The organism is Agrobacterium tumefaciens, assembly GCF_031801495.1.
Taxonomy (GTDB): Bacteria; Pseudomonadota; Alphaproteobacteria; order Rhizobiales; family Rhizobiaceae; genus Agrobacterium; species Agrobacterium tumefaciens_K.
On record NZ_JAOEGC010000002.1, the window covers coordinates 2,443,061 to 2,500,731 of the forward strand.

Below are 57,671 nucleotides of genomic sequence, written 5' to 3' on the forward strand. Positions count from 1 at the left end.
GGTCGAAAGTCGCTGGCGATTTCGTCGAGGAAGGTTTCCTCGGCATCAATGCCAACCGCGCGAGCAACCCGGACGAATGGCGCCTTTCCTTCCCCTCGCTTGCCGCCTACCGCGACGAATGGCTGAAACAGGCAAACGATTTCCAGAAAGAGGCATTTGCCGAAGACCCGCGCACCGCAATCTTCACGACGACCACGCTGGAAGAAATCGAGGTCGAGGGCGACACCGCTCTCGTCCGCAAGAAATTCGACGGAGGACTGCGCAAGGCGGACGGCAGCTTCGACGTCATGAAATGGCAGACGCTGTATTACTGCCGGCTGCACGAAGGCCGCTGGAAGATTAGCGGCTTCACCGGCTACATGCCGAACCCGATGGCTTGATACGAAAGAGTGCGAACGCCGGGCCGAAAACCCGGCGTTTTTTTTGCGGCTCGAACGCCCGGAGAAACAACCAGTTGCGGCCCTGACGACAGAGGCGGATGCAGATGAAGACACGATGCTCATGATCCGCCCTCGTGCCATTACTGGAGCAGCTTGAGAACGGAAAGGTCGACGCGCCGCTCAAGCGCAATCCCGCTCTCGTCGAACAGATGGCAGTCCGCTGCCTTGATGCCGGTCACGATGGGTTCGTCCACGACGACGGGAGCGGTGCCGGAAAGCAGCGCGCAATAGTTCTCTCCGGTCGGAGCGACACCGTAGGCAACGGTGTTCACGCCAAGCCGTTCGATCACACTCGGCGCAACCGTTATGTTGAGATCCGCGGCCTCAAGCCCGGTGTGCTCCGGGCGAATTCCAAGCGTCAGCTGCGCGCCTTCAAGCCCGGTACGCGGCTCTACGGGGACAGTAATCTGCTGGCCCTGGTACTCCACGGTAACGCCATCGGCATCCACCTTGACACAGGTCACCTTGAGGAAATTCATCTTGGGGTTACCGATAAAACCGGCAACGAAAAGATTGGCGGGCTTGTGATAAAGCTCGAGCGGCGCCCCGACCTGCGCGATCTCACCTGCGTTCAGCACCACGATGCGGTCAGCCATGGTCATGGCTTCCACCTGATCGTGGGTAACATAGATCATCGTCGCCTTCAACGTCCGGTGAAGATTGGTGAGTTCGATGCGCATATCCGCACGCAATGCCGCATCGAGGTTGGACAGCGGCTCGTCGAACAGGAAGATCTTCGGTTCGCGGACGATGGCGCGGCCGATCGCAACGCGCTGGCGCTGACCGCCCGAAAGCATGCCCGGGCGCTGCTGCAGGCGCTGGTCGAGCTGGAGGATCCTGGCAACGCCTTCGACCTTCTCCTTGATTTTGCTTTCTTCCATCTTTTCGACGCGCAGCGGAAAGGCGATGTTTTCGAAAACCGTCATGTGCGGATAGAGTGCATAGGACTGGAAGACCATGGCAATGCCGCGCTTGACGGGCGGCAGTTCATTCACCTTGACCCCGTTGATAACGACATCACCGCCGGAAATGTCTTCAAGACCGGCGATCATCCGCAAAAGCGTGGACTTTCCACATCCGGAAGGGCCGACAAAAACGACGAACTCACCGTCCTTGATATCGAGCTGGACGCCCTTGATGACTTCGAAGTGTCCATAATTCTTGCGGACGTTGTTGAGATAAAGCTGACCCAAGACTTGCCTCTCCCGTCACCAGCCGAAATGCGGCTGCGTTCAGAGACGTTCCTGAACGAACAGGGCCGTTCGGACCGAAACCGTTTGAAATAAGACGGAAACCTTGCCCCTTCTGATGAAGTGATGATGTTTCCGCAGCGAAATTGAGGGGAACTGCGGGCTTTACGACAAGCCCGCAGTCATCAGCACATTTGGCTTACTTGTATTGCTCGAGAGCACCGGACGCCTTCTTCACGGCATCTTCCGGCGTTGCCTTGCCCGTCACCACGGACTGTACCATCTCGATCACCACGTCCTGAAAGCCCTTGTAGTCGGTGAAGAGCGGCTCAGGGCCACCATAGGCGATACCGTCGATAAGCGGCTTCCAGAAGGGATCCTTGGCGATGAACTCATCGACCTTCGCAGATGGGCGCAGCGGCGTCAGACCGGCACCGCCCTGCAACTCATATTCGCCCTGCGGACCGGGAGACGTGATGAATTTGGCGAATTCGGTCGCCTTTTCTTCAACGCCCGTGCCCTTGAAGATCGCTAGGCTGTCGGTGATGAGCAGCGTGCCTGGACCCTTGGCTTCCGGACCGACCGGAAGTGTCGCGATACCCCAGTTGATCTTGGTGGCCTGAAGGCGCGTAGCGGCACCGGAGCCGGCCTGAATCATGCCGACCTTGCCATCGAGGAAGATCGCGCGGATTTCGTTCTGCTCGTAGGCGGTCGGACCTTCGACGGAGTAAGGCGTGATGTCCTTGTAAGCCTTGAGAGCTGCGAGCACCTGCGGGCTGTCGACCGTGATCTTGTCGCCGTCGATCACCTTGCCGTTGTTGGTGTAAACCCAGTGCATGAACTGGTGCATCGTATTGTCGAACGTCTTGGCTGGCAGACCGTAACCGGCCACACCGGTCTTCTCCTTGATCTGCTTTGCGAACGCAATTTCTTCAGCCCAGGTTTTCGGCGGCACTTCGGGATCAAGACCGGCCTGTTTGAACAGATCCTTGTTCCAGTAGAGCGCCTTGGTCGAGAAGGCGACCGGAACGCCCCACTGCGTATCCTCGAACGTAACCGTATCGACGATGTTGGGGTAATAAGTCTTCTTTTCATCTTCGGTCATCGGCACCGGCACGATGAGATCGTTCTCAGCAAACTGCTTCAGCGTGCGCGAACCGACATAGGCCATGGCGACCGGCGTACCGGCAGCGGCGAGCGTCGTTGCCTTGTCCTGGCACTGCGCCCAGCCGACAACTTCCGGCACGACCTTCCAGCCTTCGTTCTTGCCTTCCCATTCCTTGATGTATTTCTCATGGATGGGGTCCATCTTGTCGCCGCAATAGATCCAGCTGATTTCCTTGTCGGCAGCGTGCGCCGTCACCGTGCCGAGCGCGGTTGAACCGGCAAATGCAAGAGCGCAGAGCGCCAATCCGTAATGTTTCAGTGCCATAAGTAGTCTCCCATTCTCTGGTGGTCGTTCCGGTTATTGTTTATTTCACCGCGCCGGCGGTCAGGCCGCTGACGAGATAGCGTTGCATGAAGAAGATCACGACCATGGCCGGCGCAATGCCGACGAAACTGGCCGCCATCAACTCATTCCAGATGACTTCCTGACGACCGAAATACGCAAACAGGCCGATGGGCAGCGGCATATATTCGGTCTTGGAATTGAAGGTGAGGGCGAAGATGAACTGCTGCGCGTACGCACCAATGAAGGTGGTGATCGACACCACCGCGATGCCGGGCATGGCAAGGGGCAGGATCACGCGGCGAAAGGTGTAGAAATAGCTCGCGCCATCCACATAGGCCGCTTCTTCCAGTTCACGCGGAATGCGCAGCATGTAGGTTCTGAGCAACCAGATGGCAGTCGGAATAAGAAAGGCAGCGCCCGGAATGATCATCGCCAGATAGGTGTTGAGGACACCCATGTTGCGCATCAGCCGGTAAAGCGGGATGAGCAGAACCGCGCCGGAGAACATGTTGATGGCCAGAAACGCGCCAAGCAACTGCCCGCGGCCGCGAAACTCGAACCGGGCAAATGCATAGGACGCAGGCACCACCAGAAGCAGCACGATGATCGTCGAAATGGTGGAAATGAAGAACGAGTTGAAGACGTAGCGGGCGAAGCCCGGAACGCTGACCCACATGCTCTTGTAGGCTTCGAACGACCCGTTTTCAGGCCAGAAGCGGTAAGGCGACGAAAACAGCAGGCTGAGCGGCTTCAACGAAACCAGGAAACCTTCCACGAACGGCGCCAGCACGAAGGTCAGGAACACCGCGATACCGCAATAGATCCCGACGATTTCATACCACTTGTAGCGGTTTATCATCGCATTCTTGTCGGTCATCGGGTGGCCTCCTGCGAGATACGGCTGGTGATGCGGAAATAGAAGAAGGTGAAGATCGACAGGAAGATGCAGATCAACACGGCGCGCGCGGCACCTTCTCCGTATTTGTAGGAGCCGATCGCCGTCTTGTAGGTGTCGATGATCATCGTCGTCGTCTGGCCGGTCGGACCGCCCTGCGTCAGGATCCAGATGATATCGAACGAATTGAAGGTCGAGATCAGCGAAATCATCGACATGGTAATCATGGCAGGCAGCATAAGCGGCAGCGTGATACGGCGGAACCTGTACATACGGCTGGCGCCATCGGTCCACGCAGCCTCGTAGAGATCCTGCGGAATCGCCTGTATCGCCGCCAGAAGGTAGAGCGTCACCATCGGCACCCCGATCCACACGTCGGTGATGACCGTCGCCCAGAATGCTGTGTTGCCATAGGCGAGGAACGCCACCGGACCGTCGACCAGACCGAGGTTCTGCAACACGCCGGAAATCATGCCGAACTGACCGTTATACATCCAGCCCCACATGAAGATGCCGATAGCCATCGGCACGATCCACGGCGGCATCGTCAGGATGCGAAACAGCGCCCGGCCGGGAACGGCCGAATTCAGCAGCACCGCCCCGAACGTGCCGATGATCATCTTGATCGAGACGGAAAAAAACGTCCAGATGAAGGTCCGCGTGATAACCCCGGCAAAAGTCTCGTTGAAAATCTTCTCGTAGTTCAGAAAGCCGACCCAGTTCGTCGTTTTCCTGAGCGACGCATCCGTGAAGGACAGAATGAACGTGTCCACCAGCGGATAGGCCACGATGACCGTTATGTAGAGAAGTGCCGGAAGAAGGAGGAGCCAGGCGAAGATGACCGCGCTACGTTTCGCTTCCATCACCCCGCCCCTTACGCGGATTTCGCCGCGGGCGCTTTTACCTGCCCGTGAAGCGCGAAATCGTATTCTTCCCACACTGGCTTCAGGTCCACGACCTTGCGGCCGTGGCGCGCCTCATCCATGGCAAGCGCCAGAATACCGGCCTCGATGGCATCCAGCGCAGAGACCGGCAGCGGCGTTCCGTTCACCACATGCGCCACGACATCAGCCGCCATCTGCTCATCGGCACCGTAGTGCTGCGACAGCGTGGTTGCCGCCGAATAGGTCTTGGAAAGGGTTTTCTCATTGGTGCGCGCATTGTGCACATTGAGGAAACCGCGCACGAAATCGCCTTCCGCCATGCCCTTGGCACCCATGACGCAGAAACGGCGGAAATCATCCGGCACGTTCAGATTGGTATGGAAGGCGAGCGATGCGCCGTTTTCATATTCGACGATTGCGGTCTGGTAATCGATGATGTCGCCATCGCTGTCGAACACCTTGTCGGATCCCATCCAGCCGCTCGGCTTGCGATGGTAGACCTCCATGTCGTTGATGCCGTCATTCTGCGGCGCGTTGGCAGGCGTAAAGCTCTTGCGCCCACCGAAACTCGAGACATAACGCGGCCGAGCACCGACGACGCCATTGTAGAGATCCAGATCGTGGCAGCATTTTTCCAGCATGAATGAACCGGAGTAATGTTCGTAACGCCGCCAGTCGCGCATAAAGAACGCGCCATGATAAGGGGGGATGTGCTCGGACGCCTCGATGGAAACGACGTCACCGAGCTTGCCTTCCGCCTGCGCCGCACGCAGATCGCGATAGAGCGGAGAATAGCGCAGAACGAGGCCGACCATCAGCCGATGATGACCGTGCTTGTTGAGCAGCCGGGCAAGCTCAAGACTCTCGGCAATGCTGACGACGATCGGTTTTTCGGTAAAGATAGTGCAACCGGCTTCCAGCCCTATACGGATATGGTCCAGATGCATGTGATTGGGAGAGCCGATCATCAGTACGTCGAACGCCTCGTTCGCGATCAACTCTTCAGGAGTGCCGTAGGACCGGCCGGCGGAAATGCCCTTTTCCTGCAGGCCGGGAAGACCGGCGGGAGCAGGATCGACATAACCGACGATTTCGAAATCCTTGTCGATCTCACTGAAAACGTAGCCCAGATATCCAAGACGGAATCCGAGTCCGATAATTCCCACTTTCATGAACCTGTTCCCTGCTTTGTCGTAATTAATTTTCGCGACTGCGGTCATTTCTGCGTTGACCATTCACCCAATCACGAAGATTTTCAACCATAATGAAATTAATTTTCACAACGGTCAAATCAAATTCTGGCTCACCCACCCGCGTCCGGCCTTTTTCGGCTTTACTCAGCCTCGACGATGGATCGATGCAAAAAACAATACCAAAAAAATGCCACTCGTCCAGACCGGAAACACAAAGAGGAAATATTTTTTGGTTAATGCGATAATTTAACGATACAACTCACAATAATATAGAAAAAATCGAAAAAAACACTGCAAGCACCACGGAAATCGTTAATGGTTTGATTTTGGTATTGTCGATGGCACCATGTGTGATATAGCGAAATCAGCCGCACACAGTCGACCAGAGGGTTACGAATGAACGAGGCAGCCTTGAATCTCGACGGCCTGCAATCAGTTGGCGGTGGCCCGCTCTACCTGAAACTGCGCCAGACGATTGAAGACGCGATCAATAGCGGCCGTCTCAAGCACGGCGATGCCCTGCCTCCCGAACGGGATATCGCGGAAAGCGCAAGCGTCAGCCGTGTAACCGTCAGGAAGGCCGTCGACGATCTGGTCCGCGATGGCCTTCTGGTCCGCAGACACGGCTCGGGTACCTTCGTCGTGAAACCCATAACGCGTATGCAGCAACCACTGACGAAACTCACCTCTTTTACCGAAGACATGCGCCGTCGGGGCATGACGGCCAGTACGCGATGGCTGGACCGGGGTCTGTTTTACCCGACCGGCGACGAAATGATGGCTCTAGGCCTTTCCCATTCAGCGATGGTTGCGCGGTTGACGCGTCTGCGCCTTGCGAACGACCAGCCGATTGCACTGGAAGTGACGACCCTGCCTGACGATATTCTGCCTGATCCACAACAGGTGGAAAACTCGCTCTATCTTGTGTTGGAGCGGAGCGGCATTCGCCCCGTGCGCGCCATTCAACGCATTTCCGCCCGCACTCTCACCGATGAAGAGACGCTGCTCCTGGGGGTTCCACCCGGTTCCGCGGCACTTTCCGTGCAGCGCATGGCCTATCTGGAGAGCGGCCGGTTGATGGAAATATCGCACGCGCTGTATCGAAGCGACGCGTACGATCTCGTGGCCGAACTGACGATAACCACCGACTGAAACAATTCGATCAAGGACCGAACCGATGACAACCCTGATGCGCCAGGAAATCGACGAGATTCCCGATGCAATTGCCCGACTGCTGGAAAACGCCGCCGCCGAATTTCAGGAGGCAGGCCAGAAGCTCAAAGCGCGGGATCCGGCTGTCGTCGTCACCATCGCCCGAGGGTCGTCCGATCACGCCGCGCATTTCCTGAAATATGCTATCGAATTGCAGACCGGCCTCCCGGTCGCATCGCTTGGTCCCTCGCTCGCCTCCATCTACCAGACAAGATTACGGCTTGACCGCGCTGCGTCGATTGCCGTTTCGCAATCCGGCAAGAGCCCTGATATCGTTGCCTTGGCCGAGAGCGCCCGCAAAGGTGGCGCCTTGACGTTTTCCCTCGTCAACACGCTTCCCTCGCCTCTCGGCGATATGGCTGACCATGCTATAGACATTCAGGCCGGGCCTGAAAAAGCGGTCGCCGCTACGAAATCCTTCGTCAACTCAATTGTCGCGGGCCTGGCGATCCTGGCCGCATGGACCGAAGACAATCTGCTCGCCAAGGCCGTCAGCGCCTTGCCACAGAACTTCGCGAAAGCCATCGCGCTCGACTGGACCGAGATCAGCGCAGCAGTCAGGAACGAGGAATCGCTCTATATGCTCGGTCGCGGCCCGACATTGGCAATCGCCGCCGAAGCTGCGCTGAAATGCAAGGAGACATGTGAACTGCACGCGGAAGCCTATTCTTCCGCCGAGGTCATGCATGGTCCCGTTTCGCTGGTATCGCCAAAGTTCCCCGTGATCGCATTTGCGGCACGGGATCGCGCCGAAGCCTCGATTACGGATATAGCCAGCGGACTTGGCAAAAAAGGCGCAAGCGTTTTCGTTACGTCGTCCAAGGGAACCCCGGCAAAATTTTTGCCTTTCGTTGAAACCAACCACCCCTTGACCGATGCGCTGTTGTTGATCGGGCCGTTCTACGCTTTCATCGAACAACTGTCGCGGGCACGCGGCTTCAACCCGGATGCTCCCGCCGCACTGAAGAAGGTCACGGAAACCCAATGAGCAGCATGAAAGCGCTTGTCGGTGCGCGCATCTTCGATGGCGTAAAATGGCATCAAAACAAGGCCCTCCTGATCGATAGCGGGCAGGTTTCTGAGCTCATCGACCGGGGGGCCATCCCCGAAGGGGCCGAAACGGTCGAGGCCGGAGGTCTGGTGATCGTCCCCGGCTTCATCGATCTGCAGGTCAATGGCGGCGGCGGCGTGATGTTCAACAACCAGTCGGATGTCGAGGCTATTGCACGCATCTGCGCGGCACACGCCAAATTCGGAACCACCGCCCTGATGGTGACGCTGATTACCGACCGGCCGGACGTAACCATGAAAGCGGCCGACGCAGGCATCGCGGCATGGAATGATGGTGTCCCTGGCTTTCTTGGACTGCACTTCGAAGGACCGCATCTATCCATCGCCCGCAAGGGTACCCATGATCCCGCCCTGATCCGGCCGATGGAAGAGGCCGATCTGACGACGCTCACAACCTGTAAGGCAAAGCTTCCTCATATTCTGACGACAATCGCGCCTGAAAGCGTAACGACCGAACAAGTTGTAGATCTGCGGCACGCAGGCATCGTTGTCAGCCTCGGGCACACGGAAGCTGGATTTGCGGTTGCGGAGTGCTATGTGGATGCGGGAGCATCCATGGTGACGCACCTCTTCAACGCCATGAGCCCGCTTGGCCATCGCGAACCCGGCCTTGTGGGGGCAGCGCTTGCAAACGGTAAACTGGATTGCGGGTTGATCGCCGACGGCTTCCACGTCGATGCCGCCGCCATGGGCATAGCTCTGCGCGCCAAGAACGGGCCGGGCAGGATTTTCCTTGTCACCGATGCCATGTCCACCATCGGCACAGACGACGACGGCTTCGAGCTGAACGGCCGGCGGGTCTATCGTAATGGCGGGCGTCTGACGCTCGCCGATGGCACACTGGCCGGGGCCGATATCGACATGCTTTCCTGCATTCGTTTCGTGCATGAAAACTTGCAGGTGCCGCTTGAGGAAGCACTGCGGATGGCTTCCACCTACCCTGCACAGGCCATCGGAGCGAATGACAAGGGCAGCCTCCAGCCCGGTTTCGATGCGGATTTCGTGCTGCTGACGCCAAGCCTCGACATCCACTCGACGTGGATCGGCGGAAACAAGATTTTCGATGCCAACAATTCCGGGAAATAAGTGATGATCGTTTGTTTCGACATCGGTGGGACAACCATCAAGGGCGCTTTTGCCTATGCGGCAGACGATATCCGGCCAGTACCCCGCATAGCGACGCCGAAGACCAGCTTCGAGGATTTCGCGGCAAGCCTGAAGGCCGTGATCGATGCTGGCGGTGAAGCACCGGACTGCGTGTCACTTTCCATTGCAGGCGTCATCGACGCAGAAACCGGCAAGGCGACGGTCGCCAATATTCCAAGCATCAACGGTACACGGTTGAAAGACGATCTGGAGAATGCCCTTGGCCTGCCGGTCATCGTTTCCAACGATGCAGACTGCTTCGTGATCGCCGAATCGGAAATCGGCTCGGGTAAGGGACATCGCGTTGTTTTCGGGGTCATTCTCGGAACCGGTGTTGGCGGCGGACTTGTAATCGACGGAAAACTCATCAACAGCGACGGCGGTTTCGCCGGTGAATGGGGGCATGGTCCCGTTGCCGCAACGCTTGCAGGAAACCCACCTGTGGAACTGCCGCGTTTCGAATGCGGCTGCGGCCTGACCGGCTGCGTTGATGCCATCGGCAGCGCTCGCGGCATGGAAAAGCTGCATCAGCATCTCTTTTCCCGAACCATGACCAGTGAAGAGATCATCGATGCATGGCAGGATGGCGATGTGCAAGCGGCGCGAACCATCGACATTCTCGTCGATATCCTCGCCTCGCCGCTCGCAATGATAATCAATGTTACGGGGGCAACCATCGTGCCGGTCGGAGGCGGGCTGTCCAACTCGAAAGAACTGCTTGCCGTTCTGGATGAGGCGGTCAGATCACGCATCCTCAGGCGCTTCGATCATCCTCTGGTCGTCCCGGCCATATGCCGCATAGAACCTGGCCTGATCGGCTCTGCCGTTCTCGGGCTGAAATTTGCCGAAACCCTGGAATCTGCATAGCGTAGGGTGTCGGATCAGCGCAGCAGTTTTTCCCTCCTGAAACCAAGACCGATCAGCCGTCCCGCAAGATGGGCAAGAAGGGGAAAACGGGCAATTACACGAACGAAACCGGGCGGCCCCTTGGTCTTGCGTTCATCGTCCTGATCTTTCTTGCGGCGGCTACGCATCATGAGCTGCAACCTTTGCGTTGCTTTCGTGGGGAATGAACGGCGCGCCTCGATGGCAGCCAGCTGGCTGTCGGCCACCCGACCTTCCACCGCAAGCGCCGGTATAAGAATGTTGGCCGCAGCAACCGCGTCCTGAATCGCCAGATTGACGCCGACGCCGCCAATCGGCGACATGGCATGCGCCGCGTCACCGATGCAGATCAGGCCGGGCCGCCACCATTGTTTCAGCCGGTCGATCCTGACACTCAGCGGATGAACATCGCTCCAGTCGGCAATCTCGTGAAGCCTGTCTGGCGGCAACGGGCAGACCTTCGCCACGGCATATCGGAAAGCATCCAGGCCGTTTGCCTTCATCTCCGCGAACGTACCTCGGCGTACAACATACCCGCACTGCCAGTAATCGCCACGATCGATGAGCACGAAACCCTGTTGCGGTCCGGCATGCCCCATCGTTTCCACTGGATCACCGGATTGCCTGGAAAGCCTCATCCATAAAACTTCCGTCGGCGGACCAAAACTCTGGATAGCCAACCCCGCCTTGTCTCGGACAATGGAGTTGCGCCCATCGGCACCAATCACCAGATCCGCATTGATGAGCAAAGTACCTTCCGGCGTTTCCACCTCAAGTCCTGCCACCCGGCCAGTGCGCTCGACAAGCCCGGATACCTTCGCATTCATCATCAGCCGGAAGCTGTCATATTGCCCGGCCTTGCCAGCAAGAAAGCTCAAAAACTCCCATTGAGGCATGAAGGCGATGAAGCGGTTCTTCACAGGCAGCCACGAGAAATCAGCGATGGTGATTTTCTCGCCGGCAATCTCCGCATGCAGCTTTGGTGCACGCGTGTGGGGTAGCCCGAGAAATTCGCGGATGAAACCAAGCTGCTCGACAATATCAAGCGTTGAAGGATGGATCGTATCGCCGCGAAAATCTCGCAGGAAATCGCCATGTTTTTCAACGACAGCGACATCGACTCCCGCCCTTGCTAGCAATAGGCCAAGCATCAGACCCGCTGGCCCGGCGCCTGCGATCGCAACCCGAACCGCAATTCGGGACGCATCATCCGCCTCCCCTCGCAAATGCAGATTTCCATGGTTCAAGTCATCCACCGCAGAGCCCCCTCTCGCGTCGATCAAACTGGCATAGATGCATTTTTCGGTTGCGGCCAGCCGCTGGCGTCGAAACGGAAAAGCTTTTCGGACCGGGCGAAGATAAAAGCGTAAGCCACCGCCGTCCACAGACCAAGCAGCAGACCCGCTGCAACGTCGCTTGGGTAATGCGCGCCGACAATCACACGCGAAATACCGATGACGAGCGCCAGAAGCAGGAACGCCCACCGAAACCTCGGCATCAGCATGGCAAAGATCCCGAAAAACGCGCCTGCCGCGGTGGAATGCCCGGACGGAAAGCTTTCATAGAGGTTGTCGCCGGTGAAGGGCGTGAGGCTATAGGCGCCCAGTTCAAGAAACAGCTCGGGCCGAGCACGCCCGATCAGAAACTTCAGCGCGTGAACGAGAATACTGGCCGTTACGATGGTCAGGAAGAAATAGGCGAGAAGCCGCAAGGCCGTCCTTAAACGCCCCGAATAGGTTCTCGCCTGCAGCATGCGCGCACCGATATAGGCCAGGATCGCCAGACCAGCGGATGAATACAGCATCCACCGGAACGTGCCGAAATCGGTGATGGCCTTGTTGAATGCAACCACGCCACCCGGAAGCGCCTGCGCCAACTCGGACATGCGCGGATCGAACGGCATCAACACACAGACCAGAATTATGCTCGTGGCAAAAATCCATCCGCTGGAAACAAGGAAACGTCGCATTCAGATCCTCTTATTCGTTTTCAAGCATATGGCTTCGCAATGCTCAAAAACAATAGCCGGGCTTTGAGCTTGTTATGACCGGGTTTCACTTGTAGAGCCTAGGAACTGAAAATTGAGAGTGTCGACGGGCTGAAGATGACGAATGCCAGGAATATGCCGCGCAAACTGACTGTTTTGGGATCGACGGGCTCTATCGGAACCAACACGCTGGACGTGGTGAAACAGCTTGGTGGTCGCGACGAATTCGAGGTCATGGCGCTGACGGGTGCGGGCAATATCGACCTGCTGGCCGAGCAGGCCCGCGCGTTCGGCGCCAGACTGGCGGTCACGGCGGACGAAGACAAATACGACGCTCTCAGGGCCGCTCTGGCAGGCACGGATATCGAGGTCGCGGCCGGTCAGTCCGGCCTTGAGGAAGCCGCATCGATGGATGCGAGCTGGGTCATGGCGGCGATTGCCGGCACACCTGGCCTTGCGCCGACATTGACGGCAGCACACCGCGGCGCCGATATCGCGCTTGCCAACAAGGAGTGTCTCGTTTCCGCTGGAGATGTTTTTCTACGCACTGTCCAGCAGGGGGGCGGCAAGCTCATTCCGGTGGATAGTGAACACAGCGCTATTTTCCAGTGCCTGACCGGCGACCATAAACAGGCGGTCGAGCGCATCGTATTGACCGCATCCGGCGGACCATTCCGCACATGGACTCGGGAGCAGATGGCAGGCGTTACGGCGGATATCGCCCGCGCCCACCCAAATTGGTCGATGGGGCTGAAGGTATCCATCGGTAGCGCCTCCATGTTCAACAAGGGGCTGGAGATGATCGAGGCGAAATATCTCTTCGATCTCAGACCCGATCAGGTGGAGGTGATCGTCCACCCCCAATCGATCGTTCATTCCATGGTCGGTTACACCGACGGCTCTTACATCGCTCAGCTCGGCGCGCCGGATATGCGCACGGCCATCGGCTACGCCCTGACCTATCCGGCACGCGGCCACCTCAACGTGGAACGGCTGGATTTCGCAAAGCTCGCACGACTCGATTTCGAAGCGCCCGACGAAGAGCGCTTCCCCGCACTTCGCCTTGCACGCACCGCGCTCGAACGTGGAGGATTACAGGGCGCTGTGCTGAACGCGGCAGAAGAAACCGCGTTTCACGCCTTCGTTGATGGTATTATCGGCTTCCTAGACATGGCCGACATCGTTGAGCGCGTCATGGATAGGATGAATGACGGCCGGTCCGCGACAACGATAGAAGACGTTTTTGCGGCAGATGCAGAAGCGCGCCGCCATGCGCAGGAAGTGATCGCGACAAAAGAAAAGGCCGCCTGAAGGCGGCCCTTTTCGTCTCTTTTCTTTCGATTACGCTCACGCCACGGCGCGCGCCAACGCACAGTGCGACCAGAGCTGATGCAACGCACCGACGAGCTGTTCTATATCGGCATCGCTGTGGAGGGGGGTCGGCGTGATACGCAGTCGCTCGGTCTTGCGCGGAACCGTCGGGTAATTGATCGGCTGCACATATACACCATGGTTGTCGAGCAGAATGTCCGAAATCCATTTGCACTTGGCGGCATCACCCACCATCACCGGGACGATGTGGCTGGGATTGTCCATATGCGGAATACCACGGGCGTCGAGCAGACCGCGCAGTTTTCGCACGCGTTCCTGATGACGGACACGCTCGAACGGGCTTGCTTTCAGATGCTGGATCGATGCAACGGCACCGGCCGCCAGCGACGGCGGCAGTGCGGTGGTGAAGATGAAACCGGAAGCAAACGAGCGGATGAAGTCACACACGGCAGCCGATCCGGCAATATAACCCCCCATCACGCCGAATGCCTTGCCGAGCGTTCCCTCGATGATCGTCAGGCGATCCATGATACCTTCGCGCTCGGCGATACCGCCACCACGCGGGCCGTACATGCCAACCGCATGAACTTCGTCCAGATAGGTCATCGCACCGTATCTGTCGGCCAGATCGCAAATTTCTTTTACGGGCGCGATATCGCCATCCATCGAATAGACGGATTCGAAGGCAATCAGCTTCGGCGCGGCCGGATCGGCTGACTTGAGCTTTGCCTCGAGGTCTTCCAGATCATTATGTTTCCAGATGACCCGCTCACAGCGACCGTAACGGATACCCTCGATCATCGATGCGTGGTTAAGCGCGTCGGAGAAGATGATGAGGCCGGGAATTTTCTGGCCAAGCGTTCCGAGCGTAGCCCAGTTCGAAACATAACCAGATGTGAAGATAAGAGCCGATTCCTTGCCGTGAAGATCGGCCAGTTCGCGCTCGAGCAGAACATGGTGGTGGTTGGTGCCAGAAATATTCCGGGTGCCTCCCGCACCCGCGCCACAGTGATCGATGGCGGCCTTCATGGCTTCGACAACTTTCGGGTGCTGGCCCATGCCCAGATAGTCGTTGGAGCACCAGACGGTTACATCCTGGCGTTCGCCATTGGCGTTGTAACGCGTCGCACGGGGGAAGTTACCCTGTTGCCGCTCTATATCAGCAAAAACGCGATAGCGTCCTTCAGAGTGCAGGCCTTGCAGTTCCGCCGTGAAAAATGCTTCGAAATCCATTCCATGCTCCAGAATTGATCGCAGTGTTTTCCGCCTCGTGGCTGAAACCGTCAAGCCCGTATGGCCTGTTTAGCCACGCCTGCGTCAATTCGCCGTTGTTTTGAACCATTCCAATAAAGCTCTTATACGCTCTGATGAAAAGTGCAAAATTGATCCACATCAAAAAACCGAGATTTTTGGAACCTTTTACGCCTTACGCCGTTCTTTGGGACACAATCAATCTACGTGGGGGGGTAATGCCTTGGAAGAGGAGGCTTCCCTAAAGTAAATTGAATTGATAGTTATTTGTGGCGGTCGGAGAATTGCAGTCGCCGCAGAGATAAATATGGGACGCCTATCGAGCCGAAGAGCTCATTGTAACGTTGGAGAGAGTTTCATGAAAAAGGCAATCATATTTGCGCTGGTCGGCCTGTCGCTTGCAAGCTGCACCCAGACCGAAAAGGGAGCTTCTATCGGCGCCGTTTCGGGTGCTGTTATTGGTGGCGCGATCACCGGCAACGTCCGCGGTGCGGCAGTCGGCGCAGCAATCGGTGGTGTCGGCGGCGCCCTCATCGGCAACGCGTCCGAGCCGGGTTACTGCTACTACCGCGACCAGTACGGCCAGCGTTACACGGCACGTTGCCGCTAATCACACGACGCATAATCGTTGCACAGAAGCCCCGGTTCCCCGGGGCTTTTTGCATTTGGGACAGTAAAATGGTGCCCGAGAGTCCTCAAAGCGGTTCATTTATGATTAAATTGCAACGTTAACGGAGAGGAAACAGGTTGGGGCGAAAATAAACGCTCAACCATAAAGCAGCTTATGCAAAGAACACGGACTGCCCCGAAGACAGGTATTGCGTATCGGAAGGCTGGCACTGCTCTGGCGGTAGCGGTGACGCTTGCCGTGTATCCTGCCCTCACCCGCGATGCCTACGCTTTCAAGCTCTTCGGCATTCGGCTATGGGGTTCGGACGAGCCTGAGGTCGAGGTAACCAATCCGGTCAAGTATTCGGTCACCCTGAATGCACCCGACGCGGACAAGGGTCTTCGCGGCAGCCTCGAAAACAGCTCTCTATTGCTCGCGGACAAGGACAAGCCTGCCTCGGGCGATCTCGGTCTTCTCATCAAGGCGCGCGACGATCGTGACCGGTTGATTGCAGCACTTTACGAAAACGCCCGCTATGGCGGTATCGTCACGGTCACGGTCGCTGGCAGGAATGTCGATGACCTGCCGCCAAACCCGGTCTTCGATCATTCGGCGCCCGTTCCGGTGATCATTACCGTGACGCCGGGGCCGGTGTTCACGCTTGGCATGGTGAAACTGGAAGGCGACGTAACAGGACGCAGTCTCGAAGACTATGGTCTGGTGACAGGCGGCGATGCGGGTTCTCTGGCAATCATACGCGCTGGCAACAAGCTGATAGACGATCTCAAGGCCGAAGGGCGTCCGCTCGCGAAACTGACAAAACGTGAAGCCGTCGCCAACCATGCCAACAATACCGTCGACATAACCATGGCAGCGGAGGGTGGCCCCATCGCTCCGCTCGGTACGGTCGCCGTGACAGGTGAAAAGACCGTTGATGGCGATTTCATCCGCCGCTATTCGCGGCTCAATGGGGGCGAGCCCTATTCCCCGGAAAAACTGCGCAAGGCAGCTGACAGGCTGAGGCAGCTCGGCGTTTTTTCCAGCCTTACGATCAAGGAAGCCGGGACGCTGGCGCGTGATGGCTCCATCCCGCTGACAATCGAGGTTTCCGAGGGAAAACACCGTTATTTCGGCGTTGGCGCACAATATTCAACGACAGAAGGTGTTGGACTTCAGGGATACTGGGGACACCGCAACCTCTTCGGAAAAGCGGAATCACTGCGCATCGAGGGCGCCGTTTCGCGTCTGGGCGAAGCATCCAGTTTCGAGGGCATGGACTATTCCGCGGGTATCACATTCACGAAGCCGGGCATGTTCAATCCCCGCACGACCTTCAAGACCAGCCTGATTGCCAAGACCGAGAATCCCGATACCTACGAGGCGCAGTCGATCACAGGCGCAGCCGGTTTCGCTTACGAGCTGAACGACACGGACACAGCCTCCGCCGGTCTTGAGGTGCAATGGACAGATACTGAAGATGCCTTTGGTAAAAACCAGTATCTGACAACCTCCATCCCGCTGGAATTCGTGCGGGACACCCGCGACGACAAGCTCAATCCGACCGAAGGCTTCCGGGCCTCCGTGGGTGCCAAACCGAGCTATGAGGCGTTGAACGGTACGTTCTTCTCGTCTTTCGAAGGCTCTGTTTCTGGATACAAGGGTTTTGGTGCGGAAGACCGACTCATCATGGCCGGAAAACTCTCCGGTGGCGTTCTGGTTGGTGGCAGCGACTTGCAGGACATTCCCACCACCCGCCGCTTTTATGCCGGTGGCGGCGGATCCGTTCGCGGTTACAGCTATCAGGAAATATCGCCCTATAACGCCGCAGGCGACGCAACCGGCGGCAGGTCTTATATCGTGACCTCCGTGGAAGCCCGCATCAAGGTCACCGAGACGATCGGCATCGTGCCGTTCATCGATGCAGGTGTCGTCTCTGCCGACCTGGCACCGGATTTCTCGGACATTCGCGCCGGTGCGGGTATCGGTTTACGTTATGCGACACCCTTCGGACCTTTGCGTCTCGATGTCGCCATGCCGCTCAAGAAATACGAAGACGGTAACAGTTTCGGTATTTACGCCGGTATTGGCCAGTCTTTTTAGGCTCTGCGGTCGAACAGCCTTTGAACTAAGTGTAGATTACCTTTTATGACGATGTTGATTCGATTGTTGAAATGGTTTGGCTACATCGCTCTATGCGGTGTGGTACTTGTTTTGCTTGCGATCTTATTCGTTGGCTTCACGCCAATCGGCGCCAAAATTGCGGCCACCCAGATTTCATCTCTCGTTTCCACACCGGATCAGACAATCGAGATTTCTCCGCCCAGCGGGCTGCTGACCGGACGCCTGCGTCTGGACAACGTCACGCTGTCCGACCGGCAAGGCCCTTACGCGCGCATCGACGACATCACTGTTAACTGGTCGCCGTTATCCTTGCTCGCCGGGACCTTTCACGCTGATCTGGTTGCAGCACGCTCGATCGAGGTGAAGCGCAAACCTCTCCCGCCGACAGAAAAAAAGGAAATAGACTCGAGCGGTTCGTCTCTGCCAATCGAGATCGGCATCGACAATTTCAGCTTCCCCGATATCAGCCTCGGACAACCGCTGCTCGGACGCGCTTTCGAACTGCGAGCCGAAGGCAACCTGAAAGCGGCAAGCGACGACATTCGGCTTTCGCTCGCAGCCAGCCGGAAGGACCTGCAGGATGCTACCATCAATGCCGACATCGCGTACCTGCCAAATGAAAACGTTCTGAAACTCAAGGCAGAACTGAGAGAACCACAGGGCGGATTGCTTGCAACGCTGCTATCGCTTCCGGACACACCGGCAATCTCGATCGACCTGAATGGCGAAGGTCCGCTTTCCGATTGGACCGGTGCACTCAGCGGCGACGTTGCCGGAAGCCGCGTCCTCAACCTGTCCGGCCGCCATGTTCTGGCAACGGATGGCGCACGCCGGATCGAAATCAACGGCGGAGGTCAGCCGGATCTGCTACTGCCTCCTGCATTCCGTCAGCTTTTTGCCGGGGAAACGAAACTCGACGCGACCGCAACGCTCTTCCCGCAGGGCCGGATAGAAGTTGGCAACAGTACGCTGGAAACAGGCGCCCTGCTTCTGACCGCTTCGGGCAATATCGACCCCGCTGGCCAGAACGACCTCAACGCCAATCTTATCGGTATGTCTGGACCGGTCGATTTTCGCTGGCCACTCGAAAATGGCGAGCTTCAAACGTCGATCGATGGCGTCGACCTTTCGCTGCGCGGCAATGCAGAAGCAGCCAGCCTCAACGCATCCGCCTCGCTTCGCAACCTGTCGTTACCGCAGGGAAAACTGGACAATGTCAAGCTGACCGCAACCAGCAACGACCTGAACCTCACGGATCGAAGCGGTACGGTAGAGACGGCATTGACCGTCAGCCAGTCATCGTTCGCAAGCCCCGATATCGATCGGCTCGTACGCGCACCCGTTACCATAAAAGCCCCCCTTCGCGTCACCGCGTCAGCGGTCGGTTTTGACGGTACCACGCTGGAAAGTGCCAGCATTGGTGGCACGATCAACGGCACATTCGACCTTGCCGCCAACCGGCTGTCTTCCGCCGTCCAACTTTTCGCATTGCCCGCAACATTGCCCGAGGCGCTTGCACCGAAGTTTGACACCACGATCGCCCTGCAGGGCGATGTCGATCTTGTCATTGGCGGCAGCACCAGCCTTCGCAACCTTGCGATCAGATCCGGCACGCTGGAAGCGGCAGGTGAAGTCAGCCTCGATAATGGCGCTATTCGCGCAAACCTGACCGGCACGTTGCCCGCCCTTGAAAAGCTGACACCGCAGGCAAAAGGTGCCGCCAGCTTCGCCATCGATGCCAGCGGCCCGCTATCCGCGCCTGATTTCAATATCAGCCTCAACTCTGAAAGTGCGATTCTTGCCGGACGAAAGCTGGAGTCCCTGAAGGTCAGCGCAAGCGGCAAGGCAGATCCTGCAGCGCCACAGGCAAAGCTGACGGCGAGCGGTAGCCTTGACCGGCAGGCCATCAATGTCGACGCAAACGTGGTGCAGACTGAAACCGGCACGGCCATACCTGAACTGAACGTGGCAGTCGGAAGGAACGTGCTGAAAGGACAGATACAGTTCTCACCGCAATTCCTCCCGGCTGGCAACCTGTCATTCGACTTCCCTGACCTTTCCCTGCTTGCGGCCCTTGCCGCACAACAGGCTTCAGGTGATGCCGCAGGCGACATCGTGCTTAGCAACAGCAATGGCAGGATTGCCGCCACGATAAAGGCGAATGGCGGAACTATCCGGCAGGGCACGACGACAATTTCAAAGCTGGCAGCAGATGTGACCATCGATGATCTGCAGGCACTGGCCATCAACGGCACCGTGAAGGCCGACAGCATCAACGCCGGTGCGGCCTCCATCTCCACGCTGACCGCAACGATTGGGCACTCCGGCACCACGACAGAATTCAATCTCGGCGGCCGATACGATAACGCCCCCCTTGTCGCCAAAGGCAGCGCCGAAACCGGCGGTTCGCCAATGACGGTGATGATCGACGAATTCTCCGCCGCGCCGAAGGGGATCCCGGTTCGCCTTGAAAAGCCGACCAGTATCGCCATTCAGCAAGGTACAGCGCGAATTTCGGACCTGACGATTGTAACGGGTCAAGGCCGCGTTGTGGTCAACGGCACGGCGGGTTCCGCGCTCGATGTGAAGGTCGATATCCGTGCCCTGCCCGCAAATCTTGCCAACGCCTTCGCAGCCGGGCTGGATGCGGCCGGTAATATTTCCGGCACGGTAGGCGCAAAAGGTGCAGCCTCCGATCCTGTCGTCACCTACGATCTGAGTTGGGCTGACGCGGTGGTGGCACAGACACGGGCAGCAGGCCTTGCTCCGCTCGGCATCAAGGCAACGGGCCGTTTCGCCGGTGGAAACCTCCAGATCGACACAAATGTAACAGGCCAGGGCGGTATGGCTCTCTCCGGCGGCGGTTCGCTCGGTATCGCCGGAAATCGCCCGATCTCCATGGCGTTTTCCGGTAATCTGCCATTTGCAGCGGTTGCCGCGCAAACGGCTGGACAGGGGCTCGATGTCAGCGGCACAGCCGCCATCGATGTAAAGATCAGCGGGAATGCCGCATCTCCCGTCATCACCGGTTCCGTGACAACCGACGGCACGCGTGTGACGGATGTACGCCGCAACCTGACGCTCAACGATGTCGGCGCCACCATCACGTTCGACCGGGATCGTGCCGTGATCTCTCGTCTTACAGGCAAGCTCGCGGGGGGCGGCACGCTTTCAGGATCGGGTTCGGTGGGCATAGCGGGTGGTTCCGGTTTCCCTGCCGACCTGACGATTACCCTCGACCGCGCTGGCTACAATGACGGCACGTTGGTCACGACAATCGTCAGCGGAACCCTTACGCTCAAGGGTCCACTGCTCAATGGCCTCGTGCTGGGCGGTAATCTGACACTGGACAGAAGCGCGATCACCATTCCCGAGCGCCTGCCTGCGTCCCTCACTGAAATCAATGTGAAACACAAGAACGCCCCGCCGCAGGTACGTGCCCAGATGAAGGCGCTCAAGGCGGATCAGGGCGGTAGCGGCAGTTCCTCGACGATCAATCTCGATCTGCAGGTCAACGCGCCGAATGGGATTTTCGTCCGCGGCCGAGGTATCGATGCGGAACTGACCGGTAATCTGACGATCCGCGGCACCGCGGCAGTGCCCGTCATATCGGGTGGCTTCGAAATGCGCCGCGGTCGCCTGGAAATCCTGACCCGCCGCCTCGATTTCAACACCGGTAACATCACCTTTGGCGGTGGCCTCGTCCCCGTGCTGGACATGGAAGCCCAATCGTCCGTCGGGTCGACCACGGTCACGGTTACCGTGTCGGGTAACGCCAACGATCCGGCCTTCGCCTTTTCTTCTTCACCGGCCCTGCCGCAGGATGAGGTCATGGCGCAGCTGATTTTCGGCCAATCCATGTCCAAGCTGTCCGCCCTCCAGATTGCCCGGCTGGCAGATGCCGCGGGACAGCTCGCCGGTGGAAGATCCACATCCCTCTTTGACAAGCTCAGAAGCAACCTTGGCGTCGACGACCTGGATATTTCGACTGACTCGGAAGGGCAGGCGCGCGTTTCCGCCGGCAAATATCTCAACGAGAGAACCTATCTCGAGCTTCAGCAGAGCGGTGCCTCCGGCGCCAAGGCGATTATCAATCTCGACGTCGGGCGTGGCGTGAAACTGCGTGGCGAGGCGGGTGGCGATGGCGAAGGCGCCGCCGGCATATTCTACGAGAAGGAATATTGAGAGCGTTCGCATTTAGGTTTGCGAAACGATCTTGTGCTACGAATCTCTCTCATGAGGCCGGAAAGCATTCTCCGACCGTTCAGGCACCAGGCAGAACGCCAAAATCCGCATATGCAAGTGTCGGTGCACTTGCTCTGGCCTCCACAGCGAGAATTGGGAAGAATTCTGATGGCAATGATAAACTCTACCAACTTTGGCGGCGAGACGCTGGAAATCATCGCATTCCGTCTTCACGATCAAGAATTTTGCGTAAAGACGACAACGATCCGCGAAATCCGCGGCTGGGCGCCTTCCACACCGATCCCGCACGCACCGAAGGACGTCATCGGCGTGATGAACCTTCGCGGTTCAGTTATCCCGATCATCGATCTGGCCCAGAAGCTCGGCATGAAGAGCACCGTTGCCAACGAGCGCAGCGCGATTGTCGTGGCCGAAGTACACAACATGGTCATCGGCATGCTCGTCGACCGCGTGTCCGACATTCTGACCATTCCTGCCAATCAGGTTCAACCGGTTCCGGAAATTTCCGCATCCTTCGACAAATCCTATTCCGAAGGCATCATTGCCAACGAACACGGCATGATCTGCTTCCTAAATCTTGCGAAGATGTTCAAGGGTACCGAGGCCGAAGATCTCGCAGCCTGAGCCCGCAATGATGCTGATGATCGCCAGAACCATATCGGGTGGAGATATATCGGCCTCGTTGTTACCAGAGCATAACAGCGCTCTCATTGATTGAACCATAAGAAGCCACTGGTGAAACCGCCCGGTGGCTTTTTTTTATTTTGCTGCCACCAAATCAAATAAGAACATTTTAATATTATTGTCTTCTAATATTTAAAGCCAAACGAAGTACGACGGGGTCACGATACACATAACGTTACTTCATTGAGGCTGGGACGAAGAGAGAATTCATCATGTTCAGGTCGCCATCGCAGCATAGCCGGGAATCGACATGCTCAACGGTGTAGCCGACAATTTGGGGGACGTCCGATGCTGGGATTGGGCAAAAGTGCAGACAACAGAAACGTTCTAGATGCAATATCCAAATCGCAAGCCGTCATCGAGTTTGATCTCAAGGGTAACATTCTGACCGCCAACAAGAATTTCTGCGCAGCGCTCGGCTACGAGCTGTCGGAAATCGTCGGCAAACATCACCGCATGTTCTGCGACCGAGATCTCGCGGCATCTCGCGAATATCAGGATTTCTGGGCTTCGCTGGCACGTGGCGAGTTTCAGGCGAATGACTATCGCCGTATCACCAAAAACGGTTCAGTCATCTGGATAGAAGCCTCCTACAACCCGATCTTTCGATCCGGCAAACCCTACAAGATCGTGAAGATCGCGACGGATATAACGGCGAAGAAGCTGAAAGCCGTCGAGGACGCCGGAAAACTCGAAGCCATTTCCCGCTCCCAGGCAACAATCGAATTTTTGCCGGACGGGACGATCATTACGGCAAATGAAAACTTCTGCAACGCAGTCAATTACGACCTGAAAGAAATTCAGGGAAAGCACCACCGCATGTTTTGCGACCCGTCTTACGCGGCGTCACCAGCCTATGGCGAATTCTGGCGAAGCCTGGCATCCGGAGAATTCATCTCCGACGAATTCGTTCGATATGGCAAGAACGGCAAGGAGATATGGATCCAGGCCGCATACAACCCTGTTCTCGATGAATCCGGAAAGGTCGCCAAGGTCGTGAAATTTGCGACCGACGTCACCCCGCGAATGAGCGCGATCAGCGTGCTCGCTGGTGCGTTGCGGGAACTCGCCAATGGCGATCTGCTGCAACGGCTGGAGAACAATTTCGTGCCAAGCATGGAACAGCTGAGGAAAGACTTTAACGAAGTCGTCGCCAAGCTGCAGTCCACCATGCAGACGGTTGCCCATAATGCTTCGACAATCGCATCGGGATCCAGCGAAATCCGCATGGCGGCCGATCAGCTTGCACAACGTACGGAACAGCAGGCCGCCTCCCTGGAAGAGACAGCTGCAGCGCTGGAGGAGATCACCACCACCGTGGCCGACGCCAGCCGGCGCGCGGGCGAAGCGGGAAAACTTGTTTCAAATACCAGAGACAATGCCGAGAACTCGGGAAAGGTCGTGCAGCAGGCCATTTCGGCCATGGATGAGATCTCGCGCTCCTCGGGTGAAATCACCAACATCATCGGCGTGATTGACGACATCGCTTTCCAGACCAATCTTCTTGCCCTGAACGCGGGTGTCGAGGCCGCACGGGCCGGAGAGGCGGGCAAAGGTTTCGCCGTCGTCGCGCAGGAAGTCCGCGAACTGGCTCAACGCTCAGCCGTTGCTGCCAAGGAAATCAAATCCTTGATCAATACATCCCGCGAGCAGGTTGCCAACGGCGTTGATCTCGTCGGAAGAACGGGCGAGGCCCTGCACGAGATTCTCTCCCAGATGGGCGAGATCAACACCAATGTTTCAGCAATCGTTGAGGCATCGCGAGAGCAGGCCAACGGATTGGCCGAGATCAACCAGGCGGTCAACGTCATGGATCAGGCAACCCAGAAGAACGCCGCGATGGTGGAGGAGACGACCGCTGCCAGCCACGGTCTGGCCAAGGAAGCCGCAGATCTGCATGAACTGCTCACTCAGTTCAAAATTGCAAACGAGCAACCGGCCCGGCCTCTGCAGACCGCTGAGATCCGCAAAGCGCCCGCCCCGGTCACAAGGCTTGCACCTCAGCCGAGATTTGCAGCAACTGGAACCTATGCCAATGTCGCCGCTGACTGGACAGAGTTCTGAGCTGCTCAGACCTTTATGATCAAAAAACGACACGATCCGGCCGGGTGAAGATTTCGAAGTCTTCACCCCGCACAATCGCCACCAATGTCATTCCGGCCTTCTCGGCGGTCTCGATGGCCAGCGCCGTCGGCGCGGAAATTGCGACAAGTATCGGACTGCCGAAGATGGCAGCCTTCTGCACCATTTCTACGGATAGTCTGCTGGTGACCACGACGATCCCGCCCCCACCCGAATACCCTGCGTTCAAAGCAGCACCGACCAGCTTGTCCAGCGCATTGTGGCGCCCGACATCTTCACGGACTGCGACAAGCCCCCTGCCCGGAACATAAAATCCGGCGCCATGAACCGCGCGGGTTTCGTGATTGAGAGGTTGTTCGTTATTCAGCGCCATGATCGCCTCGACGATTTCAGCGCCTGAAACCTTCAGGAGCATTGCACTGACATCAGGAACAGGACGGACCGCCTGCTCGATGGACTCGATGCCACACAGACCGCAACCCACCGGCCCCGCCATATGCCGTCGACGAATACGAAGCGCGTCAGCCTGATGATCTCGTAGAACCACCTGAACATCGAAACCCGATGCAGCCTCAAGCACGTCGATCGCATCGATCTCTTCACGGGTCGATATGATCCCCTCCGTCAGGCTGAAGCCGACGGCAAAGTCATCGAGATCGGCCGGGCTGGCCATCATCACAGCGTGGGTGGATCCGCCGTAGGAAAACGCTACCGGAACCTCCTCTGGCACCGACCTTCGACCAACATCGACAACGCCACCCTTCAATGCCGTTCTCGCTAAAGTTCTATAGCTCGACTCCGCAGACATGTATCGTCTCATTTCCTTATGACGGTCGCAATGACGCAACCGCTCCATACAGCTGACCCCAGCCAGTGCTGTGATCATCTCGACAGGCAGTTCACACTTCTGAGAGGATAGCGCGCAGAAACCCGGCATTCGACCATACTAAGGTATCAAAAACAAAAAAGCGGCCACTGGGACCGCTTTGTTGTTTGAAATTTTTTGTGGGCAGTCATTCCTTGGAACCCGCCCGGTTCTTTCAAGCAGCGACGAGAACCTCATGCAGGTTAGTCAGCTCATAAAGATGCTTTTCAAGCTTCGTCAGGTGATCGTGATGATGGTTGCCCTCATCGATCTCGGCCTTCGCAGCGTCGATCCGCTTCTGCAGCGTATCAGGAGAAATGTCGTCTGCCGAAACAGCCGATTCGGCCAGAAGCGTGCAACCCGTCGGCAGGATATCGGCAAAGCCGCCAAACACCACGTATTTGTGCTTCTCACCGGAGGCGAAGGTCACGGTGACGATGCCGGGCTTGATGGTGGTCATCGTCGGCGCATGATTGGCCATCACGGTCATTTCACCGAGCGTAGCCGGAATGACGACTTCCGTAACCGTCTCGGAAACGAGCAGACGTTCCGGGGAAACCAGTTCGAACTTGAAACTGTCAGCCATTGCTATTCACTTCTTTTCAATTACGCGGACGGGCAAGGGGTCTTTGTACGCAAACCGTGCAAAACAATGGTTCCGCACAATGCATACGGAGGCGCATGGAACAACCACGCGCCTCGTATTTCATAATCAGGCAGCTTCAGCAGCCAGCTTCTTTGCCTTTTCGATGGCTTCTTCCATCGAACCAACCATGTAGAATGCAGCTTCCGGCAGGTGGTCGTACTCGCCGTTCACCAGACCCTTGAAGCCCTTGATGGTGTCTTCGAGAGCAACCAGCTTGCCCGGCGAACCGGTGAAGACTTCAGCAACGAAGAACGGCTGCGACAGGAAGCGCTCGATCTTGCGGGCGCGTGCAACCGTAAGCTTGTCTTCTTCAGACAGTTCATCCATGCCGAGGATGGCGATGATGTCCTGGAGAGACTTGTAGCGCTGCAGGGTCGACTGAACCTTACGCGCAACTTCGTAGTGCTCTTCGCCGACGATCATCGGGTCGAGCATGCGCGAGGTGGAGTCGAGTGGGTCAACAGCCGGGTAAATACCCTTTTCAGCGATCGAGCGCGACAGAACGGTCGTTGCGTCCAGGTGGGCGAACGAGGTTGCGGGAGCCGGGTCGGTCAAGTCGTCGGCCGGAACGTAAATGGCCTGAACCGAGGTGATAGAACCCTTGGTCGTCGTCGTGATGCGTTCCTGCATCGCGCCCATGTCGGTTGCCAGCGTCGGCTGATAGCCCACAGCCGAAGGGATACGGCCCAGAAGAGCCGACACTTCGGAACCAGCCTGCGTGAAGCGGAAGATGTTGTCCACGAAGAACAGAACGTCCTGGCCCTTGTCACGGAAGTCTTCTGCGATCGTCAGACCGGTAAGAGCAACGCGAGCACGTGCGCCCGGCGGTTCGTTCATCTGGCCGTAAACGAGCGCAGCCTTGGAGCCTTCGCCGCCGCCGTGCTTGTTGACGTTCGATTCAATCATTTCGTGATAAAGGTCGTTACCTTCACGCGTACGCTCACCAACACCGGCGAATACCGAGTAACCACCGTGCGCCTTGGCGACGTTGTTGATCAGTTCCATGATGAGAACGGTCTTGCCGACGCCAGCGCCGCCGAACAGGCCGATCTTGCCGCCCTTGGCGTAAGGAGCCAGAAGGTCGACGACCTTGATGCCGGTGACGAGGATCTGGCCTTCCGTGGACTGCTCGACATAGGCCGGAGCATCCTGGTGGATGGAGCGCAGGTTGGTACGGTCGAGCGGACCGGCTTCGTCAACCGGCTCACCGATGACGTTCATGATGCGGCCGAGCGTCTGGTCGCCGACCGGGACCGAGATCGGAGCGCCGGTGTTCGTCACGGCCTGGCCGCGTACGAGACCTTCGGTCGAGTCCATAGCGATCGTGCGAACGACGTTTTCACCGAGGTGCTGAGCGACTTCGAGAACCAGGCGGTTGCCGTTGTTGTCGGTTTCGAGCGCGTTGAGGATCGGAGGCAGTTCGCCTTCGAACGCCACGTCGACAACAGCGCCGATAACCTGGGTAACCTTGCCAGCGCCGCTGACGGCTGCGGTTTTCTTGGGGGTAGCTGCCTTAGCCATTATCCTTACCCTCTTTCCTTACCTCAGAGCGCTTCCGCGCCCGAAATGATTTCAATGAGTTCCTTGGTGATCTGAGCCTGACGCTGACGGTTATAGGAAAGCGTCAGCTTGTTGATCATTTCACCGGCATTGCGCGTTGCATTGTCCATCGCGCTCATCTTGGCGCCCATTTCACCGGCAACGTTTTCGAGCAGCGCCCGGAAAACCTGAACCGAAATGTTGCGCGGAATAAGATCCTCGAGAATCGATGCCGCATCGGGCTCGTATTCGTAAACCGCATTGGCTGCGGCCTGATCCTCTTCGACAACCGGCGTTGCCGCCGGAATGAGCTGAAGGCCGGTCGGAACCTGGCTGATGACGGACTTGAACTCCGAATAGATCAGCGTGCAGACGTCAAACTCGCCTGCATTGAACAGGGCGATGACCTTCTTGGCGATCTGGTCGGCATTCTCGAAGCCGATTTTCTTCACGTCGCGCAGTTCGATGCGCTCGATGATGTTCGAGGCGAATTCGCGACGAAGGCTGTCGTAGCCCTTCTTGCCGACCGTGACGATCTTGACCGTCTTGCCTTCGGAAACCAGCTTGCGTGCGTGATCGCGTGCAAAACGGGCAATCTGCGAATTGAAACCACCGCAAAGGCCACGCTCGGCGGTGCAGACGACGAGCAGATGCACGTCGTCCTTGCCGGTACCGGTCATCAGCGCCGGAGCAACGTCCGCCTCTACCGCCTGGGCGATGTTGGCGAGAACGGCGCTCATGCGCTGAGAGTAAGGCCGGGCGGCCTCCGCAGCTTCCTGGGCGCGCCGAAGCTTCGCCGCGGCGACCATTTTCATCGCCTTGGTAATCTTCTGCGTCGCCTTTACGGAGGCAATGCGGTTTTTCAGATCCTTTAGTGAAGGCATCCGTTATCCGTCCCAGTCAAGAGCGCTAATTACGAGAAAGACTTCGCGAAGCTGTCCAGAGCGGCCTTGAGCTTGCCCTTGGTGTCGTCGCTGATAGCCTTTTCCGTGCGGATGGTGTCGAGGATCGCCTTGCCTTCCGAACGGAGGTAGGAAAGCAGACCCTGCTCGAACTTGCCGATCTGAGCGACCGGAACCTTGTCGAGATAACCGTTCACACCGGCGAAGATCACCGCAACCTGTTCTTCCGTCTTGAGCGGCGAGAACTGCGGCTGCTTCAGGAGTTCCGTGAGGCGTGCACCGCGGTTCAGCAGGCGCTGCGTGGAAGCATCGAGGTCCGAACCGAACTGAGCGAACGCTGCCATTTCGCGATACTGAGCGAGTTCACCCTTGATCGAGCCGGCAACCTGCTTCATGGCCTTGATCTGCGCAGCAGAACCAACGCGCGAAACCGACAGACCGACGTTAACAGCCGGGCGGATACCCTGATAGAACAGGTCGGTTTCAAGGAAGATCTGGCCGTCGGTGATCGAGATCACGTTGGTCGGAATGAACGCCGAAACGTCGTTACCCTGGGTTTCGATAACCGGCAGAGCCGTCAGCGAACCTGCACCCTTTTCGTCGGAGAGCTTTGCAGCGCGCTCGAGAAGGCGGGAGTGAAGGTAGAAGACGTCGCCCGGATAAGCTTCGCGGCCCGGAGGACGACGCAGCAGAAGGGACATCTGACGATAGGCAACAGCCTGCTTGGAAAGGTCGTCATAACCGATCAGGGCGTGCTGGCCGTTGTCACGGAAGTATTCGCCCATGGTGCAACCAGCGAACGGAGCCAGGTACTGCATCGGAGCAGGATCGGAAGCCGTTGCGGCAACGATGATCGAGTACTGCAGAGCGCCACGCTCTTCCAGAACCTTCACGAACTGGGCAACCGTCGAACGCTTCTGGCCGATGGCAACGTAGACGCAGTACAGCTTGTCGCCGTCCGGACCATTGTCGTGAATGGCCTTCTGGTTCAAGATCGTGTCGAGAATGATGGCGGTCTTGCCGGTCTGGCGGTCGCCGATCACGAGCTCGCGCTGGCCACGGCCAACCGGGATCAGGGCGTCGATGGCCTTGAGGCCGGTCGACATCGGCTCATGAACCGACTTGCGCGGAATGATGCCGGGAGCCTTGACGTCGACGCGGGCGCGACGGGTGGCGTTGATCGGGCCCTTGCCGTCGATCGGGTTACCAAGCGCGTCGACGACGCGGCCGAGCAGTTCCGGACCAACAGGAACGTCAACGATGGCGCCGGTCCGCTTTACGGTGTCGCCTTCCTTGATGTCACGGTCAGAACCGAAGATAACCACACCAACGTTGTCGCTCTCGAGGTTGAGCGCCATGCCGCGGATACCGCCAGGGAACTCGACCATTTCACCAGCCTGAACATTGTCAAGGCCGTAAACGCGAGCAATGCCGTCACCAACGGACAGCACCTGACCGACTTCGGAGACTTCCGCCTCGTTGCCGAAATTTTTGATTTGATCTTTCAGAATTGCGGAAATTTCCGCGGCGCGGATATCCATCAGCCAACCTCTTTCAGTGCAAGCTTAAGGGTGGAAAGTTTGGTGCGAAGAGACGTATCGATCTGACGCGAACCGACCTTGACGATCAGACCGCCGAGAATCGACGGATCGACCGTGACGGCAACCGCCACATCTTTGCCGGTAACGCTCTTCAGCGCCGCTTTCAGTTCAGTTTCCTGCGCTGCATCGAGCGCATGGGCCGAAGTCACTTCGGCGGTGATTTCGCCGCGGTGAGCGGCAGCAATGGCACGGTAGGCCCGGATCATGCCGGGAACAGCGAACAGACGGCGGTTGTTCGCAACAACCTTCAGGAAATTGATCGCCAGACCGGCGATGCCAGCCTTCTCGCAGATCGCCGAAATTGCCTTCAGCTGGTCCTCGGCAGAAAATACCGGGCTCGCAACCAGACGCTTCAAATCGTCGCTTTCATCGAGAAGCGCGCCGAACCTGTCGAGATCGGACCCGACCGCATCAACCGCACCCGCTTCCAAAGCAAGCTCGAAAAGCGACGACGCATACCTTTCCGCTACACCGGATGTTCCATGGGAGGTATCTGCCACGGGCACTTTTTCCCTGCTAATCGTCCAAGATCGCCAACGAAGGGGATCCTTCGTATCAAAGTCTTGAAATCGTTTCAATTTCCCCGAAAAAGACTGGAATTCCCCCCTGTCTTTTCCCAATTTCGCGGTCCGTCTAGCATAGGATGCCGGGACTCGCAACACGCGTAATAACGGAAAGCGCGGTTTGAACAAGGGGGAAAGCGCTTAAATTTTCGGATTTCGGCGTGGATGCGCACCAGTTGCGGCAGAAATGCCGACGGGTGGGTGTCAGACCAGCCCGAAAACATAGCTCAGCGAAAGCGCCGAGAGCAGAAGATGCACAACCAGAAGTATGAAATTCCGCAATGTTGCCCCTCCGTCCGAGAGGATCGAAAGGATGACGCCGAAGACCGCAAGCGCAAAAGCAGCGCCGAATGCGAGGTAGACCATCGGCTGCGCGAGCAGCAGCGCCGCCGCACCCAGACCGAGATAAAATCCGGCAAGAGACGAGCGGATCAGAACGTAACCGTCCTGGCGCCCGCCAGTGGGCTCAAGGCCGAAAACGCGAAGCGTGATACCAGGAGCGAACATGAAGACAAGGCCAATCACGACCGACAGTGCCGCCGCACCGAACGCCAGTTGCTCGCCAAACTCCGTCGGAAAATAAAACTCCATCATGCTCCCCAAATCACCTGTCACCCTGAACGCCTTATGGCATGGTCGCGTCTTCGGGAAAACGGCCTCATTGCCAAAGTTCAGAGGAAACTTTGCGGATCGATGTCAAGCTGCACGTGAATGCTGCCCCTTTCCTTCGGTCCGTTTGCCAGCAGCGTTCGAAGAAAGGACTGCATGTCGGAGTTCCGCCGGCCATGCACCAGAAGACGGAAACGGTACCGGCCGCGGATGAGCGCCAGCGGCGCTTCCGCCGGACCGAGCAGCATGATGCCGGCAGCCTGCGGCGCGGCGGCGCGCAGTCCGCGCGCATGCCCCTCGGCCTCAGCCCGGCTATCGGCCGATACGATGACGGAAGCCAGACGTCCGAATGGCGGCAGCAGGGCCTTTTCCCGCTCGACGATCTCGCGTTCGTAAAACGCGGAGGCATCGCCGGACACGATGGCCTGCATCACCGGATGCTGCGGCTGATAGGTCTGGAGAAGACCATGGCTCTTCAGACCCGTTCGCCCTGCACGCCCGGTAACCTGCGAAAGCAACTGGAATGTCCGCTCGGCGGCACGCGGGTCGCCATTGGCAAGCCCAAGGTCGGCATCAACGATACCAACCAGCGTCATCAGCGGAAAGTTATGCCCCTTGGCAACGAGCTGCGTGCCGATAACGATGTCCGCCTCGCCCTTGACGATCGCTTCCAGTTCCAGACGCAGGCGCTTGACGCCCATGAGGTCCGACGAGAGCACGATTGTGCGAGCCTCGGGGAAATGTTTCTCCACCTCTTCGGCAATCCGCTCCACGCCCGGCCCGCAGGCAACCAGATGATCAAAGGTGCCGCATTCGGGGCAATGATCCGGCGTGGGTTCGTTGTGACCGCATTGGTGGCATTGCAGCTGACTACGGAAACGGTGCTCGACAAGCCAGCTCGAACATTGCGGGCACTGGAAACGGTGGCCGCACACACGACAGAGCGTCAGCGGCGCATATCCACGCCGGTTGAGGAACAGCAGTGCCTGCTCACCTTTTTCGATAGTCTTGCCGATACCCCGCAGAAGAACCGGAGAGAGGAAGCCCCCCCGTTCCGGCGGATGCCTGCGCATATCGACAAGATGCAGATCCGGCATGGCCGCATCACCGAAACGCGTGTGCAGATGGATGGTATTGTAACGTCCCGAGCTTCCGTTGACCTGGCTCTCGACCGATGGCGTTGCCGATACCAGCACCACCGGAAAATCAGCGATCCGCGCCCGGACGACCGCCATGTCGCGAGCGTTGTAGAACACTCGGTCTTCCTGCTTGTAGGCCGGATCATGCTCCTCATCGACGATGATGAGGCCGAGATTGTCGAAAGGTAGGAACAATGCCGAGCGTGCGCCAGCCACCACCTTGACCTCGCCGGTGACGGCCTGCCGCCAGACCTTTTCGCGCATGCGCGGCGAAAGATCGGAATGCCACTCCGCCGGTCGGGACCCGAAGCGATCATGGAAACGATCGAGAAACGCAGCCGTCAGCGCGATCTCCGGCAGCAGGATGAGCACCTGCTTTCCCTGCCTTAGAGTTTCCGCAACCGCTTCGAAATAAACCTCGGTCTTGCCGGAACCCGTCACACCATCGATCAGGGAAACGGCAAAGCTGCCCTTTCTGACGTCGTCCAGAATTTCCGACGCAGCCTGTTTCTGCGGTCCTTCAAGACGAGGCTCCACGTAATCGGGATCGGGTTCGGCCACTACGGGCGGCGCAGGAAGAAAGACGGTTTCGAACACACCCTGCTTGACCAATCCGTCGACAACACTGGTCGAAACGCCCGCCGCATGCGCCAGACCGCTTTTCGTCCAGCCATGCCCTTCCGCTGCAAGCTCCATAACCCGCTCGCGGGCAGGCGTGAGCCGCTCAGGCCGCCCTTCGGTCAGACGCAGCCCCTCGATCATCGGCTCCGGGTCGAATGCGGCAGGCGCGCGAAGCGCCATGCGCGCAACGAGGCCGGGCGGAGAGAGCGTATAAGCCGCCACCCAATCGATGAACCGGCGCATTTCCGGCTTCAGCGGCGGACAATCGAAAGCCTTCGTGATCGGACGCAGCTTCTTCGGATCAACCTTGTTGGCATCGCCCTCGTCCCACACGACGCCGATGACCTGCCTCGGACCGAGCGGCACCTGCACCACCGAACCAGGCTCAATCACCATGTCCTCGGGAACGGAGTAGCTGTATGGTCCCGGCGCAGGCATCGGCACCAGCACGGGCACCGAACGCACAAGTGACGGCGGATCGAACAGTACGCCAAACAGATCGGACGAATCTTTTGCCATGATATGGCGACCATGCCCCGACGGAATGAAAAAGGAAACCGCCCGGATGTAATGGGCGCGCGCCGTGAAGTCCACGCCTTAACCAAATACTGACCATGAACGGTTAGGCTGAGATACGGAAATGGAGATTGCCTTGGCCGAAATTCTCACCTTTGCCGATGCCGCCTTGCTGAAGGAACGGGAGAGCTGGCTTGTTGCGATAGCAGGTGAAAGACGCCTTTCGGACAACACTGTCGAGGCGTACGAGCGCGACACCCGCCAGTTTCTAATCTTCATGACGGGCTACATCGGACAACCGGCAGGCATCAGTGACATTGCTGATCTCCGACCCGTTGATCTGCGCGGATTTCTGGCAAGTCGTCGCAAGGAAGGGGCTGGCCCCCGCTCGCTCGGTCGCCATCTTGCAGGGCTGAGATCGTTCCTGCGGCACCTCCAGAAAAAGGGGTTGGTGAATGCGGCCGGCGCAACCGCAATGCGGGCACCAAAACAGCCCAAATCCCTCCCGAAACCTCTCACCGACCGTCAAGCGCTCAAGATCACCACAGCCGAGGCACAGCTTTCGGAAGAACCATGGATCGCTGCGCGTAACGCAGCTGTTCTTGCCCTGCTCTACGGTTGCGGGCTGCGCATTTCCGAGGCGCTTGGCCTGACACCTGACGATTTTGCGGGAGCGACCCGCAGCCTGCGCGTCACCGGCAAGGGAAACAAGACACGCCTCGTACCGCTTCTGCCCGTCGTTCTGGAGGCGATAGAGAGCTACAGGAAACTCTGCCCCTATCATCTGTCCGCCGATGAACCGATTTTCCTCGGTGCTCGCGGCGGGAAGCTGCAGCCCGCCATCATTCAGCGGGAAATGCAGAAGCTGCGCGGCGCGTTGGGATTGCCGGAAAATGCTACCCCGCATGCGCTCCGACACTCATTCGCGACTCATCTGCTGGCGGGCGGCGGCGATCTGCGTACCATTCAGGAATTGCTCGGGCATGCCAGCCTTTCCACGACACAGGTCTACACCGGCGTCGACACCGCCCGGTTGCTGGAAATCTACGACAACGCCCACCCGCGTGCCTGACGCCCGAAGAAAGACTTGTTTAACCATAAACATTAACCAGACATGCAAGCCACCGGCCTATAAACACATCAGAACCGGACAACGTTGATGCATCGCCTGACAAAGCCCCACAATTTCACGCTCGCCCTCATGGGAAAAGCCGGTGACGCCATTCTGTGGCTGCTCGCCCTGCTGCACGTCACCGCCCTCGCGGTGCTGGTGATGACCCTGCTGTCGATCGGTCAGGCCAAAGCCGCGCAACAGGATGTAAACTGCACCGGCAGCGACATTCTGGCCGCGATGCACAAAAACGATCCGCAGGCTTTCCAGAAGATCGAACAGCAGGCCGCCGCTATCCCCAATGGCAAAGGTACGTTCTGGCGTATCGAAAAAGCGGGATCGGAGCCATCATGGCTGCTTGGCACGATGCATGTCACGGACCCGCGGGTTCTGGAGATGCCTGACGGAGCGAGATCCGCCTTTGACACGACATCCGCGGTAATCGTGGAGTCGGACGAAATCGTCGATGAAAAGAAGGTGGCGGCATCACTTCTGACGAAACCAGAACTCACGATGTTTCTGGACGGCAAGTCGCTTACCGACGTCCTTTCCGCCGAAAATGCCAGCAGGCTTGAAAAGGGGCTGAAAGAGCGCGGCATTCCCCTGAACGCCGTGTCGCGCATGAAACCATGGATGCTGTCTGGCTTTGTCGCGCTTCCCGCATGCGAATTTACGCGCAAGGCGAAGGGCGCGTCTTTCCTCGACAAGAAACTGGCAGAAGATGCGCTGAAAGACGGGAAACGCCTCATTGGTCTGGAAACCATGGTAGAGCAACTGACAGCAATGTCCGAACTGCCAATGGAGTTTCATCTCCAGTCGCTGATCGAGACGCTGGAACTCGGCGACCGCATGGAAGACGTCATGGCGACCATGACCGATCTCTATCTCAGAGGCGATATCGGCATGACGATGCCGATGCTCAAAAGCCTCGACACGAACACTGGCGAAACCAATGAACAAGGGTATGCCGCCTTTGAGCAGCGCATCATTACCGACCGCAATCACGTCATGGCCGAGCGTGCTGCTCCGGAACTGGCGAAAGGCAATGTGTTCATGGCTGTCGGTGCGCTGCATCTTCCGGGCGACGAAGGCGTGATCGAACTGCTGCGCGCTCAGGGCTTTACCGTCACACGCGTTGAGTAAATCCGCCGCGCTTAAACAGCGACAGGCCTTACATCCACGCAAATCGGTCGCATCGTCGCTGGCACGATCAAACGATGGAAAGGACCGACCACGAAAAGATAGAGCCACCCCGGTAGATTGTTGCGCCTGACGATGGTCGTGACATCGAGATACCGCCTGCCGGTTTCCTGCCTGACATCGATAACGATGCGAAAATTCAGATGACGGTCGTCAAACCCAAGCACGGTTCGTTCTGGCGTTGACGAGACGACCGGGAAACCGCCTGCTGATGCTTCGGCAGTGAAGTGAACGGTTTTCAATCCCGCCAATGCCACGAGCCGGTTTCGAAGCGCCATCAGGCAGGTTATCCATGCCGGTGGCTGGTCCAGAAGCCTTTTGCTTAATTCAAGCGAATCGGCATCCGTGGCAACGAGCTCCCCGCTGAAGCGGTCCCACCAATCAGCCCCCGCTAATATTGCTTCACTTTCCCTCATGATCCCGCCCTCTCATTCCTGAAGGACAGGTGTCGTTCAATTACGCTGCCGGGCCAAGGTGACAAACCGTCGCTTCGCGCGTCCTCGGTGTGGTAAAGAGAACGCCCGACGCTCTGGCCATGTTGCCATCACGCCAACCTGAACACGTGCAACAGAAAACCCCGGCCTGACAGGCAGACCGGGGTTCTGGTTATCATTGAAACGGCGGGCCGATTACATGTGGATAGGCTTGAAGAAGGTTGCGAGCGCCGCTTCCTTGACCGCTTCCGACATGGTGGGGTGTGCGTGGCAGGTACGGCCCAGATCCTCCGAAGAGCCTCCGAATTCCATCAGCACGGCAATTTCGTGGATCATTTCGCCAGCGCCGAAGCCAACGATGTGGCCGCCGAGAACCCGGTCCGTTTCCTTGTCAGCGAGGATTTTCACGAAGCCGTCCGTCACCTGCATGGCACGGGCACGACCGTTGGCCGTGAACGGGAACTTGCCAACCTTGTAGGCAACGCCCGCGGCCTTGAGTTCCTCTTCCGTCTTGCCGACAGAGGCGACTTCGGGCTGTGTGTAGACGACGCCCGGTATGACATCGTAGTTCACATGACCGTGCTGACCGGCGAGAATTTCCGCCAGCGCAACGCCTTCGTCTTCGGCCTTATGGGCCAGCATCGGACCCTTCACAACATCACCGATGGCGTAGATGCCCGGCACGTTGGTCTTGAAGTGCCCGTCGATTTCAACGCGACCACGGCTGTCCAATACAACGCCTGCTTCGGCAAGCCCCAGACCTTCGGTGTAGGGCTTACGACCGGTGGAGATCAGCACAACGTCGGCTTCCAGCGTCTCGGCTGCGCCGCCCTTTACCGGCTCGAACACGACCTTGGCGCCATTGGCACCCTTTTCGACGGCCGTAACCTTGGCGCCGAGCTTGAAGTCAATACCCTGCTTGGCAAACAGACGCTGTGCCTGCTTGGAAACTTCGCCGTCCATGCCGCCGAGAATGTTGTCGAGATATTCAACAACCGTCACCTTGGCACCGAGGCGGCCCCAGACCGAACCAAGCTCAAGGCCGATGACGCCACCGCCAACGACGATCAGCTTTTCCGGAACCTTGGAGAGAGCGATCGCGCCGGTCGAGGACACGATGACCTTCTCATCGATCTCCACCTGAACGCCGGGAATACCGGCAACGTCAGAACCCGTCGCAATGACAATGTTCTTCGCTTCGATTTCCTGGATTTCGCCCTTGTCGTTGGTCACGGAAACCTTGCCCGCGGACACCACCTTGCCGGTGCCCTGGAAAGCGTCGATCTTGTTCTTCTTGAACAGGAAGGAAACGCCGTCGACATTGGCCTTCACCACGCCGTCCTTGTGCGCCATCATCTTGTCGAGGTTCAGCTTCGGCGCACCGACTTCGATGCCGAGCGAGTCGACACCGTGGGCGACATGCGCGAAGGTTTCGGACGCATGCAGAAGAGCCTTGGAGGGAATGCAGCCGACATTGAGGCAGGTGCCGCCATAGGTGGCGCGCTTTTCAACGACGGCCACCTTGAGGCCGAGCTGGGCAGCTTTAACCGCGCAAACATATCCGCCGGGGCCTGTGCCGATAACAACTACATCATATGCCATGTGTTTGTTCCTGATTGATTACGGACAACGATAACGCCGTCCTACTGTCATTTGACCTGAAGATCAGGCCGCTTTTTCCGTTGCAAGTTTGATACCGAGCGCGATGAACACCACGCCACTGGTACGGTCTATCCACTGGCTGGCGCGGGCAAAACCGGCGCGCATGCGCGGCGTCGTCATGAACAGGCTGACACCGACGAACCAGGCGATCAGACAAGTCGCCATCACCATTCCGTAGCCGAACTTGATCGCGACCGGCGTATGGGCATGCACCACTGTCGAGAAGATCGACAGGAAGAAGAATACCGGCTTGGGGTTGAGCGCATTGGCTGCAAAACCGAGCATGAAGGCTTTTGTCGCCGACTGATGCTTCTGCGATGAAGCATCACCGGAAACATCCGGCAATTCCGTCTTTCCAGCGCGAAGCGCCTTGATGCCGATATAGATCAGGTAGGCAACGCCCAGCCATTTGACGATGTTGAAGAGATAGATCGACTGCGAGATGATCAGGCCAAGGCCGAGGATCGTATAGGTCACATGGAACATCAGCGATGTTCCGATGCCAAAACTGGTGATGATCGCCTCGCGGCGCCCATGCACCATAGCCTGCCGCATGACCATGGCCAGATCCGCACCCGGAGACACGATGGCAAAGGCAAAAATCGCCATCAGAGATGCAAGTTCGATCAGATACTGATGCACGGGCTTTCTCCGCCGACCATGAAAGCGGGGGCGGCGTTACCGCGGCCCCCGGCCCAGATTGCTTCTTAGAGGTCGAGAACCAGACGTTCCGGATCTTCGAGGCTTTCCTTGACGCGCACGAGGAACGTCACAGCTTCCTTGCCGTCGACGATACGGTGATCGTAGGAAAGTGCAAGATACATCATCGGACGGATGACAACCTGACCGCCGATGGCAACCGGGCGCTCCTGAATCTTGTGCATGCCGAGAATGCCCGACTGCGGAGCGTTCAGGATCGGCGAGGACATCAGCGAACCGTAGACACCGCCATTGGTGATGGTGAAGGTGCCGCCCTGCATGTCGGCCATGCCGAGCGAGCCGTCACGGGCTGCCTTGGCGAGACGGCCGAGTTCCTTCTCGACGCCAGCGATGGAGAGCTGGTCGGCATCGCGGATAACCGGAACGACAAGGCCCTTGTCCGTGCCGACAGCCATGCCAACGTGACAATAGTTCTTGTAGATGATGTCCGTACCGTCGATTTCAGCGTTGACGGCGGGCAGTTCCTTCAGGGCGTGGGTAACGGCCTTGGTGAAGAAGCCCATGAAGCCGAGCTTGACGCCATGCTTCTTCTCGAACACGTCCTTGTAGCGGTTGCGCAGATCCATGACAGCCGACATGTCCACCTCGTTGTAGGTGGTCAGCATGGCGGCCGTGTTCTGGGCATCCTTCAGGCGCTTGGCGATCGTCTGACGCAGGCGCGTCATCTTCACGCGCTCTTCGCGAACGGCATCCTGCTCTGCGGAAACAGGGCGCGGCGCGGCAGCGACCGGGGCAGCGGCAGGAGCGGAAACGCCCTTGGCAACAGCAGCCAGAACGTCACCCTTCAGAACCTGTCCACGCTTACCCGAACCATCCACCTGATCAGCGGAGAGGTTGTTTTCGGCAAGCAGCTTGCCAGCGGCAGGTGCCGGCGGCATGGAGCTGGCAACAGGAGCGGCAGCTGCAGCAGCGGCCGGTGCAGGTGCGGCAGCCGGAGCGGCGGCGGCTGCAGGTGCCGCCGTTGCGGCGCCAGCAGCACCTTCGGCTATCTGGCCGAGCAGGGCATCGAGGCCAACGGTTTCACCGTTCTGCGCAACGATTTCCGTCAGAACGCCGGAGACGGGCGACGGGACTTCAACGGTAACCTTGTCGGTTTCCAGCTCCACCAGAGGCTCATCAGCCTTTACGGTGTCGCCGATCTTCTTGAACCAGGTGCCTACGGTCGCTTCGCTGACGGACTCGCCGAGGGTTGGTACGCGGATTTCAGTGGCCATGATCTAGTTCCGTTATTCAGGTGTCTTTTTTAGCGAGGGGCGATGCGGGAGAGTTTTCACTCTCCCAGCGCGTCTTCAAGGAACGCAGCAAGCTGCGCCAGATGCTTGGACATCAGGCCCGTCGCCGGAGAGGCGGCAGCCGGACGGCCCGTGTAGCGGACCTTCTGATACTTGGCGTCGATATGAGCCAGAACCCATTCGAGGTACGGATCGATGAACGACCATGCACCCATGTTCTTCGGCTCTTCCTGGCACCAGACCATTTCCGCGTTGCGGAAGCGGCTGAGCTCGTTGATGAGAGCCTTGGCCGGGAACGGGTAGAGCTGTTCGACACGCAGCAGGTAGATGTCGTCGATGCCACGCTTTTCGCGCTCTTCGAGCAGATCGTAATAGACCTTGCCCGTGCACATGACGACGCGGCGGATCTTCGAATCCTTCTGCAGCTTGATCGGACCGTCCTTGATGACCTCGGCATCGTCCCACAGAAGACGATGGAAGGAGGACTCACCGGCAAGCTCTGCCAGCGAAGACGTGGCACGCTTGTGGCGCAGCAGCGACTTCGGCGTCATCAGAATGAGCGGCTTGCGGAAGTCACGCTTCATCTGGCGGCGCAGGATATGGAAGTAGTTCGCCGGCGTCGTGACGTTTGCGACCTGCATGTTGTCTTCGGCGCACATCTGCAACCAGCGTTCCAGACGGGCGGACGAGTGCTCCGGACCCTGACCTTCGTAGCCATGCGGCAGAAGGCAGACGAGGCCGGACATGCGAAGCCACTTGCGTTCACCCGACGAGATGAACTGGTCGAAGACGACCTGTGCACCGTTGGCGAAGTCACCGAACTGGGCTTCCCAGAGCGTCAGCGCGTTCGGACGGGCCAGCGAATAGCCATATTCGAAACCGAGAACGGCTTCTTCCGAAAGCATCGAGTTGATGACTTCGTAACGGGCCTGCGTCGGCGCGAGGTTTGCAAGCGGAATGTAACGCTCTTCGGTTTCCTGATCGTAGAGAACCGAATGGCGCTGCGAGAAGGTGCCGCGTTCGCAATCCTGGCCGGACAGGCGGATCTTGTGGCCGTCGACGACGAGCGAACCGAACGCAAGCGCTTCCGCCATGGCCCAGTCCAGACCTTCGCCGGTCTCGATCATCTGCGCACGGTTTTCCATGAAGCGCTGGATCGTGCGGTGCGCCTTGAAGCCTTCCGGAATGGTCGACAGCTTGCGGCCGATTTCCTTCAGTTGCTTCATCGGGGCGCCGGTCTTGCCACGACGCTGCTCATCGGCGTTGTCGGCGGCGCGAAGACCGGACCACTGACCATCCAGCCAGTCTGCCTTGTTCGGCTTGTAGCTCTGGCCTGCTTCGAATTCCTGCTCGAGATGAGCGCGCCAGTCGGCCTTCATCTTCTCGAACTCGCCTTCGGTCAGAAGGTTCTCAGCGATCAGGCGCTCTGCATAGAGGGTGGAAACCGTCTTGTGCGCACGAATGACCTTGTACATCTTCGGCTGCGTGAACGCCGGCTCGTCACCTTCGTTATGGCCGAAGCGGCGGTAGCAGAACATGTCGACCACAACAGGCTTGTGGAACTTCATGCGATACTCGGTCGCAACCTTCGCCGCGTAGACAACCGCTTCCGGATCGTCGCCGTTGACGTGGAAGATCGGCGCTTCGATCATCTTGGCAACGTCCGACGGATATGGCGACGAACGCGAGAAGCCGGGGTTCGTCGTGAAGCCGATCTGGTTGTTGATGATGAAGTGCATGGTACCGGCAACGCGGTGACCGCGCAGACCGGAAAGGCCGAGAATTTCGGCAACCACACCCTGACCGGCAAACGCGGCATCACCGTGCAGCAGCAGCGGCAGAACCTTGGCGCGCTCCGACAGGGGAATGATATCGCCATCCCAGACCTTGGCGAGCTGATCCTGCTTGGCGCGTGCCTTGCCCATGACAACCGGGTTGACGATTTCCAGGTGCGACGGGTTTGCCGTCAGCGACAGGTGAACCTTGTTGCCGTCGAATTCGCGGTCGGAGGAAGCGCCGAGGTGGTACTTCACGTCGCCCGAACCTTCGACGTCGTCAGGCTTGAACGAACCGCCCTTGAACTCGTGGAACACGGCGCGGTGCGGTTTGCCCATGACGTTGGTCAGAACGTTCAGGCGGCCTCGGTGAGCCATGCCGAGAACGACTTCTTCAAGACCGTCCTGACCGCCGCGCTTGATGATCTGCTCAAGCGCCGGGATCAGCGATTCACCGCCATCGAGGCCGAAGCGCTTCGTACCCTTGAAACGAACGTCCAGGAACTGTTCGTAGCCTTCAGCTTCGATAAGCTTGGAAAGGATGGCCTTTTTGCCTTCGGCGGTGAAAGCAACGCCTTTATCCGGACCCTCGATGCGCTCCTGAATCCAGGCCTTTTCTTCCGGGCTGGACATGTGCATGAACTCGACACCGATGGTGGAGCAGTAGGTACGCTCAAGGATATCGATCATCTCGCGTACGGTCGCATATTCCAGACCGAGCACGTTATCGATGAAAATCTTGCGATCGTAGTCGCTCTCCTCGAAGCCATAGGACTTCGGAGACAACTCGTTATAGTCTTCGACCGGCGCGGCAAGACCGAGCGGATCGAGCTTGGCGTGCAGATGGCCACGCATACGGTAGGCGCGGATCATCATGATGGCGCGAACGCTGTCACGCGTTGCCTGCAGAACTTCCGCTTCGCTGACCGGCTTGCCTGTTTCGGCGCTCTTGGCTTCGGCCTTGGCCTGAACCTTTTTCTCGACAGCCTTCTCGACCGTGGCCCAGTTGCCGTCCAGAGCGGAAACCAGATCGCCATTGGCCGGAATGGGCCAGTTCGAACGCTTCCAGGAGGCGCCCTTGGCGGCCTTCTTCACGTCGTCCGGGTTTTCAGCCAATCCTTTGAAAAAGCTCTGCCACTCCGGCGACACGGAAGAGGGATCCTCTTCGTACCGGGCATAGAGCTGCTCGATATAGGCTGCATTCGCGCCGTCCAGAAACGACGTGATCTGAAACTGCTCGTTCGCTTCTTGCCTTGCCATTGTGTTTTGCGGACGCGCCGTCCGCCTCCTCGATGCCGTTAGGGCCGTTAGCCGGCCTGCCGCTTTAATTGTTCGGTATTTCGCCGCCAAGCGGCGGTCATTTTCTGCAAATCATCGGCTGGTGCGGCGCAGTATGCTGCCGCACCAGCCGATGCAGTCTCATGTGGTCTTAGCCCTTGAGGACTTCAACCAGCGTCTTGCCAAGGCGCGCCGGAGAGGGCGAGACCTTGATGCCTGCTGCTTCCATGGCAGCGATCTTGGACTCTGCGTCGCCCTTGCCGCCGGAAACGACAGCGCCAGCGTGGCCCATGGTGCGACCCTTCGGAGCCGTACGCCCCGCGATGAAGCCAGCCATCGGCTTCTTGCGGCCCTTCTTGGCTTCGTCGATGAGGAACTGCGCCGCATCTTCTTCAGCCGAACCGCCGATTTCGCCGATCATGATGATCGAGGTGGTGGCTTCGTCCGCGAGGAACATTTCCAGCACGTCGATGAACTCGGTGCCCTTGACCGGGTCGCCGCCGATGCCGACAGCCGTCGTCTGGCCAAGACCTTCATTCGAGGTCTGGAACACGGCTTCGTAGGTCAGGGTGCCGGAGCGCGAAACGATACCGACAGAACCCTTGCGGAAGATGGAGCCCGGCATGATGCCGATCTTGCATTCTTCCGGCGTCAGGATGCCTGGGCAGTTCGGGCCGAGCAGGCGGGACTTCGAACGGTCGAGGCGAGCCTTGACGCGAACCATGTCGGCAACCGGAATACCTTCGGTGATGCAGGTTATGAACGGAATTTCCGCATCGATGGCTTCGATGATCGCGTCAGCGGCGCCTGCCGGCGGAACGTAGATCACGGACGCATCCGCGCCGGTCTTTTCCTTGCCTTCGGCAACGCTTGCGAAGATCGGCAGCGTTTCACCCTTGGAGCCGGTCCAGTTGGTACCGCCCTTGGAAGGGTGGATACCGCCGACCATCTGCGTGCCGTAGTACGCAAGCGCCTGCTCGGTGTGGAAGGTGCCGGTCTTGCCGGTCAGACCCTGAACAAGGATCTTCGTGTCTTTATTGACGAGAATAGACATTATTTCAGATCCTTCAAAATTAGCCGTTCACCGCTGCGACGATCTTCTTGGCCGCATCGTCCAGATCGTCGGCTGCCGTGATGGCGAGACCCGATTCGTTCAGGATCTTCTTGCCGAGTTCCACATTGGTGCCTTCGAGACGCACGACGAGCGGAACCTTGAGGCCCACTTCCTTCACTGCGGCGATAACGCCTTCAGCGATGACGTCGCACTTCATGATGCCGCCGAAGATGTTGACGAGGATGCCCTCGACCTTCGGGTCAGCCGTGATGATCTTGAACGCAGCTGCAACCTTCTCCTTGCCGGCGCCACCGCCGACGTCGCAGAAGTTTGCCGGCTCCTTGCCGTACAGCTTGATGATGTCCATCGTTGCCATGGCAAGGCCAGCGCCGTTGACCATGCAGCCGATGTTGCCATCGAGAGCCACGTAAGCGAGATCCCACTTGGAGGCTTCGATTTCCTTGGCGTCTTCTTCGGTTTCGTCGCGCAGCGCCTTCACGTCGTCGTGGCGGAACAGTGCGTTGCCGTCGAAGGAAACCTTGGCGTCGAGAACGCGCAGATGGCCATTTTCCATGACGATCAGCGGGTTGATTTCGAGAAGAGCCATGTCCTTCTCGTTGAACGCCTTGTAGAGGATCGGGAAGAGCGACTTTGCGTCTTCAGCAGCAACGCCGGTCAGCTCGAGAGCCTTGGAGATCGTTGCAACGTCAGCCTCGGTCACGCCAGCTTCCGGGTCGATTGCGATGGTGTGGATCTTTTCCGGGGTGTCGTGGGCAACGGCTTCGATGTCCATACCGCCTTCGGTCGAAACGACGAAAGCAACGCGGCCAACCGAGCGGTCTACCAGCAGCGAGCAATAGAGTTCGCGGGCAATGTCCGCGCCGTCTTCGATGTAGAGACGGTTGACCTGCTTGCCAGCGTCACCGGTCTGCGCGGTAACGAGCGTGTTGCCGAGCATGTCCTTGGCGTGCGCAACGACTTCCTCGATGGACTTTGCAAGGCGAACACCGCCCTTTGCATCGGGGCCGAGTTCCTTGAACTTGCCCTTGCCGCGGCCGCCAGCGTGGATCTGGCTCTTGACCACGTAAAGCGGGCCAGGAAGCTGCTTTGCTGCGGCTTCAGCTTCTTCGACCTTGAGAATGGCAACGCCTTCTGCAACCGGCGCGCCGTAGCCCTTCAGAAGAGCTTTGGCCTGATATTCGTGAATATTCATGGAATAATCCCTGTTTGGAGCCGCCTGGAGCACCCTGCGCCTGTTCGGACGCAGAAAGAACGCTCCAGACCGTTAAATCTCCGCATCGTCGTTACAGAAATCGATCTCGATCCCTGCCCCGATGCGGCAGGCTATTACTTCAGCGACGGAGCGATGTTGACGCAGGCTTCACAAAGACCTGCAACGGCGCCGACAGACTTCTGGAAGGCAGCTTCCTCGTCCTTGTTCAGTTCGATTTCGATGATGCGCTCAACGCCGCCTGCACCGATGATGGTGGGAACGCCGACATACATGTCGTCAACGCCGTACTGGCCGGAGAGATAGGCAGCAGCCGGCAGAACGCGCTTCTTGTCCTTGAGGTAGGACTCAGCCATTTCGATTGCCGACGCAGCCGGAGCATAATAGGCCGAGCCGGTCTTCAGCAGGCCGACGATTTCAGCGCCGCCGTCACGGGTACGCTGGATGATCTGCTCGAGACGCTCGGCGGTGACCCAGCCCATCTTGACCAGATCCGTCAGCGGAATGCCGCCAACGGTCGAGTAGCGAGCCAGCGGAACCATCGTGTCGCCGTGGCCACCGAGAACGAAAGCGGTGACGTCCTGAACGGAAACGTTGAATTCTTCCGAGAGGAAAAGACGGAAGCGCGCGCTGTCGAGAACGCCAGCCATGCCGACGACCTTGTTCTTCGGCAGGCCGGAGAACTTCTGCAGTGCCCAGACCATCGCGTCGAGCGGGTTGGTGATGCAGATCACGAAAGCGTTCGGGGCATACTTCTTGATGCCGGCGCCGACCTGCTCCATGACCTTGAGGTTAATGCCGAGAAGATCGTCGCGGCTCATGCCAGGCTTGCGGGCAACGCCAGCGGTGACGATGCAGACATCCGCGCCTTCGATGGCGGCGTAGTCGGAAGCACCCGAGAGTTTTGCATTGAAACCTTCGACCGGGCCGGACTGGGCAATATCCAGACCTTTACCCTGCGGGATACCATCAGCAATATCGAAGAGGACGATATCGCCCAGTTCTTTCAGGCTGGCAAGATGCGCCAGCGTACCGCCGATCATGCCAGAACCAATAAGTGCAATCTTTTTGCGAGCCATCGAATGCTTCCTCTCGAGCTTCAATTCAATTTAACCGCACAAAGTTGGCGGGCAAAATTGTCGCACCCCGATTAGCCCTATTGACTAGAATTGGCAACAGATTCTTTTGCAAGCAGTATTTTCAATCGTTTAGATGCAAAAAATCTTACGTAAACGTAAGAATTAACGTCACGAAAGCGTCAAACTTTCTGCCGTTTTTCATGGTGAAGCGCGAGATAATCCGCACTTCGCATCTCGAAAAGCCGCGAGGCCGTGCGATCGAACTCGAAACCCTCGGTCCCCTTGCGCTTGCCAAGCAGGTTCTCGGGCATCGCGGCAGCGGATGCAAAAAGCCTCACACTGTGATCGTATAGGGCGTCGATGAGAATGATAAAGCGTTTCGTCTCGTTGCGCTTATCCGCATCGAGCAACGGGATATGATCGACGAAAACCGTATCGAAGCGATTGGCGATCGCCAAAAAATCGGAAGCACCGTGGGGCTTCTCGCACAGGTCCCTGAACGAAAAGCGCGCAACGCGCCCGGCGGCCCTCGGCACCAGAATCGAGCGTCCCTTCATCGGGATTTCGGTTGGCGCCACAAGGTGCCCGGCCGTCATGTGCCGCCATGCCATATCCATTGCCTGATCGGCAGTCCCGTCGAGAGGCGTGACGTAGACGGGAAGGCTTTCCAGCTTTTCCATCCGGTAATCGGTAGGACTGTCCAGCGTCACCACCTCGACATGCTTTTTCAGCAACTCGACGAAAGGGAGAAAGAGGCCGCGATTGAGGCCGTCCTTGTAGAGATTGTCCGGCACGACGTTGGATGTGGTGACGAGCGTGCAGCCATTGGCGAACAGTTCGCTGAAAAGCCGCGCTAGGATCATCGCATCCGCAATATCCGTCACGGTGAACTCATCGAAGCAGAGAAGCTCCGCCTCGGCCAGCAGTTGCGCTGCGACAGGCGGAATGGGGTCAGCCTGCTTGGTTTCACCGTTCTTCAGCTTCTGCCGATGCGCATGCACGCGATTGTGCACGTCGGCCATGAATTCATGAAAATGGCAGCGCCGTTTGGATGTGACAGGCGCCATCTCATAGAACATGTCCATCAGCATCGTCTTGCCACGCCCGACGCTGCCGTAAACATAAAGTCCCTTTACCGACGTGGCGGGGCCAGGTTTGCGCGCAAACATCCAGCCGAGAGCGCTTTTCTTCTTCGCGGGCTTGCGAGCCTTGAGATCGGATAGAATCCGGTCAAGATGCCTTGCGACACCGATCTGCGCCGCATCCGCCTGCAACGTTCCGGCTGCCGTCAATGCGTTGAGCTGTTCAACGACACTATGATTGTAGTCGGGCAATGGCTGCATGAAGAAGTGCCCTGCGCGCGGACGCGAGGCTGCGTCCGCGGAGAATGGAATTATCGGCTCAGGCTAAGCGGCTGACCGCTGTTTGTCGTACCGTCGAAGCGCGCATCGGCGCTCTTGTAAACGCGGCCGATGGTGTTGCCAGAACGATCCTTGAAGAGAACCATCTTGCCGGACACTTCCCAGGATCCCATCGCTGTCAGTTCGCCCGCGCAACCACGGGTGCCGCCACGCGAACCGCTGCCGAGATTGGTCAACGTCAGGAACATGTCGCAGCTTGCGCCGGCGTTGGAAACACGCCAGTTGCCAACCATGGATTCCTTGGTCACGTCGAGGGCTGCAGCCGGGGGAGCAGCCGAAGCGAGATTGGCGCCACCGGGCGACGCAGATGTCGGAGCTGTCGGGAACTGGCTACCCGATGCGCCACCGGGCGGAGGCAGAGCGCCGGACTGAACGGAAGGAACGGGCTGCGCCTGAAGCGGCGGCGTGTAACCTGAGTTACCGCTATTGTTGTTGTAATCGTAGGAGGTACGCTGGCAACCGGCGAGGCTCATGACGACTGCGAGACCCGTTACCATATATCTGAATTGCATATCAAACTCCCGATTCTCTCGCTTCCGGAAAGACCATGTTCGAACAAGAAGGCCGAATTATTACAAAAGCCTTAGCGTAAGCAAGCGACGGCACCGATAATTGCCGCTTTAGTCGATTTTTACCGAATTTTATCATCATCCGGTTGCGAAAAAGGCCGCGGTTTTGCCCGCGGCCCTGAGATTGTTATATGGGTTAGAACACCGTTAGACGCGACGCTCAACCATCATCTTCTTGATTTCTGCGATCGCCTTGGCCGGGTTCAGACCCTTCGGGCAGGCCTGCGCGCAGTTCATGATGGTGTGGCAGCGGTACAGGCGGAACGGGTCCTCGAGGTTGTCGAGACGTTCACCGGTTGCCTCGTCACGGCTGTCGATCAACCAGCGATAAGCCTGCAGCAGAACAGCCGGGCCGAGGTAACGGTCGCCGTTCCACCAGTAGCTGGGACAGGATGTCGAACAGCAGGCGCAGAGAATGCACTCATAAAGGCCGTCGAGCTTGAGACGGTCTTCGTGGCTCTGTTTCCATTCCTTGGCAGGCGTCGGCGAAACCGTCTTCAACCACGGCTCGATGGAGCGGTGCTGCGCGTAGAAGTTCGACAGATCCGGCACCAGATCCTTTACCACCGGCATGTGCGGCAGCGGATAGACCTTCACCGTCCCGTTGATCTCGTCCATGCCCTTGGTGCAGGCCAGCGTGTTCGTACCGTCGATGTTCATGGCGCAGGAACCGCAGATGCCTTCACGGCAGGAGCGGCGCAACGTCAGTGTCGGATCGATGTTGTTCTTGATGTAGAGAAGAGCATCGAGAACCATCGGGCCGCAATCGTCGACATCAATGTAATAGGTATCGATACGCGGGTTCTGACCGTCGTCCGGGTTCCAGCGATAGATCCGGTACTCGCGAACGTTCTTGGCACCATCCGGCTTCGGCCAGACCTTGCCTTCGTTGATCTGAGAGTTCTTGGGAAGCGCAAGTTCAACCATGTCCAATTCCTCTCCAATCAGTAGACGCGCGCCTTGGGCGCGATCTTGTAAGGATCGATCCCCTCGGCGATCAGTTCGGTATGAACAGGGCGGTAGTCTAGCTTCACGTCGCCTTCGGGGCTGACCCAGGCGAGAGTGTGCTTGCGCCAGTTGACGTCGTCGCGACCGGCAAACGGGCCGTCCACGAAATCCTCACGGGCGTGAGAACCACGGCTTTCCTTGCGGGCTTCCGCCCCGTAGACCGTAGTGATGGCGTTGGCCATCAGGTTATGCAACTCAAGCGTTTCGACCAGATCGGAATTCCAGACCATCGAACGGTCGGTAACCTTGACGTCCGGCAGTTCCTTCCAGATCGCGGAAAGACGGCGGCAACCGCTTTCAAGCGATTCCTGTGTACGGAACACGGCTGCATCGTCCTGCATCGCGCGCTGCATCTTGTCGCGAAGCACGGCGGTCGGCGTTGCGCCGTTGGCGTAACGCAGGCTGTCGAAGCGCTCCATGATCTTGTCGCAGGCAGCAACGTTCAGTGCCGGGACAGGCTCGGCGCGGTCGATAACCTCTGCGGCACGGATTGCCGCAGCACGTCCGAACACCACAAGGTCGATCAGCGAGTTGGAACCGAGACGGTTTGCACCGTGAACGGATGCGCAACCGGCTTCACCAACAGCCATCAGGCCGGGAATGACGCGTTCCGGATTGGAGCTGTCGGCGTTAAGCACTTCGCCCCAGTAGTTGGTCGGAATGCCGCCCATGTTGTAGTGAACGGTCGGCAGAACCGGGATAGGCTCGCGTGTTACATCCACGCCTGCAAAGATCTTGGCGCTCTCCGAAATACCCGGAAGACGCTCGTGCAGGATTGCCGGATCAAGGTGATCCAGATGCAGGAAAATGTGGTCCTTGTTCTTGCCAACGCCACGGCCTTCGCGGATTTCCATGGTCATGCAGCGGGAAACGACGTCACGCGAGGCAAGATCCTTGGCCGAAGGCGCGTAACGCTCCATGAAGCGCTCGCCTTCGGAGTTGACGAGATATCCGCCCTCACCGCGTGCGCCTTCGGTAATCAGGCAGCCTGCACCGTAGATGCCGGTCGGATGGAATTGAACGAATTCCATGTCCTGAAGCGGAAGACCGGCGCGTGCGATCATGCCGCCGCCGTCGCCCGTGCAGGTATGCGCCGAGGTCGCGGAGAAGTAGGCGCGGCCATAACCGCCGGTCGCCAGAACGACCATCTTGGCCGCAAAGCGATGGATCGTGCCGTCATCGAGGTTCCAGGCGACGACGCCGGTGCAGCGGCTGCCATCGTCCGACATGATGAGGTCGAGCGCGAAATACTCGATGAAGAATTCGGCGTTGTTGCGCAGCGACTGGCCGTAAAGCGTGTGCAGGATGGCGTGGCCGGTACGGTCGGCGGCAGCACAGGTGCGCTGTACCGGAGGGCCTTCGCCGTAGTTCTGCATGTGGCCACCAAACGGGCGCTGGTAGATCTTGCCTTCGGCGTTACGCGAGAAGGGAACGCCGTAATGCTCGAGTTCATAGACCGCCTTCGGCGCTTCCATGGCGAGGTACTGCATCGCATCCACGTCGCCGAGCCAGTCGGAGCCCTTCACGGTGTCGTAAAGGTGCCACTGCCAACAGTCGGGCGTCATGTTTGTCAGCGAGGCGGCGATACCACCCTGTGCCGCGACCGTATGCGAGCGGGTCGGGAAAACCTTGGTGATGCAGGCCGTGCGGAAACCCTGTTCGGCCATGCCGAGCGTCGCGCGAAGGCCGGCGCCACCCGCACCCACGACAATCACGTCATAGGAGTGATCGACATAGGTATAGGCCTTGCCATTCTGTGAAGGAGAGCTTGGAGCTGCCATGACCGGATTATCCTGCGAATGCGATTTTCAGAATGGCGAAGATGCAGAGGCCGCCAACGAGAATCGCGAAAAACGTATTGAGCATCAGAAGAACGAGCTTCGGGATCTCGGCGTGAATGTAGTCTTCGATGATGACCTGCATGCCGAGCTTCATGTGAATGAGGCCGGAAACGAGCACGAGACCCATGATGACCGCAACCAGCGGGTTCGACAGCGCTGCCGCGACGTCCGCATAAGGCGCACCAGCATATCTGATCAGGAAGATCACGAAGAAGATCAGCAGGGGAACGTTTGCAACCGCCGTCACGCGCTGGCGCCAGAAGTGCTCTGTTCCTTCCTTGGCAGAGCCAAGACCGCGAACCTTACCGAGAGGTGTACGCATATCCATGAATAGTTCTCCTCAGCGCACGATCAGGGCGACAACCCAGATCAGCGCGGTCAGACAGATCGATGCCACCCACGATGCCTTGGCGAGCTTTGTCGTGAAGTGCTTGTCGAAGCCGTGCCCTAGATCCCACATGAAATGGCGCAGACCGCCGAGCAAGTGATGAACCAGTGCCCAGGTGTAGCCGATGAGGATCAGCTTACCGATGACTGTACCCATCGCCCAGTTGACCCAGTCATAATAGACTTCACCGCTTGCAATGGCGATCAGCCACCAAGCAACCAGCAGCGTGCCGAAATAGAGCGCTCCGCCGGTAATACGGTGCACGATGGATGCAACCATCGTCGGAATCGGCTTGTAAATTTGAAGATGCGGCGACAAAGGCCGGTTATTTGTCATGTTCGCCATCAGAACCTCGCGGCGTTTTCCCGTGCGCCCGCAACACAAAGCGAACGCCCCCAAGCAACAGCACATGACGAAAGAATGTGCATTGCACCAACCGCGACGTTTAATCGCATGGGAACATCACGACAAGCAAATTTCAGCGTCGATTCGAATTTAATCGATTGTGACGGACGATTTTTCGAAAAAAAGTGTCGCAAAATAAAAAGTCGAGCGTTTCCAAGATGCGCAGTGCGAAATTTTTGACCTTTACGTAAATCAAAAATGCTGTAATTTACGTTTTGTTAACTGAAAAAACCGGAGAAAAAGGATCATGTTACAGCGTCGAATCGCCGCTTTGGCCCTTGCCTCGGCAAGCCTTGTTTTAGCATCCGTGCCTCCGGCGTCAGCAGAGAATTTTGGCCATCGCCATTATTATCGGCACCACCAGCAGCAGACCAGTTTTTCCACCGACGGTCTACCGTCTACGCTTCCCGGCGGCACGTATAGCGGCGGCATCGCAGCCTTGAGAATTCGCGGCAACGGCAACTACTTTGCCATCAGCGGCGGATTGGCTGTCGGAAACGGAACGACGCGGACAGCGCTGCAGCCGGCACCGAAGGCAAAAATAATCAAGGTGAATTCCGCAACGGCCAATGCTGCGTGCACCTATGAGCATGGCGTCTGCGTCATCCGCCCGTAAAGCCGGGACAAATCGTCCGTCACGTGTCCGGCACGGGCTTGAAGCCTTTCCCGCAGCGGATCAGAGAAACCGCCATACAGTCGTTTTTTTGATTTCGCTGTCTTCAAGAGCCCGTGTCACCGGCACCTGGTATGTCGCCTCTGCAGCAAGCCGATCCTTTGGCAGATAGGCCCGCCCCGGATCGCCAACAAAGACCGTAACGCCCCTTTTCGTCAGATACCGAAACCAAGGCACCAGAAGATCGGCAAAGGCGCGATCATAGAACACATCCCCGGCCAGAAGCACCTCGGCGTCAATCTCCCGGCCGACAAGATCAAGTCCGGTAAAGTCTATTTCTACGCCATTGAGCGCCGCATTGAGCGCAACCGCCGTTCCCGCCCAGGGATCGATATCGACCGCCTGTACGCTCATAGCTCCGGCCATGGCAGCAGCGATGGCGACCATACCCGAGCCGCTGGCAAAATCGAGCACGCGCTTGCCACGGACACTCTCAGGGTGATCGAGAACATAACGAGCAAGCCCCTGCCCGCCCGCCCAGGCGAACGCCCAGAAAGGCGGCGGCAAACCGATCTCTTCAAGCTCCTCCTCCGTCTTCAGCCACAGATCGTGAGCTTCCGTTGCCAGATGAAGGTGCAACTCCGGCACATGCGGCGGATGCATGATGCCGGTATTGTCGAGAATGAAGCGTTGGGGATCGGTCTTCACGCTGTATGGATCATGCAGGCGAAAGAGGTGGATTATCGAGGCTGGCCATACGGCACACCTCGAAATATTCCTCCTCCGTCACCGGCTGCACGGAAAGCCGCATCGAGGTGACGAGCGACATCTCGGCGAGTTTCGGGTTCGCCTTGACGTCCTTCAGCGAGACGGGCTTCGGCACATCGCGCACGGCCTTGATATGCACGCAATCCCAGCGGGCATCGCCTTCGGCAGTCGAATCCGGCCGCGACAGTTCGCAGACCTCGACGATGCCGACGACTTCAAGCCCTTCGTTGGAGTGATAGAAGAAACCCTTGTCGCCGATCTTCATGGCGCGCATGTTGTTGCGCGCCTGATAGTTGCGAACGCCGGTCCACTCCTCGCCCGCTTCACCCTTGGCCTTCTGCTGATCCCACGACCAGGTAAAAGGCTCGGACTTGAAAAGCCAGTAATTCGCCATAGCCAATTACGCTCCCGGATTGTTGAAGACCCAGTTGTAGGGCTTGACGTCAACGCTTTCGAACAGGCCAGCCTTGGCATAGGGATCGGCATCGGCCAGCGCCTTGGCGGCATCGATATCGGCAGCTTCGACAATGACCAGGCTGCCGTTTGGTTTGCCCTCGGCATCTAGGAACGGTCCGGCGATCTTCAGCGTGCCTTCGGCATTCAGCTTGTTGAGGTGTTCCAGATGCGCCGGGCGCGTGTCCATGCGCACGTTCAGGTGGCCGGGCTTGTCCTTGCAGATAAAAGCAAACAGCATTCTCGTCTCCTCGTTAGAGCATGTCTCCCAAAAGTCTCAGCGGCTTGGGACCAGGACATGCGTAAAAGCTATTCAGAAGCCAACCTCATTCGGTGGTGATCGGCCGTGTCATCAATTGTTGCATGGCATTTGCCACATCGAGATTGCCGTCGATAATCGCGGCTACGGCCTCCGTCACCGGCATGTCGACCGCGTAATGCCCGGCAAGGCGGGCAGCCACGGCTGCCGCAAACGCTCCCTCCACCAGACCGCCGGAGACATCCCGGCCTTCCCCATGTCCAAGCGCGATACCGAAGCGAAGGTTTCGCGATTGATGGCTCGTCGCCGTGAGAACCAGATCACCCAGCCCTGAAAGGCCGCGCACCGTATCCGCCTTGCCGCCCATGGCGACCACAAGGCGCGACATTTCGGCAAGTCCGCGGGAGATCAGGGCCGCACGGGCGGAATCGCCAAGCCCCGCGCCTTCCACGATCCCCGCCGCAATGGCCAGAACATTCTTCAAAGCTCCGCCGAGCTGTACGCCGATCCGGTCATCCGATGCATACAGGCGGAACGTCCTGCCACTGATCGTCGACGCCAGCCTTTCAGCCACGGCCATGTCTTCGGCAGCGATCGCCATCGCGGTTGGCAGTCCGCGGGCGATATCGGCCGCGAAGCCCGGACCGGAAAGCACCGCGACCGGATGGTGCGGCAACTCGGCCTCGAGAAGCTGCGTCAAAAGCCGGCCAGAGCCACGGTCGATACCCTTGGCACAGGTAACGATGACAGAATCCTTGGCGAGATAAGGACCGTAGTGCCGGGCAGCATCTGCATGCGCCTGCGATGGCATGGCAAAAAGCACGATTCCGGCATCGGCAAGAACGCTTTCTTCGGCAGAAAACGCCAGAGCATCCGGCAGGTTGATGCCGGGCAAGACAGCCTCATGAACCCTGTCCGACAGAAGATCGGCCATCAGCGCCGGATCGCGGCCAAGCAGCGTGACATCGTGACGGTTTTCGAGAGCGATCACCACAGCAAGCGCGGTTCCGAAAGCACCTGCGCCGATGACGACGATTTTTTCACGCTGCATCAGGCCTTGGCTCCTCTTTTGCCGAAACCGATCAGTGTTTCCGCGTTGGCGTCGAGCGGCCAGCGAGAACGCGGCTGGGTATCTAGCGAATCCGGTTCACGGCCATCAGCCATACGTTCCAGACCGGCCCAGGCGATCATCGCGGCATTGTCGGTGCAAAGCCGGTGCGGCGGCGCAATGAAACGGAATTTGTAGGTGTCGCACAGAGACTGCAAGGTGCTGCGGATTTCCTGATTGGCGGCCACGCCACCGGCCACGACCAGCGCCGGTTCACCGTCGATATCGGGAAACTCTTCCCGGAACCGCGCAAGCCCACGGCCGATGCGATCTTTCAGGGTGCGGGACACGGCCTTCTGGAAGGATGCACAGATATCCGCGATATCCTGATCCGACAGTGGCGCAATCGCTGTCGCTGCCTGCCGTACGGCCGTTTTTAGGCCGGAGAAGGAGAAATCGAGCCGGGTTTCGCCCACCATGGGACGTGGCAACGCAAAGCGATCCGGATTTCCTGTCGCTGCCGCTTTTTCCACCGCAGGCCCGCCGGGATACGGCAGACCGAGAAGCTTCGCCGTCTTGTCGAAGGCCTCGCCAAGCGCATCGTCGATGGTCGTTCCCCAGCGCTCGTATTGTCCAACGCCGCGCACCAGCACGAGCTGCGTATGTCCCCCGGACACCAGCAACATCAGATAGGGGAAAGACAGTCCATCCGTCAGCCGCGCCGTCAGCGCATGGCCTTCGAGATGATTGATGGCATAAAGCGGCTTGCCCGCCGCTTTCGCGATTGCCTTGCCGGTCATCAGGCCGACGATCAGGCCACCGATAAGACCGGGCCCAGAGGTGGCGGCGATGGCATCGATATCTGCAAGCGAGACACCTGCCTCAGCAAGCGCTTCCTCGACCAGCGTGTCCAGCGCCTCGACGTGAGCGCGTGCCGCGATTTCCGGCACAACGCCACCATAGGCGCTGTGCTCCTCAAGCTGCGACAAAACGACATCGGAGATGATCTCTCCACGCCCGTCGGCATGGCGAACCACCACGGAAGCGGCGGTTTCGTCACAACTTGTCTCAATGCCGAGGATACGAAGAAAGGAGGTCATCAGTGGTTCGTTGATTGCGGTCAAAGGGAAACTTAGGTACGGAAACACCCGGTAACAATGGATAGACGCGGATGCAAACAAAACCTTTCCGAATCGGCACACGCGGTAGCCCTCTGGCATTGGCGCAGGCTTATGAAACGCGAGACCGCCTCGCCGCCGCACATGGTATTGCACCCGACATGTTCGAGATAGTGCCCATCACCACCAAGGGCGACCGCATCGCGGATCGCGCGCTCTCTGAGGTTGGCGGCAAAGGTTTGTTTACCGAGGAACTGGAAACGAAGCTTCTGTCAGGCGAACTTGATTTTGCCGTGCATTCTTCCAAGGACATGGCGACGAAACTGCCGGAAGGCCTGCATCTTTCCGCCTTTCTGCCGCGCGAAGATGTACGTGACGCCTTCATCGGCCGGGCCGCGCCGAAGTTGATCGAGTTGCCGCACGGCGCAACGGTCGGTTCGGCGTCGCTGCGCCGACAGGCGCTGATCCGCCGGTTGAGGCCCGACCTCAACGTGATTCTGTTTCGGGGGGCTGTGGCAACACGTTTGCGTAAGCTGGAAGACGGTCTGGCAGATGCAACATTGCTGGCCTTTGCCGGTCTGAAGCGCCTCGACATGGCAGACGTTCCGACGGAAGTGCTGGAAATAAAGGATTTCCTCCCCGCTCCGGCGCAAGGCGCGATCGGTATCGAAAGCCGCATCGGCGATGGCCGGGTCGACGATCTGCTGGCCGCCGTCAATCACGGTCCCACTTACGACGCTGTTTCGTGCGAACGTGCTTTCCTGTCGGTACTCGATGGGTCATGTCGCACGCCAATCGCCGGTTACGCCGTTTGCGATGGCGATGAACTGCATTTTTCGGGACTTATCCTGACGCCGGATGGACAGACGAGCCACAGCGTCGAAATATCCGGTAAATGTGCGGATGCCGCATCGCTGGGCCGCAAGGCCGGTGAAGACGTCCGTGCACGGGCGGGCACGAGCTTCTTCGAAGGGTGGTCCTGAACCGATGAGGGTCGTCATCACCCGGCCGGAACGATCCGCCGAGAAGACGGCGGCAAAGCTGAGGACACTCGGCCACGATCCGGTGCTTCTGCCCCTGTTTTATCCCATCCACCACGGTGATGTGGCGAGCGCGGCTCTCAAAACGCCCGCATCCGCCATCGCTGTGACAAGCGCTGAAGCGATCCGGGCGCTGAAACCGCTCGGCAAAACGGTCGATCCTTTTTTCGCGAAGCCGCTTTTTGCTGTTGGCGAGGCAACCGCAAAAGCAGCGAAACAGGCTGGGTTTCACAATGTCTTCACCGCTTCGGGTGACGGAAAATCTTTGGCGGTAGTGGTCGCGGAAAATCGCGCTCTATTGTCTGCGGATGCACCTCTGCT

Annotated in this window: 51 protein-coding genes (2 of these 51 running past the window's edge); 16 read left to right on the top strand and 35 right to left on the bottom strand. The window is 58.4% G+C overall.

Annotated features, from left to right (window positions below; all coding sequences use genetic code 11):
- Nucleotides 1-380 carry the 3' portion of a hypothetical protein gene (locus tag N7578_RS21205; RefSeq protein ID WP_311112189.1) on the top strand. The gene continues 106 nt to the left of window position 1, outside the view, so only the last 380 of its 486 coding nucleotides appear in the window; the start codon falls outside the window, past its left edge; the stop codon is at nucleotides 378-380.
- A 140-nt stretch (nucleotides 381-520) separates the two neighbouring features.
- Here the strand turns inward: N7578_RS21205 and N7578_RS21210 are convergent, their stop codons facing one another.
- The 5 genes from N7578_RS21210 to N7578_RS21230 all read right to left on the bottom strand — a co-directional run bounded on the left by N7578_RS21210 (nucleotide 521) and on the right by N7578_RS21230 (nucleotide 6,034).
- Nucleotides 521-1,633, bottom strand: a complete 1,113-nt coding sequence (locus N7578_RS21210) for a sn-glycerol-3-phosphate ABC transporter ATP-binding protein UgpC (protein ID WP_311112190.1) — start codon at nucleotides 1,631-1,633, stop codon at nucleotides 521-523.
- A gap of 196 nt (nucleotides 1,634-1,829) precedes the next feature.
- Nucleotides 1,830-3,062 (bottom strand): ABC transporter substrate-binding protein, encoded by a 1,233-nt coding sequence (locus N7578_RS21215; protein WP_311112191.1) that lies wholly within the window; start codon nucleotides 3,060-3,062, stop codon nucleotides 1,830-1,832.
- A 40-nt stretch (nucleotides 3,063-3,102) separates the two neighbouring features.
- Nucleotides 3,103-3,960, bottom strand: a complete 858-nt coding sequence (locus N7578_RS21220; protein ID WP_311112192.1) for a carbohydrate ABC transporter permease — start codon at nucleotides 3,958-3,960, stop codon at nucleotides 3,103-3,105.
- The gene (locus tag N7578_RS21225) at nucleotides 3,957-4,841 is read right to left on the bottom strand and encodes a sugar ABC transporter permease (protein WP_311112193.1); all 885 of its coding nucleotides are present in this window, start codon (nucleotides 4,839-4,841) and stop codon (nucleotides 3,957-3,959) included. The genes N7578_RS21220 and N7578_RS21225 overlap by 4 nt, the downstream gene beginning before the upstream one ends.
- Nucleotides 4,842-4,852: 11 nt before the next feature.
- The gene (locus N7578_RS21230; protein WP_311112194.1) at nucleotides 4,853-6,034 is read right to left on the bottom strand and encodes a Gfo/Idh/MocA family oxidoreductase; all 1,182 of its coding nucleotides are present in this window, start codon (nucleotides 6,032-6,034) and stop codon (nucleotides 4,853-4,855) included.
- Between the two features lie 417 nt (nucleotides 6,035-6,451).
- Here N7578_RS21230 and N7578_RS21235 point away from each other — a divergent pair, with 417 nt between their 5' ends.
- The 4 genes from N7578_RS21235 to N7578_RS21250 are packed head-to-tail and all read left to right on the top strand — an operon-like array spanning nucleotide 6,452 to nucleotide 10,351.
- Nucleotides 6,452-7,207 (top strand): GntR family transcriptional regulator, encoded by a 756-nt coding sequence (locus N7578_RS21235; protein WP_311112195.1) that lies wholly within the window; start codon nucleotides 6,452-6,454, stop codon nucleotides 7,205-7,207.
- 25 nt (nucleotides 7,208-7,232) lie between these two features.
- On the top strand, nucleotides 7,233-8,255 hold the full coding sequence (locus N7578_RS21240; protein ID WP_311112196.1) for an SIS domain-containing protein: 1,023 nt from the start codon (nucleotides 7,233-7,235) through the stop codon (nucleotides 8,253-8,255).
- Nucleotides 8,252-9,424: an N-acetylglucosamine-6-phosphate deacetylase gene (nagA, locus tag N7578_RS21245; protein WP_311112197.1), complete on the top strand. Its 1,173-nt coding sequence runs from the start codon at nucleotides 8,252-8,254 to the stop codon at nucleotides 9,422-9,424. Before N7578_RS21240 ends, nagA begins: the two co-directional genes overlap by 4 nt.
- Before the next feature lie 3 nt (nucleotides 9,425-9,427).
- Nucleotides 9,428-10,351: an ROK family protein gene (locus N7578_RS21250; protein ID WP_311112198.1), complete on the top strand. Its 924-nt coding sequence runs from the start codon at nucleotides 9,428-9,430 to the stop codon at nucleotides 10,349-10,351.
- Between the two features lie 14 nt (nucleotides 10,352-10,365).
- Here N7578_RS21250 and N7578_RS21255 read toward each other — a convergent pair whose 3' ends face one another.
- Together N7578_RS21255 and N7578_RS21260 are read right to left on the bottom strand one after the other, a co-directional pair.
- Nucleotides 10,366-11,601, bottom strand: a complete 1,236-nt coding sequence (locus N7578_RS21255) for an FAD-dependent oxidoreductase (protein WP_311112581.1) — start codon at nucleotides 11,599-11,601, stop codon at nucleotides 10,366-10,368.
- 47 nt (nucleotides 11,602-11,648) lie between these two features.
- Complete coding sequence (locus N7578_RS21260; protein ID WP_311112199.1) at nucleotides 11,649-12,338, bottom strand: phosphatase PAP2 family protein; 690 nt, start codon at nucleotides 12,336-12,338, stop codon at nucleotides 11,649-11,651.
- Nucleotides 12,339-12,473: 135 nt separating this feature from the next.
- Here N7578_RS21260 and dxr point away from each other — a divergent pair, with 135 nt between their 5' ends.
- Nucleotides 12,474-13,667: a 1-deoxy-D-xylulose-5-phosphate reductoisomerase gene (gene dxr, locus N7578_RS21265; RefSeq protein ID WP_311112200.1), complete on the top strand. Its 1,194-nt coding sequence runs from the start codon at nucleotides 12,474-12,476 to the stop codon at nucleotides 13,665-13,667.
- Between the two features lie 36 nt (nucleotides 13,668-13,703).
- Here the strand turns inward: dxr and hemA are convergent, their stop codons facing one another.
- Nucleotides 13,704-14,921 carry a 5-aminolevulinate synthase gene (gene hemA, locus N7578_RS21270; protein WP_311112201.1) on the bottom strand — a complete coding sequence of 406 codons (1,218 nt, stop codon included), beginning with the start codon at nucleotides 14,919-14,921 and terminating at the stop codon, nucleotides 13,704-13,706.
- Nucleotides 14,922-15,297: 376 nt separating this feature from the next.
- On the opposite strand from hemA, the gene N7578_RS21275 reads away from it, so the two are divergent.
- The 5 genes from N7578_RS21275 to N7578_RS21295 all read left to right on the top strand — a co-directional run bounded on the left by N7578_RS21275 (nucleotide 15,298) and on the right by N7578_RS21295 (nucleotide 24,624).
- On the top strand, nucleotides 15,298-15,549 hold the full coding sequence (locus N7578_RS21275) for a YMGG-like glycine zipper-containing protein (protein ID WP_003504940.1): 252 nt from the start codon (nucleotides 15,298-15,300) through the stop codon (nucleotides 15,547-15,549).
- 174 nt (nucleotides 15,550-15,723) lie between these two features.
- On the top strand, nucleotides 15,724-17,649 hold the full coding sequence (locus tag N7578_RS21280) for an autotransporter assembly complex family protein (RefSeq protein WP_311112202.1): 1,926 nt from the start codon (nucleotides 15,724-15,726) through the stop codon (nucleotides 17,647-17,649).
- Nucleotides 17,650-17,694: 45 nt separating this feature from the next.
- Nucleotides 17,695-21,855 carry a translocation/assembly module TamB domain-containing protein gene (locus tag N7578_RS21285; RefSeq protein WP_311112203.1) on the top strand — a complete coding sequence of 1,387 codons (4,161 nt, stop codon included), beginning with the start codon at nucleotides 17,695-17,697 and terminating at the stop codon, nucleotides 21,853-21,855.
- Nucleotides 21,856-22,023: 168 nt separating this feature from the next.
- Nucleotides 22,024-22,500, top strand: coding sequence for a chemotaxis protein CheW (locus N7578_RS21290; protein WP_311112204.1), 477 nt, complete (start codon nucleotides 22,024-22,026; stop codon nucleotides 22,498-22,500).
- A 348-nt stretch (nucleotides 22,501-22,848) separates the two neighbouring features.
- Nucleotides 22,849-24,624 carry a methyl-accepting chemotaxis protein gene (locus tag N7578_RS21295; protein ID WP_311112205.1) on the top strand — a complete coding sequence of 592 codons (1,776 nt, stop codon included), beginning with the start codon at nucleotides 22,849-22,851 and terminating at the stop codon, nucleotides 24,622-24,624.
- A gap of 19 nt (nucleotides 24,625-24,643) precedes the next feature.
- Here the strand turns inward: N7578_RS21295 and fdhD are convergent, their stop codons facing one another.
- The 8 genes from fdhD to N7578_RS21335 all read right to left on the bottom strand — a co-directional run bounded on the left by fdhD (nucleotide 24,644) and on the right by N7578_RS21335 (nucleotide 33,646).
- Nucleotides 24,644-25,450, bottom strand: coding sequence for a formate dehydrogenase accessory sulfurtransferase FdhD (gene fdhD, locus N7578_RS21300; RefSeq protein WP_311112206.1), 807 nt, complete (start codon nucleotides 25,448-25,450; stop codon nucleotides 24,644-24,646).
- 232 nt (nucleotides 25,451-25,682) lie between these two features.
- Nucleotides 25,683-26,093, bottom strand: a complete 411-nt coding sequence (locus N7578_RS21305) for a F0F1 ATP synthase subunit epsilon (protein ID WP_311112207.1) — start codon at nucleotides 26,091-26,093, stop codon at nucleotides 25,683-25,685.
- 126 nt (nucleotides 26,094-26,219) lie between these two features.
- Entirely contained in the window at nucleotides 26,220-27,674 is a 1,455-nt protein-coding gene (gene atpD, locus N7578_RS21310; RefSeq protein ID WP_311112208.1) for a F0F1 ATP synthase subunit beta, read from the bottom strand.
- A gap of 23 nt (nucleotides 27,675-27,697) precedes the next feature.
- Nucleotides 27,698-28,576, bottom strand: a complete 879-nt coding sequence (locus N7578_RS21315) for a F0F1 ATP synthase subunit gamma (RefSeq protein ID WP_311112209.1) — start codon at nucleotides 28,574-28,576, stop codon at nucleotides 27,698-27,700.
- Nucleotides 28,577-28,605: 29 nt separating this feature from the next.
- Nucleotides 28,606-30,135: a F0F1 ATP synthase subunit alpha gene (gene atpA, locus N7578_RS21320; RefSeq protein ID WP_311112210.1), complete on the bottom strand. Its 1,530-nt coding sequence runs from the start codon at nucleotides 30,133-30,135 to the stop codon at nucleotides 28,606-28,608.
- Complete coding sequence (locus N7578_RS21325; RefSeq protein ID WP_311112211.1) at nucleotides 30,135-30,701, bottom strand: F0F1 ATP synthase subunit delta; 567 nt, start codon at nucleotides 30,699-30,701, stop codon at nucleotides 30,135-30,137. The genes atpA and N7578_RS21325 overlap by 1 nt, the downstream gene beginning before the upstream one ends.
- Before the next feature lie 261 nt (nucleotides 30,702-30,962).
- Nucleotides 30,963-31,349 (bottom strand): phage infection protein, encoded by a 387-nt coding sequence (locus N7578_RS21330; protein ID WP_311112212.1) that lies wholly within the window; start codon nucleotides 31,347-31,349, stop codon nucleotides 30,963-30,965.
- Nucleotides 31,350-31,429: 80 nt separating this feature from the next.
- Nucleotides 31,430-33,646, bottom strand: a complete 2,217-nt coding sequence (locus tag N7578_RS21335) for a primosomal protein N' (protein ID WP_311112213.1) — start codon at nucleotides 33,644-33,646, stop codon at nucleotides 31,430-31,432.
- Nucleotides 33,647-33,767: 121 nt separating this feature from the next.
- Between N7578_RS21335 and N7578_RS21340 the strand changes: the two genes are divergently transcribed.
- Both N7578_RS21340 and N7578_RS21345 read left to right on the top strand, forming a co-directional pair.
- Nucleotides 33,768-34,715, top strand: a complete 948-nt coding sequence (locus tag N7578_RS21340; RefSeq protein ID WP_311112214.1) for a tyrosine recombinase XerC — start codon at nucleotides 33,768-33,770, stop codon at nucleotides 34,713-34,715.
- 87 nt (nucleotides 34,716-34,802) lie between these two features.
- Nucleotides 34,803-35,897 (top strand): TraB/GumN family protein, encoded by a 1,095-nt coding sequence (locus N7578_RS21345; protein ID WP_311112215.1) that lies wholly within the window; start codon nucleotides 34,803-34,805, stop codon nucleotides 35,895-35,897.
- An 11-nt stretch (nucleotides 35,898-35,908) separates the two neighbouring features.
- On the opposite strand, the gene N7578_RS21350 is transcribed toward N7578_RS21345, so the two are convergent.
- The 14 genes from N7578_RS21350 to sdhC form a co-directional block, all read right to left on the bottom strand.
- Nucleotides 35,909-36,370: a DUF2867 domain-containing protein gene (locus N7578_RS21350; RefSeq protein WP_311112216.1), complete on the bottom strand. Its 462-nt coding sequence runs from the start codon at nucleotides 36,368-36,370 to the stop codon at nucleotides 35,909-35,911.
- A gap of 213 nt (nucleotides 36,371-36,583) precedes the next feature.
- Complete coding sequence (gene lpdA / locus N7578_RS21355; protein ID WP_311112217.1) at nucleotides 36,584-37,990, bottom strand: dihydrolipoyl dehydrogenase; 1,407 nt, start codon at nucleotides 37,988-37,990, stop codon at nucleotides 36,584-36,586.
- Nucleotides 37,991-38,053: 63 nt separating this feature from the next.
- Nucleotides 38,054-38,692: a LysE family translocator gene (locus N7578_RS21360; RefSeq protein WP_311112218.1), complete on the bottom strand. Its 639-nt coding sequence runs from the start codon at nucleotides 38,690-38,692 to the stop codon at nucleotides 38,054-38,056.
- A 65-nt stretch (nucleotides 38,693-38,757) separates the two neighbouring features.
- Nucleotides 38,758-39,984 (bottom strand): 2-oxoglutarate dehydrogenase complex dihydrolipoyllysine-residue succinyltransferase, encoded by a 1,227-nt coding sequence (odhB, locus tag N7578_RS21365; protein WP_311112219.1) that lies wholly within the window; start codon nucleotides 39,982-39,984, stop codon nucleotides 38,758-38,760.
- Between the two features lie 56 nt (nucleotides 39,985-40,040).
- Nucleotides 40,041-43,037: a 2-oxoglutarate dehydrogenase E1 component gene (locus N7578_RS21370; RefSeq protein ID WP_311112220.1), complete on the bottom strand. Its 2,997-nt coding sequence runs from the start codon at nucleotides 43,035-43,037 to the stop codon at nucleotides 40,041-40,043.
- A gap of 169 nt (nucleotides 43,038-43,206) precedes the next feature.
- The gene (gene sucD / locus N7578_RS21375) at nucleotides 43,207-44,109 is read right to left on the bottom strand and encodes a succinate--CoA ligase subunit alpha (RefSeq protein WP_311112221.1); all 903 of its coding nucleotides are present in this window, start codon (nucleotides 44,107-44,109) and stop codon (nucleotides 43,207-43,209) included.
- Between the two features lie 19 nt (nucleotides 44,110-44,128).
- Nucleotides 44,129-45,322, bottom strand: coding sequence for an ADP-forming succinate--CoA ligase subunit beta (gene sucC / locus N7578_RS21380; RefSeq protein ID WP_311112222.1), 1,194 nt, complete (start codon nucleotides 45,320-45,322; stop codon nucleotides 44,129-44,131).
- A 134-nt stretch (nucleotides 45,323-45,456) separates the two neighbouring features.
- The gene (mdh, locus tag N7578_RS21385; RefSeq protein ID WP_138795305.1) at nucleotides 45,457-46,419 is read right to left on the bottom strand and encodes a malate dehydrogenase; all 963 of its coding nucleotides are present in this window, start codon (nucleotides 46,417-46,419) and stop codon (nucleotides 45,457-45,459) included.
- Between the two features lie 179 nt (nucleotides 46,420-46,598).
- A complete protein-coding gene (gene zapE / locus N7578_RS21390) occupies nucleotides 46,599-47,762 on the bottom strand; it encodes a cell division protein ZapE (RefSeq protein WP_311112223.1) in 1,164 nt (387 codons plus the stop codon).
- 50 nt (nucleotides 47,763-47,812) lie between these two features.
- Complete coding sequence (locus N7578_RS21395; protein WP_311112224.1) at nucleotides 47,813-48,352, bottom strand: protease inhibitor Inh/omp19 family protein; 540 nt, start codon at nucleotides 48,350-48,352, stop codon at nucleotides 47,813-47,815.
- A 204-nt stretch (nucleotides 48,353-48,556) separates the two neighbouring features.
- Complete coding sequence (locus tag N7578_RS21400; protein WP_311112225.1) at nucleotides 48,557-49,336, bottom strand: succinate dehydrogenase iron-sulfur subunit; 780 nt, start codon at nucleotides 49,334-49,336, stop codon at nucleotides 48,557-48,559.
- Nucleotides 49,337-49,353: 17 nt separating this feature from the next.
- Nucleotides 49,354-51,198: a succinate dehydrogenase flavoprotein subunit gene (gene sdhA, locus N7578_RS21405; protein WP_311112226.1), complete on the bottom strand. Its 1,845-nt coding sequence runs from the start codon at nucleotides 51,196-51,198 to the stop codon at nucleotides 49,354-49,356.
- A gap of 7 nt (nucleotides 51,199-51,205) precedes the next feature.
- Nucleotides 51,206-51,586: a succinate dehydrogenase, hydrophobic membrane anchor protein gene (gene sdhD / locus N7578_RS21410; protein ID WP_311112227.1), complete on the bottom strand. Its 381-nt coding sequence runs from the start codon at nucleotides 51,584-51,586 to the stop codon at nucleotides 51,206-51,208.
- 12 nt (nucleotides 51,587-51,598) lie between these two features.
- On the bottom strand, nucleotides 51,599-51,991 hold the full coding sequence (gene sdhC, locus N7578_RS21415) for a succinate dehydrogenase, cytochrome b556 subunit (RefSeq protein ID WP_311112228.1): 393 nt from the start codon (nucleotides 51,989-51,991) through the stop codon (nucleotides 51,599-51,601).
- 307 nt (nucleotides 51,992-52,298) lie between these two features.
- Between sdhC and N7578_RS21420 the strand changes: the two genes are divergently transcribed.
- Nucleotides 52,299-52,667 carry a hypothetical protein gene (locus tag N7578_RS21420; RefSeq protein ID WP_311112229.1) on the top strand — a complete coding sequence of 123 codons (369 nt, stop codon included), beginning with the start codon at nucleotides 52,299-52,301 and terminating at the stop codon, nucleotides 52,665-52,667.
- A gap of 60 nt (nucleotides 52,668-52,727) precedes the next feature.
- Here the strand turns inward: N7578_RS21420 and N7578_RS21425 are convergent, their stop codons facing one another.
- The 5 genes from N7578_RS21425 to tsaD all read right to left on the bottom strand — a co-directional run bounded on the left by N7578_RS21425 (nucleotide 52,728) and on the right by tsaD (nucleotide 56,292).
- The gene (locus N7578_RS21425) at nucleotides 52,728-53,372 is read right to left on the bottom strand and encodes a methyltransferase (RefSeq protein ID WP_311112230.1); all 645 of its coding nucleotides are present in this window, start codon (nucleotides 53,370-53,372) and stop codon (nucleotides 52,728-52,730) included.
- 10 nt (nucleotides 53,373-53,382) lie between these two features.
- Entirely contained in the window at nucleotides 53,383-53,826 is a 444-nt protein-coding gene (locus tag N7578_RS21430; protein WP_311112231.1) for an EVE domain-containing protein, read from the bottom strand.
- 6 nt (nucleotides 53,827-53,832) lie between these two features.
- Nucleotides 53,833-54,126, bottom strand: a complete 294-nt coding sequence (locus N7578_RS21435; RefSeq protein WP_003516711.1) for a YciI-like protein — start codon at nucleotides 54,124-54,126, stop codon at nucleotides 53,833-53,835.
- Nucleotides 54,127-54,211: 85 nt separating this feature from the next.
- Nucleotides 54,212-55,195 (bottom strand): NAD(P)H-dependent glycerol-3-phosphate dehydrogenase, encoded by a 984-nt coding sequence (locus N7578_RS21440; RefSeq protein WP_311112232.1) that lies wholly within the window; start codon nucleotides 55,193-55,195, stop codon nucleotides 54,212-54,214.
- Complete coding sequence (gene tsaD / locus N7578_RS21445; protein WP_311112233.1) at nucleotides 55,195-56,292, bottom strand: tRNA (adenosine(37)-N6)-threonylcarbamoyltransferase complex transferase subunit TsaD; 1,098 nt, start codon at nucleotides 56,290-56,292, stop codon at nucleotides 55,195-55,197. The genes N7578_RS21440 and tsaD overlap by 1 nt, the downstream gene beginning before the upstream one ends.
- 71 nt (nucleotides 56,293-56,363) lie before the next feature.
- Between tsaD and hemC the strand changes: the two genes are divergently transcribed.
- Nucleotides 56,364-57,293: a hydroxymethylbilane synthase gene (hemC, locus tag N7578_RS21450; protein ID WP_311112234.1), complete on the top strand. Its 930-nt coding sequence runs from the start codon at nucleotides 56,364-56,366 to the stop codon at nucleotides 57,291-57,293.
- Between the two features lie 4 nt (nucleotides 57,294-57,297).
- On the top strand, nucleotides 57,298-57,671 hold the 5' portion of the coding sequence (locus tag N7578_RS21455; RefSeq protein ID WP_311112235.1) for a uroporphyrinogen-III synthase. The gene runs 367 nt beyond the window's last position; 374 of the gene's 741 nt are visible here — the first part of the coding sequence; the start codon lies at nucleotides 57,298-57,300; the stop codon falls past the right edge of the window.

Excerpts from the sequence above, each read along its gene's own strand:
- N7578_RS21215 (WP_311112191.1), bottom strand. The coding sequence starts at position 3,062 with ATGGCACTGAAACATTACGGATTGGCGCTCTGCGCTCTTGCATTTGCC.
- N7578_RS21220 (WP_311112192.1), bottom strand. The coding sequence starts at position 3,960 with ATGACCGACAAGAATGCGATGATAAACCGCTACAAGTGGTATGAAATC.
- N7578_RS21225 (WP_311112193.1), bottom strand. The coding sequence starts at position 4,841 with ATGGAAGCGAAACGTAGCGCGGTCATCTTCGCCTGGCTCCTCCTTCTT.
- N7578_RS21230 (WP_311112194.1), bottom strand. The coding sequence starts at position 6,034 with ATGAAAGTGGGAATTATCGGACTCGGATTCCGTCTTGGATATCTGGGC.
- N7578_RS21235 (WP_311112195.1), top strand. The coding sequence starts at position 6,452 with ATGAACGAGGCAGCCTTGAATCTCGACGGCCTGCAATCAGTTGGCGGT.
- N7578_RS21240 (WP_311112196.1), top strand. The coding sequence starts at position 7,233 with ATGACAACCCTGATGCGCCAGGAAATCGACGAGATTCCCGATGCAATT.
- nagA (WP_311112197.1), top strand. The coding sequence starts at position 8,252 with ATGAGCAGCATGAAAGCGCTTGTCGGTGCGCGCATCTTCGATGGCGTA.
- N7578_RS21250 (WP_311112198.1), top strand. The coding sequence starts at position 9,428 with ATGATCGTTTGTTTCGACATCGGTGGGACAACCATCAAGGGCGCTTTT.
- N7578_RS21260 (WP_311112199.1), bottom strand. The coding sequence starts at position 12,338 with ATGCGACGTTTCCTTGTTTCCAGCGGATGGATTTTTGCCACGAGCATA.
- dxr (WP_311112200.1), top strand. The coding sequence starts at position 12,474 with ATGACGAATGCCAGGAATATGCCGCGCAAACTGACTGTTTTGGGATCG.
- hemA (WP_311112201.1), bottom strand. The coding sequence starts at position 14,921 with ATGGATTTCGAAGCATTTTTCACGGCGGAACTGCAAGGCCTGCACTCT.
- N7578_RS21275 (WP_003504940.1), top strand. The coding sequence starts at position 15,298 with ATGAAAAAGGCAATCATATTTGCGCTGGTCGGCCTGTCGCTTGCAAGC.
- N7578_RS21280 (WP_311112202.1), top strand. The coding sequence starts at position 15,724 with ATGCAAAGAACACGGACTGCCCCGAAGACAGGTATTGCGTATCGGAAG.
- N7578_RS21285 (WP_311112203.1), top strand. The coding sequence starts at position 17,695 with ATGACGATGTTGATTCGATTGTTGAAATGGTTTGGCTACATCGCTCTA.
- N7578_RS21290 (WP_311112204.1), top strand. The coding sequence starts at position 22,024 with ATGGCAATGATAAACTCTACCAACTTTGGCGGCGAGACGCTGGAAATC.
- N7578_RS21295 (WP_311112205.1), top strand. The coding sequence starts at position 22,849 with ATGCTGGGATTGGGCAAAAGTGCAGACAACAGAAACGTTCTAGATGCA.
- fdhD (WP_311112206.1), bottom strand. The coding sequence starts at position 25,450 with ATGTCTGCGGAGTCGAGCTATAGAACTTTAGCGAGAACGGCATTGAAG.
- N7578_RS21305 (WP_311112207.1), bottom strand. The coding sequence starts at position 26,093 with ATGGCTGACAGTTTCAAGTTCGAACTGGTTTCCCCGGAACGTCTGCTC.
- atpD (WP_311112208.1), bottom strand. The coding sequence starts at position 27,674 with ATGGCTAAGGCAGCTACCCCCAAGAAAACCGCAGCCGTCAGCGGCGCT.
- N7578_RS21315 (WP_311112209.1), bottom strand. The coding sequence starts at position 28,576 with ATGCCTTCACTAAAGGATCTGAAAAACCGCATTGCCTCCGTAAAGGCG.
- atpA (WP_311112210.1), bottom strand. The coding sequence starts at position 30,135 with ATGGATATCCGCGCCGCGGAAATTTCCGCAATTCTGAAAGATCAAATC.
- N7578_RS21330 (WP_311112212.1), bottom strand. The coding sequence starts at position 31,349 with ATGGAGTTTTATTTTCCGACGGAGTTTGGCGAGCAACTGGCGTTCGGT.
- N7578_RS21335 (WP_311112213.1), bottom strand. The coding sequence starts at position 33,646 with ATGGCAAAAGATTCGTCCGATCTGTTTGGCGTACTGTTCGATCCGCCG.
- N7578_RS21340 (WP_311112214.1), top strand. The coding sequence starts at position 33,768 with ATGGAGATTGCCTTGGCCGAAATTCTCACCTTTGCCGATGCCGCCTTG.
- N7578_RS21345 (WP_311112215.1), top strand. The coding sequence starts at position 34,803 with ATGCATCGCCTGACAAAGCCCCACAATTTCACGCTCGCCCTCATGGGA.
- N7578_RS21350 (WP_311112216.1), bottom strand. The coding sequence starts at position 36,370 with ATGAGGGAAAGTGAAGCAATATTAGCGGGGGCTGATTGGTGGGACCGC.
- lpdA (WP_311112217.1), bottom strand. The coding sequence starts at position 37,990 with ATGGCATATGATGTAGTTGTTATCGGCACAGGCCCCGGCGGATATGTT.
- odhB (WP_311112219.1), bottom strand. The coding sequence starts at position 39,984 with ATGGCCACTGAAATCCGCGTACCAACCCTCGGCGAGTCCGTCAGCGAA.
- N7578_RS21370 (WP_311112220.1), bottom strand. The coding sequence starts at position 43,037 with ATGGCAAGGCAAGAAGCGAACGAGCAGTTTCAGATCACGTCGTTTCTG.
- sucD (WP_311112221.1), bottom strand. The coding sequence starts at position 44,109 with ATGTCTATTCTCGTCAATAAAGACACGAAGATCCTTGTTCAGGGTCTG.
- sucC (WP_311112222.1), bottom strand. The coding sequence starts at position 45,322 with ATGAATATTCACGAATATCAGGCCAAAGCTCTTCTGAAGGGCTACGGC.
- mdh (WP_138795305.1), bottom strand. The coding sequence starts at position 46,419 with ATGGCTCGCAAAAAGATTGCACTTATTGGTTCTGGCATGATCGGCGGT.
- zapE (WP_311112223.1), bottom strand. The coding sequence starts at position 47,762 with ATGCAGCCATTGCCCGACTACAATCATAGTGTCGTTGAACAGCTCAAC.
- N7578_RS21395 (WP_311112224.1), bottom strand. The coding sequence starts at position 48,352 with ATGCAATTCAGATATATGGTAACGGGTCTCGCAGTCGTCATGAGCCTC.
- N7578_RS21400 (WP_311112225.1), bottom strand. The coding sequence starts at position 49,336 with ATGGTTGAACTTGCGCTTCCCAAGAACTCTCAGATCAACGAAGGCAAG.
- sdhA (WP_311112226.1), bottom strand. The coding sequence starts at position 51,198 with ATGGCAGCTCCAAGCTCTCCTTCACAGAATGGCAAGGCCTATACCTAT.
- sdhD (WP_311112227.1), bottom strand. The coding sequence starts at position 51,586 with ATGGATATGCGTACACCTCTCGGTAAGGTTCGCGGTCTTGGCTCTGCC.
- sdhC (WP_311112228.1), bottom strand. The coding sequence starts at position 51,991 with ATGGCGAACATGACAAATAACCGGCCTTTGTCGCCGCATCTTCAAATT.
- N7578_RS21420 (WP_311112229.1), top strand. The coding sequence starts at position 52,299 with ATGTTACAGCGTCGAATCGCCGCTTTGGCCCTTGCCTCGGCAAGCCTT.
- N7578_RS21430 (WP_311112231.1), bottom strand. The coding sequence starts at position 53,826 with ATGGCGAATTACTGGCTTTTCAAGTCCGAGCCTTTTACCTGGTCGTGG.
- N7578_RS21435 (WP_003516711.1), bottom strand. The coding sequence starts at position 54,126 with ATGCTGTTTGCTTTTATCTGCAAGGACAAGCCCGGCCACCTGAACGTG.
- N7578_RS21440 (WP_311112232.1), bottom strand. The coding sequence starts at position 55,195 with ATGCAGCGTGAAAAAATCGTCGTCATCGGCGCAGGTGCTTTCGGAACC.
- tsaD (WP_311112233.1), bottom strand. The coding sequence starts at position 56,292 with ATGACCTCCTTTCTTCGTATCCTCGGCATTGAGACAAGTTGTGACGAA.
- hemC (WP_311112234.1), top strand. The coding sequence starts at position 56,364 with ATGCAAACAAAACCTTTCCGAATCGGCACACGCGGTAGCCCTCTGGCA.